The sequence below is a fragment of the Bifidobacterium sp. B4142 genome, from assembly GCF_026537325.1.
GTDB lineage: Bacteria > Actinomycetota > Actinomycetes > Actinomycetales > Bifidobacteriaceae > Bombiscardovia.
On record NZ_JAFNMJ010000002.1, the window covers coordinates 230686 to 288356 of the forward strand.

The 57671-nt window shown below is 62.7% G+C and carries 53 protein-coding genes and 2 pseudogenes (2 of these 55 only partly in view); 45 read left to right on the forward strand and 10 right to left on the reverse strand.

The window, feature by feature from the left end:
- The 4 genes in view from J3U06_RS05435 to J3U06_RS05450 are tightly spaced (at most 41 nt apart) and all read right to left on the reverse strand, a layout consistent with a single transcriptional unit that may run on beyond the window.
- Positions 1-350, reverse strand: the 5' portion of a protein-coding gene (locus J3U06_RS05435) for an arsenate reductase family protein (RefSeq protein WP_267444554.1). The gene continues 76 nt to the left of window position 1, outside the view; the window shows 350 of its 426 coding nt (coding positions 1-350); it begins with the start codon at positions 348-350; the stop codon falls past the left edge of the window.
- Between the two features lie 40 nt (positions 351-390).
- Positions 391-1149, reverse strand: coding sequence for a thiamine diphosphokinase (locus J3U06_RS05440; RefSeq protein ID WP_267401211.1), 759 nt, complete (start codon positions 1147-1149; stop codon positions 391-393).
- A gap of 41 nt (positions 1150-1190) precedes the next feature.
- Entirely contained in the window at positions 1191-1547 is a 357-nt protein-coding gene (locus J3U06_RS05445) for a branched-chain amino acid transporter permease (protein WP_267444555.1), read from the reverse strand.
- The gene (locus tag J3U06_RS05450; RefSeq protein WP_267401209.1) at positions 1544-2281 is read right to left on the reverse strand and encodes an AzlC family ABC transporter permease; all 738 of its coding nucleotides are present in this window, start codon (positions 2279-2281) and stop codon (positions 1544-1546) included. Before J3U06_RS05450 ends, J3U06_RS05445 begins: the two co-directional genes overlap by 4 nt.
- Positions 2282-2455: 174 nt before the next feature.
- Here J3U06_RS05450 and msrB point away from each other — a divergent pair, with 174 nt between their 5' ends.
- The 7 genes and pseudogenes from msrB to J3U06_RS09415 all read left to right on the forward strand — a co-directional run bounded on the left by msrB (position 2456) and on the right by J3U06_RS09415 (position 8967).
- Positions 2456-3433: a peptide-methionine (R)-S-oxide reductase MsrB gene (msrB, locus tag J3U06_RS05455; RefSeq protein WP_267444556.1), complete on the forward strand. Its 978-nt coding sequence runs from the start codon at positions 2456-2458 to the stop codon at positions 3431-3433.
- 140 nt (positions 3434-3573) lie between these two features.
- Positions 3574-5463, forward strand: a complete 1890-nt coding sequence (gene asnB, locus J3U06_RS05460; protein ID WP_267444557.1) for an asparagine synthase (glutamine-hydrolyzing) — start codon at positions 3574-3576, stop codon at positions 5461-5463.
- A gap of 83 nt (positions 5464-5546) precedes the next feature.
- Positions 5547-5804, forward strand: a complete 258-nt coding sequence (locus J3U06_RS05465; protein ID WP_267444558.1) for a hypothetical protein — start codon at positions 5547-5549, stop codon at positions 5802-5804.
- A gap of 22 nt (positions 5805-5826) precedes the next feature.
- On the forward strand, positions 5827-6300 hold the full coding sequence (locus tag J3U06_RS05470) for a sugar-binding domain-containing protein (RefSeq protein ID WP_267444559.1): 474 nt from the start codon (positions 5827-5829) through the stop codon (positions 6298-6300).
- Positions 6301-6680: 380 nt separating this feature from the next.
- Positions 6681-8018: pseudogene (locus J3U06_RS09405) on the forward strand (dihydroxyacetone kinase subunit DhaK).
- A gap of 26 nt (positions 8019-8044) precedes the next feature.
- A complete protein-coding gene (locus J3U06_RS09410) occupies positions 8045-8452 on the forward strand; it encodes a DAK2 domain-containing protein (RefSeq protein ID WP_416378940.1) in 408 nt (135 codons plus the stop codon).
- A 341-nt stretch (positions 8453-8793) separates the two neighbouring features.
- The gene (locus tag J3U06_RS09415; RefSeq protein ID WP_416378935.1) at positions 8794-8967 is read left to right on the forward strand and encodes a hypothetical protein; all 174 of its coding nucleotides are present in this window, start codon (positions 8794-8796) and stop codon (positions 8965-8967) included.
- A gap of 952 nt (positions 8968-9919) precedes the next feature.
- Here J3U06_RS09415 and J3U06_RS05480 read toward each other — a convergent pair.
- Complete coding sequence (locus J3U06_RS05480; protein WP_267444561.1) at positions 9920-11089, reverse strand: hypothetical protein; 1170 nt, start codon at positions 11087-11089, stop codon at positions 9920-9922.
- Between the two features lie 16 nt (positions 11090-11105).
- Entirely contained in the window at positions 11106-11765 is a 660-nt protein-coding gene (locus tag J3U06_RS05485; RefSeq protein ID WP_267431121.1) for a hypothetical protein, read from the reverse strand.
- 322 nt (positions 11766-12087) lie between these two features.
- On the opposite strand from J3U06_RS05485, the pseudogene J3U06_RS05490 reads away from it, so the two are divergent.
- The 15 genes and pseudogenes from J3U06_RS05490 to J3U06_RS05560 all read left to right on the forward strand — a co-directional run bounded on the left by J3U06_RS05490 (position 12088) and on the right by J3U06_RS05560 (position 25618).
- Positions 12088-12863 (forward strand): annotated as a pseudogene (locus J3U06_RS05490) (hypothetical protein).
- Positions 12864-12914: 51 nt separating this feature from the next.
- The gene (locus J3U06_RS05495) at positions 12915-13355 is read left to right on the forward strand and encodes an RpiB/LacA/LacB family sugar-phosphate isomerase (protein ID WP_045924139.1); all 441 of its coding nucleotides are present in this window, start codon (positions 12915-12917) and stop codon (positions 13353-13355) included.
- Between the two features lie 50 nt (positions 13356-13405).
- Complete coding sequence (locus J3U06_RS05500; protein WP_267400191.1) at positions 13406-14182, forward strand: triose-phosphate isomerase family protein; 777 nt, start codon at positions 13406-13408, stop codon at positions 14180-14182.
- A gap of 230 nt (positions 14183-14412) precedes the next feature.
- Positions 14413-15084: a translation initiation factor IF-3 gene (gene infC, locus J3U06_RS05505; RefSeq protein WP_029676114.1), complete on the forward strand. Its 672-nt coding sequence runs from the start codon at positions 14413-14415 to the stop codon at positions 15082-15084.
- Positions 15065-15259, forward strand: a complete 195-nt coding sequence (rpmI, locus tag J3U06_RS05510) for a 50S ribosomal protein L35 (protein WP_024627165.1) — start codon at positions 15065-15067, stop codon at positions 15257-15259. The genes infC and rpmI overlap by 20 nt, the downstream gene beginning before the upstream one ends.
- Positions 15260-15307: 48 nt before the next feature.
- The gene (rplT, locus tag J3U06_RS05515; protein WP_015021618.1) at positions 15308-15691 is read left to right on the forward strand and encodes a 50S ribosomal protein L20; all 384 of its coding nucleotides are present in this window, start codon (positions 15308-15310) and stop codon (positions 15689-15691) included.
- A 117-nt stretch (positions 15692-15808) separates the two neighbouring features.
- Positions 15809-17578 carry a spermidine synthase gene (locus tag J3U06_RS05520; RefSeq protein ID WP_267431122.1) on the forward strand — a complete coding sequence of 590 codons (1770 nt, stop codon included), beginning with the start codon at positions 15809-15811 and terminating at the stop codon, positions 17576-17578.
- Between the two features lie 110 nt (positions 17579-17688).
- On the forward strand, positions 17689-18618 hold the full coding sequence (gene xerD / locus J3U06_RS05525) for a site-specific tyrosine recombinase XerD (RefSeq protein ID WP_267431123.1): 930 nt from the start codon (positions 17689-17691) through the stop codon (positions 18616-18618).
- Positions 18619-18663: 45 nt separating this feature from the next.
- On the forward strand, positions 18664-19503 hold the full coding sequence (locus J3U06_RS05530; protein WP_267444562.1) for a ParA family protein: 840 nt from the start codon (positions 18664-18666) through the stop codon (positions 19501-19503).
- The gene (locus J3U06_RS05535; protein ID WP_267444563.1) at positions 19500-20303 is read left to right on the forward strand and encodes a segregation and condensation protein A; all 804 of its coding nucleotides are present in this window, start codon (positions 19500-19502) and stop codon (positions 20301-20303) included. The genes J3U06_RS05530 and J3U06_RS05535 overlap by 4 nt, the downstream gene beginning before the upstream one ends.
- Complete coding sequence (scpB, locus tag J3U06_RS05540) at positions 20300-20962, forward strand: SMC-Scp complex subunit ScpB (RefSeq protein ID WP_267431125.1); 663 nt, start codon at positions 20300-20302, stop codon at positions 20960-20962. Before J3U06_RS05535 ends, scpB begins: the two co-directional genes overlap by 4 nt.
- A gap of 114 nt (positions 20963-21076) precedes the next feature.
- Entirely contained in the window at positions 21077-22996 is a 1920-nt protein-coding gene (gene typA / locus J3U06_RS05545) for a translational GTPase TypA (protein WP_267431220.1), read from the forward strand.
- Positions 22997-23067: 71 nt separating this feature from the next.
- On the forward strand, positions 23068-23532 hold the full coding sequence (locus J3U06_RS05550) for an alcohol dehydrogenase (RefSeq protein WP_267444564.1): 465 nt from the start codon (positions 23068-23070) through the stop codon (positions 23530-23532).
- Positions 23529-24515 carry a prephenate dehydratase domain-containing protein gene (locus tag J3U06_RS05555; RefSeq protein ID WP_267431128.1) on the forward strand — a complete coding sequence of 329 codons (987 nt, stop codon included), beginning with the start codon at positions 23529-23531 and terminating at the stop codon, positions 24513-24515. The genes J3U06_RS05550 and J3U06_RS05555 overlap by 4 nt, the downstream gene beginning before the upstream one ends.
- 65 nt (positions 24516-24580) lie before the next feature.
- On the forward strand, positions 24581-25618 hold the full coding sequence (locus J3U06_RS05560) for a prephenate dehydrogenase (RefSeq protein ID WP_267431221.1): 1038 nt from the start codon (positions 24581-24583) through the stop codon (positions 25616-25618).
- Here J3U06_RS05560 and J3U06_RS05565 read toward each other — a convergent pair.
- On the reverse strand, positions 25608-25880 hold the full coding sequence (locus J3U06_RS05565) for a DUF6725 family protein (protein WP_267400180.1): 273 nt from the start codon (positions 25878-25880) through the stop codon (positions 25608-25610). The two genes, J3U06_RS05560 and J3U06_RS05565, sit on opposite strands and share 11 nt — an antisense overlap.
- 71 nt (positions 25881-25951) lie before the next feature.
- On the opposite strand from J3U06_RS05565, the gene J3U06_RS05570 reads away from it, so the two are divergent.
- The 12 genes from J3U06_RS05570 (at position 25952) to acnA (ending at position 43382) form a co-directional block, all read left to right on the forward strand.
- Complete coding sequence (locus tag J3U06_RS05570; protein ID WP_267431129.1) at positions 25952-26917, forward strand: tyrosine recombinase XerC; 966 nt, start codon at positions 25952-25954, stop codon at positions 26915-26917.
- A 137-nt stretch (positions 26918-27054) separates the two neighbouring features.
- Complete coding sequence (locus J3U06_RS05575) at positions 27055-28734, forward strand: peptide ABC transporter substrate-binding protein (RefSeq protein WP_267444566.1); 1680 nt, start codon at positions 27055-27057, stop codon at positions 28732-28734.
- A 78-nt stretch (positions 28735-28812) separates the two neighbouring features.
- A complete protein-coding gene (locus J3U06_RS05580; protein ID WP_267400177.1) occupies positions 28813-30474 on the forward strand; it encodes a peptide ABC transporter substrate-binding protein in 1662 nt (553 codons plus the stop codon).
- A 190-nt stretch (positions 30475-30664) separates the two neighbouring features.
- Positions 30665-31591, forward strand: coding sequence for an ABC transporter permease (locus J3U06_RS05585; RefSeq protein WP_121914526.1), 927 nt, complete (start codon positions 30665-30667; stop codon positions 31589-31591).
- Between the two features lie 31 nt (positions 31592-31622).
- The gene (locus tag J3U06_RS05590) at positions 31623-32612 is read left to right on the forward strand and encodes an ABC transporter permease (protein ID WP_267400268.1); all 990 of its coding nucleotides are present in this window, start codon (positions 31623-31625) and stop codon (positions 32610-32612) included.
- Between the two features lie 10 nt (positions 32613-32622).
- Entirely contained in the window at positions 32623-34620 is a 1998-nt protein-coding gene (locus J3U06_RS05595; RefSeq protein ID WP_267400171.1) for a dipeptide ABC transporter ATP-binding protein, read from the forward strand.
- A 37-nt stretch (positions 34621-34657) separates the two neighbouring features.
- Positions 34658-35455, forward strand: coding sequence for a DUF3710 domain-containing protein (locus tag J3U06_RS05600; protein WP_267400170.1), 798 nt, complete (start codon positions 34658-34660; stop codon positions 35453-35455).
- Positions 35456-35459: 4 nt separating this feature from the next.
- Positions 35460-36146 (forward strand): DUF3159 domain-containing protein, encoded by a 687-nt coding sequence (locus J3U06_RS05605; RefSeq protein WP_267400169.1) that lies wholly within the window; start codon positions 35460-35462, stop codon positions 36144-36146.
- On the forward strand, positions 36139-37425 hold the full coding sequence (locus J3U06_RS05610) for a class I SAM-dependent RNA methyltransferase (protein WP_267444625.1): 1287 nt from the start codon (positions 36139-36141) through the stop codon (positions 37423-37425). The genes J3U06_RS05605 and J3U06_RS05610 overlap by 8 nt, the downstream gene beginning before the upstream one ends.
- Before the next feature lies 1 nt (position 37426).
- Positions 37427-38071 carry a hypothetical protein gene (locus J3U06_RS05615; protein WP_267444567.1) on the forward strand — a complete coding sequence of 215 codons (645 nt, stop codon included), beginning with the start codon at positions 37427-37429 and terminating at the stop codon, positions 38069-38071.
- Entirely contained in the window at positions 38055-40541 is a 2487-nt protein-coding gene (locus J3U06_RS05620) for an HAD-IC family P-type ATPase (RefSeq protein ID WP_267444568.1), read from the forward strand. The genes J3U06_RS05615 and J3U06_RS05620 overlap by 17 nt, the downstream gene beginning before the upstream one ends.
- 111 nt (positions 40542-40652) lie before the next feature.
- Entirely contained in the window at positions 40653-43382 is a 2730-nt protein-coding gene (acnA, locus tag J3U06_RS05625) for an aconitate hydratase AcnA (protein WP_267444569.1), read from the forward strand.
- Between the two features lie 66 nt (positions 43383-43448).
- Here acnA and J3U06_RS05630 read toward each other — a convergent pair whose 3' ends face one another.
- Complete coding sequence (locus J3U06_RS05630; protein ID WP_220237134.1) at positions 43449-44252, reverse strand: Bax inhibitor-1 family protein; 804 nt, start codon at positions 44250-44252, stop codon at positions 43449-43451.
- 458 nt (positions 44253-44710) lie between these two features.
- On the opposite strand from J3U06_RS05630, the gene J3U06_RS05635 reads away from it, so the two are divergent.
- Complete coding sequence (locus J3U06_RS05635) at positions 44711-45550, forward strand: aldo/keto reductase (protein ID WP_267400161.1); 840 nt, start codon at positions 44711-44713, stop codon at positions 45548-45550.
- 120 nt (positions 45551-45670) lie between these two features.
- Here J3U06_RS05635 and J3U06_RS05640 read toward each other — a convergent pair whose 3' ends face one another.
- The gene (locus tag J3U06_RS05640) at positions 45671-46381 is read right to left on the reverse strand and encodes a GTP pyrophosphokinase (protein WP_416378843.1); all 711 of its coding nucleotides are present in this window, start codon (positions 46379-46381) and stop codon (positions 45671-45673) included.
- A 151-nt stretch (positions 46382-46532) separates the two neighbouring features.
- Between J3U06_RS05640 and miaB the strand changes: the two genes are divergently transcribed.
- From miaB to J3U06_RS05655, 3 genes are read left to right on the forward strand one after another with little or no spacing between them, the layout of a single operon-like run.
- Entirely contained in the window at positions 46533-47933 is a 1401-nt protein-coding gene (gene miaB / locus J3U06_RS05645; protein ID WP_267444570.1) for a tRNA (N6-isopentenyl adenosine(37)-C2)-methylthiotransferase MiaB, read from the forward strand.
- A complete protein-coding gene (gene miaA / locus J3U06_RS05650; protein WP_267444571.1) occupies positions 47920-48924 on the forward strand; it encodes a tRNA (adenosine(37)-N6)-dimethylallyltransferase MiaA in 1005 nt (334 codons plus the stop codon). Before miaB ends, miaA begins: the two co-directional genes overlap by 14 nt.
- A 34-nt stretch (positions 48925-48958) precedes the next feature.
- Positions 48959-49480, forward strand: a complete 522-nt coding sequence (locus J3U06_RS05655) for a MerR family transcriptional regulator (protein WP_267444572.1) — start codon at positions 48959-48961, stop codon at positions 49478-49480.
- Between the two features lie 24 nt (positions 49481-49504).
- On the opposite strand, the gene J3U06_RS05660 is transcribed toward J3U06_RS05655, so the two are convergent.
- Positions 49505-50236 (reverse strand): Fic family protein, encoded by a 732-nt coding sequence (locus J3U06_RS05660; protein WP_267444573.1) that lies wholly within the window; start codon positions 50234-50236, stop codon positions 49505-49507.
- 100 nt (positions 50237-50336) lie between these two features.
- Between J3U06_RS05660 and J3U06_RS05665 the strand changes: the two genes are divergently transcribed.
- The 7 genes from J3U06_RS05665 to J3U06_RS05695 form a co-directional block, all read left to right on the forward strand.
- The gene (locus tag J3U06_RS05665; RefSeq protein WP_267444574.1) at positions 50337-53060 is read left to right on the forward strand and encodes an FtsK/SpoIIIE family DNA translocase; all 2724 of its coding nucleotides are present in this window, start codon (positions 50337-50339) and stop codon (positions 53058-53060) included.
- A gap of 107 nt (positions 53061-53167) precedes the next feature.
- Positions 53168-53773, forward strand: a complete 606-nt coding sequence (gene pgsA, locus J3U06_RS05670; protein ID WP_267444575.1) for a CDP-diacylglycerol--glycerol-3-phosphate 3-phosphatidyltransferase — start codon at positions 53168-53170, stop codon at positions 53771-53773.
- On the forward strand, positions 53770-54339 hold the full coding sequence (locus J3U06_RS05675; protein ID WP_267444576.1) for a CinA family protein: 570 nt from the start codon (positions 53770-53772) through the stop codon (positions 54337-54339). Before pgsA ends, J3U06_RS05675 begins: the two co-directional genes overlap by 4 nt.
- 175 nt (positions 54340-54514) lie before the next feature.
- Positions 54515-55033: a helix-turn-helix domain-containing protein gene (locus tag J3U06_RS05680; protein ID WP_416378839.1), complete on the forward strand. Its 519-nt coding sequence runs from the start codon at positions 54515-54517 to the stop codon at positions 55031-55033.
- Between the two features lie 145 nt (positions 55034-55178).
- Positions 55179-55412 carry a DUF3046 domain-containing protein gene (locus tag J3U06_RS05685; protein WP_015021655.1) on the forward strand — a complete coding sequence of 78 codons (234 nt, stop codon included), beginning with the start codon at positions 55179-55181 and terminating at the stop codon, positions 55410-55412.
- Positions 55413-55641: 229 nt separating this feature from the next.
- The gene (gene recA, locus J3U06_RS05690; RefSeq protein WP_024627844.1) at positions 55642-56796 is read left to right on the forward strand and encodes a recombinase RecA; all 1155 of its coding nucleotides are present in this window, start codon (positions 55642-55644) and stop codon (positions 56794-56796) included.
- Between the two features lie 4 nt (positions 56797-56800).
- Positions 56801-57671, forward strand: the 5' portion of a protein-coding gene (locus J3U06_RS05695) for a regulatory protein RecX (RefSeq protein WP_267444577.1). It continues 44 nt past the right edge of the window; only the first 871 of its 915 coding nucleotides appear in the window; its start codon is at positions 56801-56803; its stop codon lies off the right edge, out of view.

Here is a 57671-nt window from a genome sequence, read left to right on the forward strand (position 1 = left end):
TGCCGGCCATCCAGCAGGATGGGACGCTTGACCAGCATGCCGTCGGTCGACAGCAGCTGCAGAGTCTGCTCCGTGTCCATCTGCGGCAGGCGTTTGCTCAGTCCCTGGCTGCGATAAGCCTGGCCTGAGGTGTTGAAGAATCGCCGGACGGGCAGGCCGCTCATGTCCAGCCAGGTGGTGAGTTCCTCCTGGGTGGGGCGGTCCTCCTTGATGTCTCTCTCGGTGAAGTCCACATTGTGGTCACGCAGCCAGGTGCGGGCCTTGGCGCAGGTGGAGCAGCGGCTGTAGCAGATGAAGAGCGGGTGCCGGGCTGTCGGGGTCGCTGACTGCGTGGTTGAAGCAGCTGTCATGTATTTTCCTTTCCAAATGGAGTTCCAGGTCAAGAGAGGCTCAGGCCAGTCGCCGGGAGGGCCGGGTCTCCAGGGAGCCCAGGTCAGCCTTGGCTTCCAGGCTGGTGATCCAGACCGGCTCGGGCGCCGAGATGGGGTAGGTGACGAACACGGTTCCCTGCTTCAGGGCTATGTGGGCCGGTCTGCCGGGCAGGAACTCGTTACTGACGCCGGTTACCTGCTGGTTGGTCATGGTCATGCCATCCGTCTGGTATTTGAGGCCCTGCTCGACCACGTCCAGAGCCTGGTCGCCGGCAGCCAGGACGGAGACCATGGACCTGGGCGGGCAGTTCCAGGAGGGGAAGTCCAGGCTTCCAGGCCCAAGGGCAGTGACCAGCATTCCCTGGCCCCAGAGTTCGGCCCGGCCCCCGCTTGCGGCAATCAGATGGATCAGGTTCAGGTTGGCCAGCGTGTGGTCCATGCGTCCGCCCAGGCCGCCATATATAAGGAATCGTCGGCAGCCCCGCCGCCAGCCCACCTTGACCGCAGCCAGCAGGTCCGTGTCGTCCTTTTCGGCAGGCAGGACCCGGCGGGGGATGTCTGTACGCAGCTTTCGGCTACCGGCGGGCAGGGAGTCGAAGTCGCCCACGACCAGTTCGGGCTCGTCCCCGTGCTCCAGGGCCGGCTCCAGTCCGCCGTCCGCCGCGATGACCAGGGCCTGTCCGCCGCGCGCCATCTCTTGTCCGAAGTACTGTCCGGCACCCCAGATACGGCAGAGCGGCGCCTGGACAGTCTCGCCCGACTGACCGTCATCCTGCATGAGAGTCTTCTTTCTGCGCTTGTCCCTTGGAGGCGCCTCCATCATCCCAGACCAGCCAGACCGACCAGGAAGGTCAGCCACCCCTGTACCAAGGCCATGTAGGTCAGGGTCCCGCAGGCGATGCTGACCATCATGTTCCGCCAGCGCAGGTGGACCAGGGTCGTGACCAGCAGAGCCAGGGCTTCATAGATCCCGTGGTCGCCTCCGACCAGGTGGGTGTGCCGGAGCGAATAGACCACCAGCAGTCCCATGACGGCGGCGGGCAACAGTCGCCCCAGTCTGGTCACCAGGGCCGGCGGCCGACGCCCCTCCGGCCAGATGATGAAGGGCAGGAATCTGGTGGCCATGGTTCCCAGGACCACAATGCCTATGGTGATCAGTTGCTGCGTGGTGGTCATGAGGCCTCCCTCTGGCTGTGGAAGTCCAAGAGGATGAAGATGGCCAGGATGACCACCATGGACGGGATGATGAACCGGTCGGGCCCGAAGACCAGCAGGCAGGCCAGTGAGGCTAGCAGACCAATTATGGCGGGCAGGCGGGCCTCGGCCTGCCGCCACTGCTCCAGAAAGAGGACCAGGAACATGGCGGTCAGGACGAAATCCAGCCCCTTGGTGTCGAAGTTGGCCAGGTTGCCCAGCACAGCGCCCAGGGTGGCGCCCCCCACCCAGTAGATCTGGTTGAGCAGGGTGACGAAGAAGAGGTACCAGCCCTTGTCGGTCCCATCCGGGTGAGGATCGGCGGATTCCAGGGCGAAGGTCTCATCGCACATGCCGAAAATCAGATAGGGCTTCTTCCGGCCCGTCCCTCGAAAGACCGGCAGCATGGCCAGGCCGTAGAAGAGGTGCCGTGCATTGACCATCAGGGTCAGCATCAGTGCGCCCCAGGGATTGAAGGTGGACATGAGCAGGTCCACGGTCACGAACTCCATGGATCCGGCGTAGATCAAGGCGCTCATGGCCAGCGGATAGATCACAGGGAATCCACGGCTGGTCATCAAAAAACCGTAGGAGATCCCCAGCACCAGGAAACCGGCCATGATGGGCAGAGTCCGTGGGAAGGCCGCGGCTAGGGAGCCCAGGATGGTCCCGGAAGGCTTCGCGACTTCGCCTGCCTCTTCCTGCGTCGTCTGCATGACCTTCCTCCTGACGTCGTTTCGAAGATGGTCAGCAATGATAATCGCCCTTTGCTCCGCAGATGCAGGCTGGTCGACAATGTGAAAAGGCTGTCAAGAGGCGAGAGAGGCGGAATAGGCGCTCTCCCGCTCCTGTTGAATGCGGAGACATGCACCGGCATGTGAGGAGGAATCATGGACAAGAACAAGATTTCGACCAACAACCCGGCCACGGTCGTCCTGGCGGGGGGATGCTTCTGGGGTATTGAGCGGTTCTTCCAGGAGGTGGACGGGATTATCGACACCCAGGTGGGATACGCCCAGTCCACAGTGCCCAACCCCAGCTATGAGCAGGTCTGCAGCGGTGTCACCGACGCCGTGGAGAGCGTGCGACTGACCTATGATCCTCAGACGGTCAGTCTGCGAACCCTGACCCTGCTTCTGCTGGATCTGATCGACCCCTTCTCGGTGGATCGGCAGGGCAACGACCGGGGCAGGCAGTATCGCAGCGGCCTTTACTGGGATCCCGAGCATCGCGAGCAGGAGGAGCCCGTCTTCCGGCGCGCCCTGGAGGAGCTGGAGCACAGGACCGGCCGTCATCCCGCTGTGCAGGTGGAGGCCCTGATCAATTTCTACCCGGCTGAGGAGTCCCACCAGCACTACCTGCTCAAGAACCCCGGCGGATACTGCCACATCCCTCTGGAGGCCATCGCTAACGCCGCCTCCCGCCAGCGCTACATCGAGCGCATATGGTCCCTGGACCCTGAAAGCTACGAGGTCACCCAGCACTCGGCCACCGAACGGCCCTTCACCAACGCCTACGACGGGGAATTCCGTCCGGGCATCTATGTGGACGTGGTCAGCGGGCAGCCGCTCTTCTCCTCGGCGGATAAGTACGACTCGGGCTGCGGCTGGCCGGCATTCACCAAGCCCATCGATCCCGACCTGCTGGTCAACCGCAAGGACTACAAGCTGCTGGGCCGGCCCCGGATCGAGGTACGGACGGCACAGACCGGCATCCATCTGGGACATGTTTTCGACGACGGTCCGACTGACCGTGGCGGGCAGCGCTACTGCATGAACTCTGCCGCCCTGCGGTTCGTGCCGCGGGACCGGATGGAACAGGAGGGCTACGGAGACTACCTGCCCCTGGTAGACCGAGCCGGTCGTTGACCGTTCTGCCTCCAGTGACGCGCCGGAGCTTCTCACCCATGGGGTTCCGGCGTAGTCCACATATAAGTGAGGCCCGTCTGTTTCCTGTTGCCCTTTTGGGCTATTGTGGACTGCTGGTGGATCGATAAGGAGTCATGCCAATGTGCGGAATTGCTGGGTTCGTCAACGACACCTCTGCCGAGGAAAAAACGGCCGTGCTCAAGCGGATGACGGACATCATTGCCCACCGAGGCCCCGACAATGAGGGGCATTTCGTTGATGGGCGGGTGGCTCTGGGTTTTCGGCGCCTGAGCATCATCGACCTGCAGGGCGGCGACCAGCCCATCTTCAACGAGGACTCCTCCCTGGCCATCACCATGAACGGGGAGATCTACAACTACCGTGAACTGCGCCGCCAGCTGATCGACCTGGGACATACCTTCTCCACCGAGTCCGACACCGAGGTCATCCTGCATGGCTACGAGCAGTGGGGTCACGAGGTGGTCAACCGCCTGCGCGGCATGTTTGCCTTCGTCATCTGGGACCGGGGACGCGGCGAGCTGTTCGGGGCCCGGGACCACTTCGGCATCAAGCCCTTCTATTACGCCCGGATGGGCGGCACCTTCATGTACGCTTCGGAGATCAAGAGCCTCCTGCAGCATCCGGACTTCCACAAGGAGCTCAACACCCAGGCCCTGCGTCCCTACATGACCTTCCAGTATCCGGCGCTTCCCGAGACCTTCTTCAAGGGCGTATTCAAGCTTCCCGAGGGCCATTGGTTCACCTTCCGGGACGGGAAGATGGACATCCACCAGTATTACGACCCGGCCTTTGGCGAGAGCAAGCAGGATCTGAAGGACCTGGTCGACTCCATCGACCAGACCGTCCAGGATTCGGTCAAGGCCCACCAGGTGGCCGATGTGGAGGTGGGCTCCTTCCTCTCCTCCGGGGTGGACTCCAGCTATGTCGCAGCCCTGGCACGCCCCCGGCACACCTATTCAATCGGCTTCGGCAAGGGGACCTACAACGAGTCCGACCAGGCCGGCGAGCTGGCCTCCATACTCAAGCTCAACAACACCACCGAGTCCCTGGACGGCGACCAGGCCTTCAGCTACTTCCCGCAGATTCAGTGGTACATGGACGAACCTGACTCCAACCCCTCCTGTGTGCCGCTCTTCTTCCTTTCCGAGCTGGCCAGCCGGGACCTGCGCGTGGTCCTGAGCGGGGAGGGCGCCGACGAGCTCTTCGCGGGCTACGTAGACTACGGCGTGCATACGCGCTCGCGCATCATCAAGGATGTCACCCGCCTCCTGGGGCGGCTGCCACGCAAGGCCCGGTATGCCATCGGACGCTGGGCCAAGGGCAAGCACTTCCACGGGGCCTGGCACCTGTATGCCAATCTGGCCCCCGCCGAGGAGAGCTTCATCGGCCAGGCCAAGGTCTTCGACGAGGACGAGGCCGGCAGGCTGCTCAAGCCGGCCTACCGCAAGGCCCCCCGTGTCTCTGAGATCACTGGACGAATCTATGCCCGGCTCAAGGGGCGCAGCCTGTCCGAGCTCAAGAAGAAGCAGTACCTGGACATGCATCAGTGGATGCCCGGGGACATCCTGCTCAAGGCCGACAAGATGACCATGGCCCACTCCCTGGAGCTGCGGGTGCCACTCCTGGACTGCAAGCTGATGGATGTGGCCGAGAAAGTGCCCACCAAATATCTGATCACTGATCAGAACACCAAGTTCGCCTTCCGCAAGGCTGCCGACCGCCATATTCCCCGGGAATGGTCCGCCAGGGAGAAGCTGGGCTTCCCTGTGCCCATCCGGGACTGGCTGCATCAGGAGCGTTACTACCGGCTGGTCCGTAGCATGTTCGAGCAGGACTGGGTGTCCGAGTTCTTCGACCAGGAGGCCCTGCTGCGCATGCTGGACGACAACTACGCCAAGCGCAACGACGCCCGTCGCAAGATCTGGACCGTCTACTCCTTCCTGACCTGGTATGACGTCTATTTCATCCACGACGGGACCAAACCAGAGCTTCAAGATCTCGGAAAATAAGGCGATACCCCTGAAACAGCTTCAAAGAGCTGGGTAGAAGGTATCATTTAATCGTTTTACACCCTGATGTTGCCAGAAGCAGGATGGCGGATGCCGCTGAACTCTATTGGGTGCACGGCATGAAAGTTGCAGCCGTGGCAAGAGAGCTGGATGTGTCCACGTCAACTGTCTCGCGTCTGCTGTCTGAGGCGAAACGTCGCCACATCATCGAGTTCACCGTTAATCGGCAGGAGGGCTCAGCGCTCGATCCGAGGCATCACCTTGAAGAGATGTTCATATCCACGCAGTTGTTGTGGGTCCTGTTGAGATATCGGATGCTATCAGGCGAAGGGTTGCCGTAGGGGATGCCACTCAATAGCAGATTTGGAAGATGGTGCATTCCCATATGGTCATCGGGGTTGCGTGGGGTCGTACGACAGAATCTCTTTCCTTCAGCTGATACTGAAGCATCTATCGGGTGTTGAGATTCTGCAGCCTCATGGTTTCGGGAATATGCTTTCCTTTGGGGGAAATTATTTTACTCAAATTCTCACTCCCTTTGGCACCGCATATGACGCTCAAGTTCATTTGTTCCCTGCCCTTGCCATCTTCGATTACAGTGAAACTCGTGAGTTGATGTGGAAAGAGACCAGCATTCGTCAGATGCTGGAATTGCGCCGTTCCTTGGATCTGATCATAACCTTTGCCGGCACTCCGTATGAGGCCACGCCCAGTCCTTTGTTTAGTTCGGGAGTGCTGTCCCGTCATGATCGCGAAGAGCTCAACCGTGAGCATGTAGTGGGGGGACGCGACCCACCTTCTACTGCAGCGACGGCAGCACATCTGTTCCGGCAGTAGGCGGGATTGCTCCACACACAAATACAGGCGTGCATTGTGGCATGGTCTGAATCGTGGTGGATTTTATGGGCTGATTGACCTGCTCGATGCGAACCATATCCAAATGCCTGGCTGTTCATACAGCATGTTTTTCATTTATTCATATACCAATGAATACCTAATAAATGAAAAAATACCCACAATATTTGGTTTTTCATACTGGATATCGCTATTAATGCATAAATTGTTCGCTTCTGACGGGTGTTTTGCTATTGCTGAAAGTGCCATAGGGGATGGCGATGTCCTGAAGCGGATCTGAAAAACAGAAGAGCTTAGTGTCATGCTCCTGGGCTCGCTACCTTTCCGGGTGAAGAGCTCGGGGACAGAGAGGACTGCGCACGATGACGTGTCAGAATGACGATGTCGGTGAATTTGCAGCCGAATCGATCAGAGGATTCGTCCAGGCCAATTCCGGGTACGTCAAAGCATGCCCGGGTGGCGTGATCTGTTCTGCACGTTCCAGGAATAATCAGTTTGCGCTGGTAATCGTAGGAGGCATGGGACACTATCCGGCATTCGCGGGACTCGTAGGGCCGGGCATGGCTCAGCCGACCTTACTAGGCAATATATTCGCATCTCCGTCCACCAGGCAGGTTGTTGACGTTTGCCGTAGAGCCGATCAAGGGTGAGGCATAATTCGCATCTTCGGTGACCGCGAGGGAGATCGACTGAATTTCAACCAAGCTGCACGTATGCTTCATGCTGAAGGCCATGATGTACGAGTTCTGCCGGTTAACGATGACCTGTATTCCTCCCTTCTAGATCGAATCCAGGATCACCGAGGCATAGCGGGTGATATGGCGGCTTTCAAAATCGCTGGAGCCGTTTGTGCGGCGGGAATGGACCTGGATCCTGTGGAAGCCTTGGCCATACGTGCCAATGCTTGCACACGAAGCTTGGGTGTTGCATTTTGCGTGTGCAAACTGTCCGGGTCTGACAAATTAGTGTTCAGAGTCCCTGAGGGCCGTATGTCGCTAGGGCTCGGAATTCAAGGAGAGCCTGGAAACAGTCAAACAGATCGGCCAACTATCGGCGGTTTGGCGGATATGCTGGTCCGATGTCTTATGGATGAAAGAACCGAGGACCGCAGATGCATGGGACGCATGTGGCTCCCATCTTTAACGGCTTGGGCGCTCTTAAGTCTGATGACCTTTTGCGGTATACGATGCTGTCCAGCGACGTTTGCCACAGCTGGGTGTGCGACTGATCCAGCCTCTGATGGGGGAGTTTTTTGCACCAGTTTTGATACGAGCGGATTGACGCTGTCCTTGTGCTGGCTGGATAAGGACTTGGAGCCTTTTTGGTGTGCTTCCGCTGAGACACCGGCTTTGCCTCTGGGCGATCGTACAGATGCAAATCAGACGGATATAGATGCTGAAGTGTCTGTACAGGAGGATGGTCCGACTGAGAGAGAACAGCAGGCCGCTCCGGAGTCAAAACAGGCTGCTCAAAGCATGGCCAGAATCATGCTGACTGTGATGCAATGCGTTGTCGACACTGTGGATTATTTAGGACGAATAGATACGGTGACGGGTGACGGGGATCATGGACTCGGCATGCAGCGCGGCGCTGGAGCAGAGTCAAAAGCTGCAAATGAAGCAATTGCAACTGGGCCCGGTTACCGAACTGTATTGAAGGAAGCGGCTGAAGCTTGGGCTCATAAGGCAGACGGCATATAAGGAGCGCTCTGAGGCGAATTGCTGACATCCCTGGCAGGTCATCCTCCGATTCATCGAGACCCAGCAATGCGGAGGTTGAAGAGGGCTGGCGCGACGCTGATAAGCAGCTTATCGAGTTTGGCGGGGCAAAACCGGGAGACAAGACCATGATCAATGCCATGCATCCTTTTGTGAAAGCTTTTACGTGCTGCGAAGAATCGCTAACAAATACTTGGAGTCATGCTGCAGAAGGTGCTCGCCAGTGGGCTCTGAGGAGACAGCCGATATGCTTCCAAGAAGGGTCGTGCGAAAGCCCATGGCGGCAAGGATCTGGATACTCCAGACCCAGAAGCGGTCTCATTCGCTATGATTGTCCAGCCGTAAGTCCCGTACTGAACGATTCGGCCAGCGAAGAACAGTGCAATGCCGACAAGGTAGTGCTTTCAGGAGCGTAGCCATGAGATCAATAAGCCAGTGATCGCCGTTTGCTTGAATAGGGAGCCTCTGCAAGGAGCGGACGGTAGATCCATAACCAAGGTCGACCCAAGCGATTGGATCAAGGTTTTCACAGCGATAGCAGGTGCCTGTTCCCATCACGCCGAACTGTCGGTTGCTTTCTACATTGCCTGCGCCATGGGATCAAGCAGGGTCAATCCCTGGTCGTCAAAAGCTTACCGACGGTCAGGTGAAAAGGATCGACAACGGATGTCATCTGCTTCCCTGACTGTTCGACGTGCCCCGGCATCCTCACGGTTCCGAGGCCGTCTTTTGGTCATACATTCAAGGAAAGAGTGTCATGCTTCCAGTTCTCGGCGGCATTGTCGCCATTGTTGTTTTAATAGTTTTGATTGTACACTGCAAATTGCATTCCTTTGTGGCGCTCATCAACTCATCTTTGGGCCTTGGTTTGATCAATGGCCTGGGCACGGAGAAGCCCGTCAAATCCTTCGTTGCCTCACGTCGGAGGTGACCCTGTCGGTCACTGTCTGTCCGTGCTTTAGTTCCTTGGAGGACTCCTGCGTGGTCACCGTAGGCTGGAAGTCCCTGCGCACCTGAAATTCTATATTGGATGTTTGTGTATCCGGATCTTTGCCGGCAAATATTTTGCTCTGGAGAGTTATTTATCGCACCCAGGGGGACCTTCCACCAAATTTGTACATTAGTAATACCGTTTCCTATGGCAGCCCAAGCAATGTGCTCCTCCTGCCCATTGGTAACGCCAGAAATAGTATTCGTACCAGTCTCACCGAATCGAATCTTATTGTTCAAATCGGTAAACGTATATTGTACCTCGGCGATCCACTGCCCATAGCCGTTCTTCAATCCAGAATTAACGGTCCCACGCCTTTTTCCTTGCGTGTACTTGTATGACATCTGGGCGTTCGCGGGCATGTTCTTCGCCGCTTCGTCCCACAGCTGCGCGGCCCGGGCGCCCACGGCGTTCTTATCAGCACCGTCCAAGGACCCATTGGCTTTCCAATAATTCCAGAAATCTGTAGAATTATTGATATTCAAATTGAGATGATCATGAATGGCCCAGGCAACTGCTGCCTGGTGAAATCACTCATGTCGCTCTTATTCCGATCAACAAGATTTGCTGCAATCCGCTGATCTGGCGAAGTCGCATCCTGCCATTCTCCAAAACCGGCAAGGGGTTCCCCGAACTGAATGCAATAAACGGGGTTGCCCCCATCCATGGCGGCTATGCCTACGGCAGCGCCTCGCGAGTTTATAAAGTGCGGTCCCATGGAGATAGGGGACACGTAATACCTGTGCACCAGCCCCGGTCCAGAATCCGCATGGGCAGTAACCGCTCCTGTGAGGAGCGTTGCCGCTGCTACTACAATCGCACTGAGCAATCGCAGTATCTTGCGCAACCCTTTCATTTCTTTCCTTTCAGTTAGTTCATAACAGTTTCTTCATCAGCAAGGAACAGGATCATGACCAAGGACTCCGCAATAGTGAAGTCCCGAACCTCCGCCATTAGATCCCTGACCTGGTGCGGGAGCAGGAGCCGGTGCGGGAGCAGGAGCCGGTGCAGGTCTGCTGGCTCCACCACCCGTGTAACCGCCACCTGTGCCACCTGTGTGACCGCCGGTGTTCTGGTATCCGCCGCCGTTGCCGTTCGCGCGGCCGCCGCTCTTGTAGCCGGTTCCGGCGCCTCCCGTGGCGGGGGCTGCGGGTGCGGCTGCCTGCGCGGCTGCTGCCGCGTCGGCGGCCTGCTTCTGGCTGATGGAGTCGTTGACGGCCTTGACGGCGTCATCCAGGCTCCTTTTCACATCCGCATAGGTCTTCGGATCCGTCACATCCTTCCTGCCGCTGGCCTGCCTGGCGGCGTCGATGGCCTTGGCCAGGGCGTCCCTGGCGGCGTTGTCCGCCACCTTTCCGTCCGAGCCGCCCAGCAGGGAGGCAGCCGAGCCGATGGCATCCTCCAGCCCCTTCTTCCCGTCGGCCAGGCTCTTGGCCTTGACGGAGGCCCGTACCTTGGCGGCAGCGGCCCTGTACCGGCCGACGAGCCCCTTGTTGATGCTGGCGGCCTTGGCCAGCCCGTCCCTGTTCCGGTCCAGCCGTCCGGTGTCCTGGCTGGCCGTGCAGACGGCGGCGGTATGGCCGGCCGGCTCCCGCACGGCCTGCTCCAGCGTCTTGCGGACGGCGGGGTCGGCCACCTTCTGCTCGGGCGTGGCCTGGAGCATCTTCCTGGCCTCCTCCTGCTCATGCCGCTGCTTGGCGGCGCTGGCCGTGTACGCCTGGTAGGCGCGGCCGCAGCCTTCAAGCGCATCGGCATGGCGCTGCCTGAACACCCAGACCCCCGCGACCACAGCTACGACGATCACAATGACGGCCACGATGGCTGCGACCATGATGGCGCGCCGCCCGAGCCCCCCGCCATTCTTCGGCCCGGCACCGGCCTTGCCGGCCGGATCCTGCGCGGATCCCCCTTCAGCGAGCTCTCCCACAGAGGGCTGCTCCTCAGCAGCATGCTCCTCGCCGGGCTCCTCCTCGATGGGCTGCGCCTGGGCCTGGCCGGATTCACCCGGTTCCCTCCCGACTGGTTCGATCCTTGTGGTCTTTGCCGGACCATGCTCGTCCATGATAAGCTCCCCCTCCTCACATGACACTTTGCCACCAGCTCCATTCTCCAACATTTGTCGGATTGCCGGGGAGGCCGGACCGCCACGGGCGGTTTTCGACATTTTGGGGTGCATCCCCTTGCCGGGGTGTATGCATCATGACGGTGACGGGCTTGTCGCCACCGGGTCCTGCGCCAGCGGGGGAGCAGGATCGAAAGAATGGAACAAATGACGAGCAGAATGCACGTGACGATGATCGGGGTGATGCTGCTTTCGACTTGGGCCAGTATCCCGGTGATGCCGTTTTCTGCTCGCGGATGTCCGGCGGCGGCGACGTGGACGTGTAGTTCCTGGTCACGAGGCCATCGGCGCTGGTGGTGGTGATTGATGCGTCGGCACCGTTCTTATGGGTGTGCACGCTCATGCCGGATCGTTCGTCGTATTGCGGGACGATGGTCCATTGGTCGGTCCTGGGCACCTCGACCGTGTATTGGCGGGTGTCCGGGTTGAAGTGCTGTATATCGTGGCCATTCACCTTGATGCCGGTCAGACGGCCACCTGGGTGGCTGGGGGGAGGGGTGATGTAGATGATCGTGATTACATGCTGGACGAAGTTTCTGAGATCCCCCGGGGCAACGATGTTGACGGTGTACCGGTAGGTCATGCCCTTGGTCTTCGACGTGGTGACGACGGCCACCTGTCCTGTTTTGGCCTGGTAGGAGAATACGCCGCCATTCGGGATGGTGTATTGTCCTTGTCCACTGTCACGTACTTGCCATCGGCATCGACATATCCGTGCGCTTGCAGGTCGGCGTCGTGTTCGTACTCCGTCTGCGTGCCTCCCTGACGGATCGGCTGTTTCGGCGTGGATGTCCCTACTGCAGGGTTCGGTTCTCAGCTGTCTACTACCGGTATCGTGATAGGTTCGGGAGCTGTCATCGGTGTAGGTGCAATCGGCGTGGATCTCGGGTTGATTTCCATAATCGACATCGTAATCTGCATTCCTGAGTTCGCTGCCGGTGTCTGACTGTTCTCCCAAGCTTATACAACGGTATTACCCTCGCTATCAGGTAAGCGACGGCTCTGAGTATGCCATCAAGGACGACGCCCTGGCACAGGTTTCCAGCATGCTCAAATCACTATCTTCGGTTTTGCTGGCCCCAATATTGCTGATCATCGGCACCATCGACAAGGCGTTCTTCTCCCAGAGCTCCGTCGATTATGTGATTACGCGATTTTTTGGGAATACTGTGATCGTCTTGCTGCTGTCGGCCCTGTACGCGCTGATCTTCTTGGGGCTCGGTTCGGGCATGACCGCCAAGAGAACATTGAGTCAGAGCAAGACCAGCTTAAAAGATATGGTCAATGTTCTGCTGATCATTGGCGAAGGCGGTGGCCTTAAGGAAATGATGCAGAGCACTGGTCTGAGCGCTCAAATAGCGACAACCACATCCAAGTGGGCCATTCCCACCGTTCTGTCGGCTTGGCTGATCGCTACGCTCTTCCGAGCCGCTCTTTGGTCTGGCACGGTCGCTGTGGCGGCTGCAGCGGGCATTGCGGCTCCGATGGTCGCACAAACTGGTGATTTGCAAAAGGCGCTGGCTGTTCTAGCCATCGCCGTAGGCGCGATGATCTTTCTCATGCAAATGATGGTGCCTTCTGGCCCTTCCAGGAGCATCTGGACATGACAGTTCTTCAGGAGTTGAAAACATGGAGCTTTCTGGTGACTGTCCAATCGGTGGTAGGTCCGATTGCTCTGCTGCTGGTGGATGCCGTCCTAGGCATTGTGGTATAGGCCGCTAGCCCGCTACGTCGATATTCGAGATTCAAGGAAAGGTGAAAGATAATGAGACTGGCGTTTGGAGCCGATCCTAATGCTGCAGGGTTGAAGAATGTGCTCATGGAGGAGGCAAGACGTCTAGGTCACGAGGTGATCGATTTCCCTACTGATGATCCGATCTACGCCAACGTGGCCATCGCCCTTGCGCAGTCCGTGGTTAGGGGCGAAGCGGATCGAGGCGTCCTGCTGTGCGGGACGGGTCTAGGCGTTTCGATCTCGGCCAATAAGGTGCCGGGAGCCTATTGCGCTTGCGTATCGGACATATACCAAGCCGAGCGTGCCCGCCGCAGCAATGATGCGAACATCATCGCCATGGGTGCTCAGGTTCTGGGGCCCGAAACAGCCAAATCCCTGTTAAGGGCCTATCTGGACAGTGAGTTCGATCCTGATTCCAGAAGTGGCCCGAAGGTGGCGCGCATCCGCGAATTTGAGCTTCATCAGCAATGATGAATCCGTGGGCAGCAGATAGTCAATTTTAATAGCGCAGAGTGGGGAAGATGAACAAGCCGATTGTAGCTATAAGCCTGAAAATGTATTTTACAAGAAAACAGACACTGGCATATTGTCGACGATTAGCCGATCTTCTCAATGCCGCAGCCCTTCCACTGGACAAGGTGACCATGGCGGTTTTGCCGGATTACCTTACGGTGGAGCAGGCTGGGCAGGCCCTGCTGTCCACGGATGTTCATCTTGGTATTCAGGATGTATGCGATCAAGATCGTGGCCCGTTTACTGGAGAGGTCTCGCCCCGGGATGCTTTTGATCTGGGTGTGACCGTGGCCGAAGTGGGTCATGAGGAACGCCGTCGCCTGTATGGGGAAGATGATGAACTCATCGGGCGGAAGGTTCTTGCATGCTGGCGCAATGGATTGACACCCCTGCTGTGTGTGGGTGAGCTGAGCAACCACGGTCCTGAGGCAGCCGCTGATTATTGCTTAAAGCAGATCGAAATGGGGCTGGGTGAGAAGCCTGACCTTCCAGCCTGGATTGCATATGAACCCGTCTGGGCCGTCGGAGCTTCCCGCCCCGCTCCAGTTGAATACGTCCAAGAGGTATGTTCGATTATCAAAAACAAGCTTGGCCCCCAATGCCACAATTTGTCGCTCATATATGGAGGGGCCGCTGCTCCGGGATTGTTGACTGAGCTATGGCCAACTGTCGATGGGGTCTTTCTAGGTCGTTTCGCGCATGATCCCGCTGCTTTCCTGGAAGTCGTGAAAGAGGCCTGGCGCCTGATCAGCCAGGACTCGGAGGTCCAGAACGGTCAGAGTTGACCGCTTATCGGCATTGTGCTAATATATCCAACGGCTTGAGCAATCAAGAAAGCGGGTGACCCACCTGGAAGTCTCTTATGACTTCGGGTTCGAGGAGTGGCGATATTCTGTTGTATTCTACAGAATCGCTCATGAACGCGGAAGCGCGTCGTTTACAGCGATGGTCTTTTCGTCTGGACTCATGTGGATCGGCTGCAGGCAGTGGATGTTGTGGTATTTGAGAAGGAGTCATCATTAGCGACGAACCAAGGATTAACGACGATATACGAGTGTCTCAGGTACGCCTGATCGGGCCCAACGGCGAACAGGTGGGAATCATTGCGACCTCCGTCGCCCTCAACCTGGCCAAGGAGGCCAACCTTGACCTGGTCGAGGTTGCGCCCAAGGCCAAGCCTCCGGTCGCCAAGCTCATTGATTACGGCAAGTTCAAATACAACGAGAAGATCAAGGCTCGTGAGGCGCGCCGCAATCAGAGCATGTCGGAGATCAAAGAGATCCGCTTCAGATTGAAGATCGACGACCACGACTTCGAGGTCAAGGAGGGGCACGTGCGCCGCTTCCTGTCCGCCGGAGACAAGGTCAAGGTCACTATCATGTTGCGTGGGCGCGAGCAGTCCCGGCCCATCGGCGGCGTGGAGCTCCTGCGTAAGCTGGCTGACGACGTCGCGGATCTGGGCTCCATCGAGTTTGCCCCCAAGCAGGAGGGGCGCAACATCATCATGACCCTGTCGCCCAAGGGCAAGAAGGTCCACACCCAGTCCGAGCAGCGTCGGCGGGGCGGTCAGGCCCGTGCCGAGCGCAAGGCCCGTCAGGCGGCCCATCTGGCTGCCAAGGCCGACAACAATACTTCTCCCAAGCAGATGAAATCCAAGGAGGGCAGCAATGCCGAAGATGAAAAGTAACTCCGCCGCATCCAAGCGCGTCCGGGCCACGGGTTCGGGCAAGCTCATGCACGCCGGGACCGGTATGCGCCACAATCTGGAGCACAAGTCGGCCAAGAAGCGTCGTCACCTGTCCACTGACGAGGTGCTCGCTCCGACCCAGTCCAAGAACATGAAGAGGATGCTGGCCCGCTGAGCGGGTGCTGTCGCGTCGAGTGAGATTTTAGAAAGCTGAGGAATATCTATGGCACGAGTCAAGCGGGCAGTCAACGCGCATAAGAAGCGTCGGGTCGTCCTGGAGCGGGCGTCAGGCTACCGTGGCCAGCGCTCCCGTCTCTACCGCAAGGCCAAGGAGCAGCTGCTTCATTCATATACATACAACTTCCGGGACCGCAAGGCCCGCAAGGGCGACTTCCGCAAGCTGTGGATCCAGCGCATCAACGCCGGATGCCGCGCCCAGGGAATCACCTACAACCGCTTCATCCAAGGGCTGCGCTTGGCCGGCATCGAGCTGGACCGTCGCGCCCTGGCCGACCTGGTTGTCAACGACATCGACACCTTCAACGCCATCGTGGCTGAGGCCAAGAAGGCCCTGCCTGCCGATGTGAACGCTCCGGTCGCTGCCTGATCAGCGGACCCGAACACCGCATTTCAAGAACCTCGCCTTTCGCGGGGTTCTTTGCATATTTGACCATTCCTCAGCGGGACGGTAAGTTGATTGACGACAATGATGCCGGGAGCAGCCATGAACGATGATCACAGCGCAAACGTGTCGGCTGTATCGGCAGCATCGGCCGGTCAGTCCAGTCCATCACCGAGTAGCGGCAGATCCAAGCCGGCCAGGATCAATCAGTCGCGCCCCATCCTTCAGTCGCGGATCTTTCTCTATGTGACTGAGTTCTTCTCGGGGATGGCCGTCATGGCCGCTGAGCTGGGAGCATCCCGCCTGCTGGCTCCTTACTTCTCGTCCTCCCAGATCGTATGGACCATCATCATCGGGACCATCATGATCGCTCTAGCCTTGGGCGCCGTCGTCGGCGGCCGTTGGGCCGACCGGAACCCTGACCCGGACAGGCTCTACCTGTGCATTATGGCCGCTGCGGTCTGGATTGCCCTGATCCCACTGGTCGGCAAGTATCTGATCATCCTGATCTCGGGGCTGCTGATCGTGGCCGTATCCACCAACTTCCTGGTCCTGGCAGCTTTCATCTCCTGCCTGATCATCTTTGTTCCGCCCCTCTTCCTCCTGGGCACCATCACCCCCGGACTGGTCAAGAGCGCCACCGACTCCCTGGACGACAACGCTTCGGTGGTCGGCCGGCTCAGCGCCTGCAACACGGTAGGTTCCATCCTGGGCACCTTCCTGCCCACCTTTGTGACCATCCCGGCAGTGGGGACCTTCGTCACCTTTCTGATCTTCTCGGGGATACTGCTTCTGGTGGCCTTGGTCTACTTTCTTTCATCCCAAGCGCATCGCCAGGCCTGCCTGATCGCCACGGTGGCCTTTGTGGTCTCGGCCGCCCTGTCTCCGATGACGGGGTTCGCCTTCTGGGAGAAGGGCCTGACCTACGAGGGCGAGTCCATCTACAACTACCTGCAGGTCAAAACCCTGGCGGACAGAACCATCCTTTCCACGAACGTCCTCTTCGGCGTTCAGTCGGTGACCATGAAGCATCCCGGGATGACCGGCATGTACTACGACACGGCCCTGGCGGCACCGCTCATGGCTGATCAGGCCCGCTCGGCTCTGATCCTGGGCATGGGGACCGGGACCTACGCCCGGCAGCTGAGGCGGTACTATCCTCGGATGGCCATCCAGGGGGTGGAGATTGACCGGACCATCAGTGACCTGGCCACCAAGTATTTTGATCAGCCCGCCGATATTCCGGTTTCCACCTACGACGGGCGAGCCTGGCTGGCAGCCAGTGGCCAGCGCTTCGACCTGATCGTGGTTGATGCCTATCAGGACATCACCATCCCCTTCCAGATGAGCTCCACCGAGTTCTTCACCCTGGTCAGGAATCACCTGAATCCGGGCGGGGTCATGGTGGTCAACATGAACATGATCGACGACGGTCAGGGGTCCATCAATGCGGCCCTGACCAATACCATCACCAGGGTCTTCGGATCCGATGCCATCCTGACGGCCGACGTGCCCCAGACCACCAACCGCGAGCTCTTTGCGCGCCGCCCCGCTTCCGAGGATTGCTCGGGATCAGAAGGGGATAACCAGGGCAAGAAGGCGGCCATGAGAGACTATCCGCATTCCGACCTGCTGGCGGAGGCTGCCTTCAGGGTCAGCCCTGATCCGGACCTATCCGCGATGATGGAGCAGGTCAGCACCCGTCTGAGCACGGTTGGGAATGCAGAGGGAAGAGTATTGACCGATGACAATGCGCCGGTGGAACTGCTGGGCATGCATGCCATCGACAGGATCATCAGCAGGGAGGCCGGACCCTACCGACGGATTCTTCAGCAAGAGGGGATTCAAGGGCTGGTCCGGGAGCTCTCTTGAGCGGTCGCGGCAATACCGAGCGCGTCGGAAGCATGGAAACAGGGGGAGTGGAGCGTTAGAATGTGGCCTACAGACCAGCACTGATGAAGAGAACCGGAGGTTAAGCGGTAGTGGACGGTGATCATCAGGAGGGGCTGACCGCCCTGCTGGATCAGTTCCTGGCCTATACCGGGCTGGAGCGGGGTCTAGCCCCTGCCACGGTCAAGGCCTACAAGTCCGATCTGACCATGTACATCAATTGGCTATCCGCTCGAGGCATCACCAACCTGGAACAGATCAAGACCGCCGATGTGGAGGGTTTCCTGGCCCATCTGGCCGATGAAAGTCCAGCCAGCCGCTCCCGAAGGATGGCCGCCGTCCATGAGTGGCACCGGTTCGCCCTCAAGCAGGGGGTGACCGACCAGGATGTCTCCCGTACCGTCAAGGCTCCCAAGGGCACCTCGGTCCTGCCCGATGTGTTGGACGTGGACCAGGTGGCCCGGCTGCTGGATGTGGCTGCCATGGGCGGGTCCAAGGATCCGGTGGTCCTGCGGGACAAGGCCCTGCTGGAGTTTATGTACGCCACCGGCTGCCGGGTCTCGGAGGCCGTCGGCACCGACTTGGAGGACATGGACCTTAACGAGCGGGTGGTCCGTCTGACCGGCAAGGGCGACAAGCAACGTCTGGTGCCCATGGGCTTCTACGCCTGCCAGGCCATGCAGGCCTACCTGAATCTGGGACGGTCCAGCCTGTGCGATCGGGCCACCAAGGGCAGGGAGCTGCGTGCCGTCTTCCTCAACAAGCGGGGCAAGCGGCTGACCAGGCAGACCGTCTGGCAGGTGGTCAGGGATGCCGGACGCCGGGCGGGCCTGAACAGACCACTGCACCCCCACACCCTGCGGCACTCCTTCGCCACTCATCTGCTGGAGGGAGGCGCCGATGTGCGTTCGGTTCAGGAGCTGCTGGGCCACGCCTCGGTGACCACAACCCAGATTTACACACACGTCAGCCCCCAGGCCCTGATGGAGACCTACCAGACGGCCCATCCTCGCGCTCGCTGACCCGCCAACCCGCGAATGCGGTCGGAAACTTGATAGGGTAGAAGCATGCCTACGGATTTGTTAGGGCGCGAGTATGAGACGTTCGCTGCCCCGGAGCCTTTGAAACAGCACGGCCCGGCCCGTGTTCTCGCCATGTGCAACCAAAAGGGCGGCGTGGGCAAGACCACCTCATCCATCAATATCGCCGGGTCCCTGTGCCAGTACGGGCGACGGGTGCTGATCGTGGACTTCGACCCCCAGGGCGCGGCCACCGTGGGTCTGGGCATCAATGCCAACAGCGTGGATAACACCATTTACACCGCCATGTTCGACACCTCTCTGGATGTCCATGAGGTGGTCCGGCACACCCGTTTCGACGGCCTGGACATCATCCCGGCCAACATCGATCTGTCGGCCGCCGAGATTCAGCTGGTCACCGAGGTCGGCAGGGAACAGGCCCTGGCGGCCACCATCCGGCCCCTGCGGCAGGAGTATGACGCCATCATCATCGACTGCCAGCCCTCGCTCGGCCTGCTGACCGTCAACGCGCTGACTGCTGCGGATGGGGTCATCATTCCCGTGGCGGCCGAGTTCTTCGCTCTGCGCGGCGTGGCCCTGCTCATGCAATCCATAGAGAAGGTCCGCAGCCGCATCAACCCTGATCTGCAGATCTACGGGGTGCTGGTCACCATGTACACCAAGACCCTGCATTCGGACGAGGTGCTTCAGCGCATCTACGAGGCCTTCAAGGGCAAGGTCCTGCACCCCATCATCAGCCGGTCCATCAAGCTGCCCGATGCCACGGTGGCCGGCGAGCCCATCACCATGTTCGCCCCCGAGCACAAGACGGCCAAGGAGTATCGGGAGGTAGCCCGGGAGCTGATCGCCCGCGGCATCGTGGCGTGAGCGGATCAGCGGACGGTTTCGCCGTCGACCTGGATGTCTACCAGGGACCCTTCGACCTGCTGCTGGGCATGCTGGCCAACCGCAAGCTCTCACTGACGGAGGTCTCCCTGGCCTCCATCACCGGGGAGTTTCTGGACTATGTGCGCACCCTGGACTTCAGTCAGGGATTGGACCAGGCCAGTGCCTTCCTGGATGTGGCCTCGGTGCTGGTCGAGGCCAAGAGCGCTGCCCTCCTGCCTGTGGAGGACGAGTCCATGCGCGACCAGGCCTCCATGGATGCCCTTCGGGAGCGTGATCTGCTCTTCGCCAGGCTCCTGCAGTACCGGGCCTTCAAGCAGGCGGGGCAAGACTTTCGAGCCAGGCTGGCCGCCAACTCGGGCCGCTACCCGCATCCCGGCCATCTGGAGCCCGAACTCGCCCATCTGCTGCCTGATCTGGTCTGGACCCTGAAGCCGGAGGATCTGGCCCTGCTCTGCGCCAACGTCCTGGTTAATGCTCCGGCCTCCCAGGTTCGTCTGGACCAGCTGCACGTGCCCCTGGTCGACCTGAACAAGGAAGCCAAGCAGGTTCGCCAAGCCCTGCTGGTACAGCCCGGGCAGCCGGTGGCCTTCGCCGATCTGGTCGCCTCCTCCATGGGCCGCGCGCAGGTGGTGGCCCGATTCCTGGCCGTGCTTATTTTCTTTAGGCAGGAGCTGATCCAGTACCGTCAGGATGGCCCTTACCAGCCGCTCTACCTGCGCTGGGTTGGGCCTACCCATGAGCCGGAAACGGTCTTGATCAGTGAGGGGGACTTCGCATGAGCCAAACCTCGGCTCCCGACACCCGTCCCGAATATGTGGACTTCGACGTACAGGACTTTCCGGGCGGACTTACCGCCTGCCTGGAGGCCATTTTGGTGGCCACGGACCGGCCGCTGACTGCAGAGGACTTCTCCCGGGTGCTGGCTGTGGATCCGGACCTGGTCAATGCCGCCCTGGAATCGTTGGCCGAGTCCTATAACGACCGAGGATTCGAACTGCGCCGGACCGCCCGGGGCTGGCAGCTGACCAGCCGGGCCGCCTACCAGCCCGTGGTGGAGGCCTTCGTCAAGGACGGCCAGACGGCACGCCTCTCCCAGGCGGCCCTGGAGGCCCTGGCCATCGTGGCCTACCGCCAGCCCATGACCCGTGCCCAGGTGGGCCAGATCCGCGGGGTCAACTCCGACGGGGTCATCAGGGCCCTGCTGGTGCGCGGCCTGGTTCGCGAGGAGGGCCTGGACGAGCAGAACCATGCCGCCCTGCTGGTCACCACCGACCTCTTCCTTGAGCGGATGGGCTTGCAATCCTTAGAGGATCTGCCCTCCTTGGCCCCCTTCCTGCCCGACGAGGACTCGGCTCTGGCCCAGGCTCGCCAGGAGCTGTCCGGCCAGCTTCAGTCTCCGGATCCGGCCCAGGGTTCGCCCCGGGGCGAGGAGGAGTGAACGCCTGTCACACAAGGCGGTTACACTTGTCTCTGTTTGTCCGATTCCGGGACCAAGCCAGCCGGCAGACAGGCCGGTAGGGGCATGGATAGCATTCACGAGAATGAGGTTTTGATGGCGGTACGCGGCGATATACGAAATGTGGCGATTGTGGCACACGTTGACCACGGCAAGACCACCCTGGTCAACGCCATGCTGCAGCAGTCGCACGTCTTCTCCGAGCGGGAGGAGGTGCCCGACCGGGTCATGGATTCCAACGACCTGGAGAAGGAGAAGGGCATCACCATCCTGGCCAAGAACACCGCCGTCAAGTACACAGGTCCGCTGGCCGCCAAGCTGGGCGAGCCTGACGGCATCACCATCAACGTGGTGGACACCCCCGGCCATGCTGATTTCGGCGGCGAGGTGGAGCGTGGCATCTCCATGGTCGACGGCGTGGTTCTGCTGGTGGACGCCTCCGAGGGGCCCCTGCCTCAGACCCGCTTCGTCCTGCGCAAGGCCCTGGAGGCCAAGCTGCCCGTCATCCTGGTCATCAACAAGACCGACCGTCCCGATGCCCGCATCTCCGAGGTGGTCTCCGAGTCCACCGATCTGCTTCTGGGCCTGGCCCAGGATGTGAGCGAGGAGGGAGTGGATCTGGATCTGGATTCCCTCCTGGACCTGCCGGTCATCTACTGCGCAGCCAAGGCAGGTAAGGCCTCCGTCAACCAGCCCGCCGACGGCGCCGTGCCCGACAACGACGATCTGGAGCCCCTCTTCGAGGCCATCCTGACCAACATCCCCGCCCCGGAGTACGAGGAGGGTGCCCCTCTGCAGGCCCATGTGACCAACATCGACGCCTCCGACTACCTGGGCCGTCTGGGTCTGGTGCGCATCTACAACGGCACCCTGAACAAGGGTCGCCAGTACGGCCTGTCACGCGTGGACGGGTCCATCGAGAACTTCAAGCTGACCGAGATTCTGCGCACCAAGGGCCTGCAGCGCTCGCCGGTGGACGAGGCCGGCCCCGGTGACATCGTGGCTGTGGCCGGCGTGGAGGACATCATGATCGGCGAGACCATCGTCGACCAGGACGACCCCCGCCCCCTGCCTCTGATCCACGTTGACGATCCGGCCGTCTCCATGACCTTCGGCACCAACGACTCGCCCTTGGCCGGCACCGAGGGCAAGGATCACAAGCTGACCGCCCGTATGCTCAAGGACCGTCTGGACCGCGAGCTGATCGGCAACGTCTCCATCAAGGTGTTGCCCACCGACCGGCCCGATGCCTGGGAGGTCCAGGGTCGTGGCGAGCTGGCCCTGGCCATCCTGGCCGAGCAGATGCGCCGCGAGGGCTACGAGCTGACCGTAGGCCGCCCCCAGGTGGTCACCAAGACCGTGGACGGCAAGCTTCAGGAGCCTATGGAATCCGACACCATCGACGTGCCCGAGGAGTACATGGGCGCAGTCACCCAGCTCATGGCCGATCGCAAGGGCCGCATGGAGACCATGACCAACCACGGCTCCGGCTGGGTCAGGATGCAGTTCACCGTGCCCTCCCGTGGCCTCCTGGGCTTCCGCACAGCCCTGTTGACCGCCACCCGCGGCACCGGCATCTCCTCGTCGATCTCCGCCGGCTACGCCCCTTGGGCGGGCGACATCAAGACCCGGCAGAACGGATCCATGGTCTCCGACCGCTCGGGCAAGGCCAGCCCCTATGCCATGCAGAAGCTCCAGGCCCGTGGCGAGTTCTTTGTCAAGCCCCAGTCGCCCGTCTACGAGGGGCAGATCGTGGGCATCAACAACAAGCCCGGCGACCTGGACATCAACATCACCCTGGAGAAGCACATGACCAACATGCGTTCCTCCACCGCCGATGTGCTGGAGACCCTGACCCCGCCCATCGACATGAGCCTGGAGGAGTCCTTGGACTTCGCCAACGATGACGAGTGCGTGGAGGTGACTCCCGAGTCCATCCGCGTGCGCAAGATCATCCTGGACAGAGATGCCTGGTACAAGTGGAACGCCCGCCAGCGCAGGGCCAACAAGAAGTAAACCCGCTCTCACAATCAGAACAGTCCGACCCGGCCGCCCCACGGTGACCGGGTCGGACTAGTCTTGAACCCATGAAGTCTCAGGTTTCCAAATCCAAGGACCAGGCCCCCTCCCATTCGACCGGGGAGTCAGGCATGGCGAGCCCCTTCCGTTGCCTGTTGGGCCTGCCCATCGGCCTGGCGGTGGGCGTGCTGGGAACCCTGGTCCAGCGCTCCGGGGCCGCTCAGGGTCTGCCCTGGGGGATGGTCCTGGCCTATCTGCTGGTGGCCCTGGCCGCCTGGTGGGTCCGTTGCGACAGCGGCACCATGGGTCTGGCACTGCATTTGGTGGCCTCGACGGTCATGGTTTGGCTGCTCTCCATGCGCGGACCGGGCGGCGATGTGCTCATGCCCTACGCCAACTTTCCTACATTCTTTGCCAAGTATGCGGTCTTCCTCTGGATGGGCGGGCTGGTCCTGATTCAGACCCTGGCCATCTGCCTGCCGGCCTCCTGGTTTGCCGACGGCCCCCTGCGCCGTCAGGGGCGACCAGTATGAGTCAGGATTCGTCAGGAAAGCCGGCGACTGTGCCCGACCGGGTCTCCCTGTACTTCCTGGGTCCCGAGGGAACCTTCACCCATCAGGCCGCCCTTGAGGCCGCCAACCTCATGGAGACAAGGCTGGGTTGCCAGGCTGACTTGCGCCCCTGCCCGGATGCGGCTGGCATCGTGGCCGCCGTGGAGGAGGGCCGAGGCTGGGGAGTGCTGGCCTGGGAGAACAACGTGGAGGGCCATGTGGTGCCCAACATGGACGCCCTGATCGACGCTCAAGCGGTAGCGGGCTTCGGCATGGTCCGTCTGCCCATCGTCTTTGACGCCTTCGTCCGGGCCGACCATGGCCCCCTGGACCAGGTCGCTGCACATCCCCACGGCCTGGCCCAGTGCAAGGGCTTCATCAAAGAGACCGGCCTCAATCCCGTGACAGCCAACTCCAACGCCGCTGCCTGCCGTGATCTGGGCCCCAACCAGGTGGCTCTGGGGCCGCGCATCTGCGGAAGCCTCTATGGACTGGAGACCTATCGGCGCGAGGTGCAGGACTATCAGGGGGCCCGCACCGACTTCCTGCTGCTGGCTCCCCGGGATCAGGCCGCCCGGCTGGCACGGCGTCTGGCGCCGGGCGGGGATTTCGAGTCCATCGTCACCTTCATTCCCCTGAACACCGGGCCGGGCGTGCTGGCCAACCTGCTGGACCGCCTGCGCGATGCGGGCCTGAACATGACCTCATTCATGTCCCGGCCCATCAAGGGGCACGACGGGACCTACAGCTTCGTAGCCAGCATTGACGCCGCACCGTGGCAGAAGGGTCTGCATCAGGTGCTGGCCGACCTGCTGGACAAGGGGGACTGGCTCAAGACACTGGCGGTCCATCCGCGCACCCCGCATCCAGCGCCCCCCATCCGCGAATGGATGCTGCCCAGGGCGGGGGCCTTCCGGGGTGAGGACCCCGATTCCGAGACGATCAGCAAGGAGTTGTTATGGTAGATGAATCCGCGCCCTTCTCACACATGGACCTGTCCGGTCCCGAGCACATGCATCCCATGGCAGGCATGGCCGCCTCGCCGGTGCTGACCTCGGCCCACAAGATCGCCGTGGCAGGGCTGGGCCTGATCGGCGGATCGCTAGCCCGCCGTCTGGCTGCCCGGGGCCGGTTCGTGATCGCCTGGAACCATAATGACCGTCCCTATGAGCAGGCCCGCAGCCAGGGGATCCATTGCGTGGACACCCTGGAAGAGCTGGCCAAGGGCAAAGCAGACGTGCTGGTGCTGGCCACCCCCTTGCGGGCCATGCCCGAGGTGCTCAAGGCCCTGGCTCCGGTGCTGACCCGGGGCACCACCCTGACCGACGTGGGCAGTGTCAAGGGTCCGGTCCGCCAGCAGGTCGAACAGGCCGGTCTGGCCGATCGTTATGTAGGCGCCCATCCCATGGCCGGCAGCGAGGGCTCCGGTTACGAGGACTCGGACCCGGCCCTCCTGGAAGATGCCCTCTGGGCCCTCTGCGTCGATGAGCATACGGACTACAGCCGCTTTTTGACTGTGGCTGACATGGTCACCCAGGGGCTGGGCAACCGGCTGATTGTCCTGGACGATGCCACCCATGACCGGGCCGCGGCACTGATCTCGCACATGCCCCATGCGGTGGCCACCGCCCTGGCCAACATGCTGGCCACATCGCCTGACCGCCGTGTGGCCTCGGCCCTGGCGGCCGGATCCTGGCGTGACATGACCCGGGTGGCCCTGACCGATCCTGAGCGGACCCGGGCCATGGTGGAGGAGAACTCCGACCAGGTGGCCGACCTTCTGGATGACTTGGCCGAGAATCTGCAGGGCATGGCCTCCCTCTTGCGGAACCAGGAGCCGGCGGCCGATAAAAAGCGCCAGGACTTCTTCCTCCAGGCGGACCCCTTCCGGCGTTACAAGGCCGCCCTGGGCGACCAGGAGCAGATGTCCACCACCGACCTTGAGCTGGATCCGCAGGAGGGCAACTGGCGTCAGGAGCTGCTGGATTCGGCCCTGCGCGGCGAGCAGGTCTCGGCCTTCCTGACCACCAGCCGGGCCCGGGTGCTGCACCCTCCGGTCATCGACTGAGATCAGGTGGGTCCGGGCGGGGCGAACGGCGTTCCGGGACCGGCTTCAGTGCCACCATGTCTGCCGCTTGCAGGGTCACACGTTCCCCGGGACGCGACCCATTGGCCGCCGGGTCCCTGTCCAGGATCAGCCGCCGTCCGTCCCAGTCGACCGCATGGCCCACGTAGTCGCGGAACTTGGGCCTTCCGTCTTCCGGGTCCGGTCCCAGGGCAATCCTGACCACCAGCCGCGCTCCGGCCGGTATGGTTGCTGGCAAACGCATGGCCATCCACCTCCGGGGTCAGTATCGCCTGCGGCTGCGACGAGGGTTAAAGCGCCTAGACTGTATTGCACATGCTGCACAGCCAAGCGAAGGGAGCGCCCGTAGTGGATCAGGATCTGCAGGACTTCACCGACTATCTTTCCCGGGTGGCAGGCAAGAGTCCCAATACCGTCCGCTCCTACCGGGCCGACCTGGCAGGCTTTCTGCACCTGATGCATCTGCATGGCATCGATGATCCCGCGCAGATCGACCTGGCCACCATCAGGTCCTGGCTGGCCCACGAATCCGCCACCCACGCCCGCTCGACCATGGCCCGGAAGACAGCCGCTCTCAGGTCCTTCTTCGGCTGGCTGAGCCGGCATGGCCGCATCAAGACCGACCCAACCCTGGCCCTGAGCAGCCCTAAGCAGTCCGAGCACCTGCCACGAATCCTGACGCACGACCAGGCCCGCACCCTGATGGATACAGTTGACGAGGATCCGGTCGAGCACCGGGAGGACCAGGAGGTTCAAGCGGCCCTGCAGGTGCGGGACGCGGCCATGCTGGAGCTGCTCTACGCCACGGGCATGCGTGTGGCCGAGCTCTGCGGACTGGACCTGGATGATGTGAACCGGCACAGCCGAACCGTAAAGGTCCTGGGCAAGGGATCCAAGGAGCGGGTCCTGCCCTATGGCCTGCCCGCCGATCGTGCTCTGGACCGTTGGCTGGGGGAGGGGCGGCCGGTCCTGGCGGGCGCAACGGCCAAATCGGCCCGCAAGGCCGGTCAGGCCCTCTTCCTGGGTCAACTGGGCGGCAGGGTTGGTCAGCGTCAGGTCCGCAAGGTGGTCCACCAGGCGGCCGGTCAGGCCGGGGTGCCCGACATAGCCCCCCATGCCCTGCGGCACTCGGCCGCCACGCATATGCTGGATGGGGGAGCCGACCTGCGCGAGGTTCAGGAGATGCTGGGCCACTCCTCCCTGCGGACCACCCAGCGCTACACCCACGTTTCCATCGAGCAGCTGCGGGCCCGGTACAGGCAGGCTTTTCCAAGGGCCTGAAATCCGGCAAATGAGACAGGACTTGTCTTGGGAAACATCCTGGTATCAGAATATGGCGTATTGTAACTTGAACATCGGTCAAAGACTTTCGGGATACAGGCGAGACGTTGATAACCAGCTAAAGGGGAGCGGCAGGAATGAAGAAAAGTTCACAGCTCACGGTGGTGTCAGCGGTCATCTGTGCCTTGGCGCTTCTGGCCAGTGGCTGCGGTAGTGGCGGCAGCAGTACCGATACCGAGGGTGCCGAGCAGTCGTCCGGCGACCAGGCCAGCAAAAACGCCGTGGTGTCGGTCCATGGGTGCGAGCCGGCCAACCCGCTCATTCCCAGCAGCGCCGCGGAAAGCTGCGGCGGGCAGGTCGTGGACGCCATCAACTCCAAACTGATCCGCTTCGATGACCAGGGCAAGGCCCACAACGATCTGGCCTCGGAAATCAAGGGCAACGACGACATGTCCCAGTACAAGGTCACCCTGGCCGACGGGCGCAAGTTCTCGGATGGCACCCCTATCACCGCCAAGTCCTTCACCAGGGCCTGGTCCTGGAGCGCCAATGTGTCCAACGGCCAGCTGAACGCCAGCTTTTTCTCCAATATCAAGGGCTTTGATGACCTGCAGAAGCAGGGCGTGCCTACGGATGCCCAGTTCTCCGGATTGAAGGTCATCGATGACAAGACCTTCACCGTGGACCTCATTTCGCCCTCGTCCACCTTCCCCATTCAGGTGGGCTATACCTCTTTTGCGCCCCTGCCTGAATCCTTCTACAAGAATCCCAAGGCCTACGGGGAGAACCCGGTCAGCTCGGGTCCCTACAAGTTCGAATCCTGGCAGCACAACGTCATGATCAAGCTTCGCAGGAACGACGGCTACGACGGGGAGGTCAAGGTCCGCAACGGCGGCATCGACTATAAGGTCTACACGGACCTGGGTTCCGCCTATTCCGATGTACAGGCGGGCAACCTGGATGTGATCGACAGGATTCCCACCTCCGCCGTCAAGACTTTCATGACCGACAGCATGGTTCAGAGTTATAACAAGCCCGGCTCCACCCTGCAGATGTTCACCATTCCTACCACGATGGAGCATTTCGGCCAGGATCAGGAGGGCCACCTGCGCCGCCTGGCCATCTCCATGGCGATTGACCGGAAGATGCTGATCGACAAGGTCCTGGGCGGTCTGGGCGTGCAGCCCACCGACTTCACCGCGCCGACCATTCCAGGCTATACCAAGGATCTCAAGGGTTCGGACAACCTCAGGTACAACGCCAAGAAGGCCAAGGAGTACTGGGCCAAGGCCGATGCCATCAGCAAGTGGCCGGCAGACAAGAGCTTCCAACTGCTTTACAGTTCGGATGGCGGAGCCAAGGACTTCTACGACGGCATGGCTAACTCCATCAAGAACACGCTTGGCATCAAGGCCGAGGCCTCTCCCGTGCCCACCTTCAGCGAGTTCCGCGGCAACATCAAAAAGCGCCTCTATAACAATGTGGCCTTCAGGTCTTCATGGTCGCCCGACTATCCATCGCCAGAGAGCTATCTGATGAGCAACTTCGCCAGCTCGGCGGCCGATGGCAACGGATCCAACGATGGCGACTACAAGAACTCCAAGTTCGACGCCCTGCTGAAGCAGGCTGCCAAGGCCAAGGATACCGATGAAGCCAACAGGCTCTTCCAGCAGGCTGAGGAGATCCTTCTACAGGACATGCCGGCGGTTCCGCTCTATTATGGAAACAACATTGGCGCCTCCGCCAAGAAGGTCCATGGGATGCGTCTGGGCTGGGATGGCTATCCGATCTTCCCGGAGCTGTCCAAGGACCAGTAATGATCGTGCCGGAAACGGCATGAACCGCCGTCGATGACTGGCGGTTCGGGAAACCAACCAAAGGAAAGAGCAAGATATATGAAGAAGCAATCGGCCCTGACCATTGCGGGTGCCGGACTGTGCGTCATGGCACTCACGCTGGGTGCCTGCGGCGGATCCGGTGGATCGGACTCCTCTGCCAAGGGGACCAACGGTGGCAGCTCGAATGCCGTCATCTCGGTCTTCAACCCTGAGCCGGCCAATCCGCTCATCCCCAGCATGACCAACGAGGTGGGGGGTGGCAACCCCATCGACGTCATGTTCTCCAAGCTGGTCCGCTTTGACGACAAGGGCAAGCCAGTCAACGAGATCGCCAAGCAGATCAAGGCCAACGAGGACAACACCCAGTACACCGTGACCATCAACGACGGCTGGAAGTTCTCGGATGGCACCCCGGTCACCGCACAGTCCTTTACCAAGGCCTGGTCTTGGGCGTCCAGCATCGCCAACAAGCAGCTGGGCTCCAGCTTCTTCGCCAACATCAAGGGTTATGACGACCTGCAGAAGGAGGGCACCCCCAGCGATGCCCAGCTGTCCGGCCTGAAGGTCATCGACAACAAGACCTTCACCGTTGATCTGACCTCGCCTTCCTCCACCTTCCCCATCCAGGTGGGCTACACCGCCTTTGCGCCCCTGCCTGAGTCCTTCTATAAGGACACCAAGGCCTTCGGTGAGAAGCCGGTGACCGTGGGACCCTACAAGTTCCAGTCCTGGGAGCACAACAAGTCCATCAAGGTCGTCAAGGACCCCGCTTACAAGGGCGGCGTCAAGGTCAAGAACGGCGGCGTGGAGTTCCGCTCCTACACCGATGCCACCGCAGCCTACCGCGACGTGCAGGCCGGCAACCTGGATGTGCTGGACACTCTGCCCGCCTCGGCTCGTAAGACCTTCCAGACCGACAACACGGTCCAGGCCATCAACGACCCGGGCTCGGTCATCCAGATGTTCACCATCCCCTCCTACATGAAGCACTTCGGCCAGGATCAGGAGGGCAAGCTCCGCCGCCAGGCCATCTCCATGGCCATCGACCGGCCAACCATCATCAAGAAGGTGCTGTCCGGAACCGCCAAGGAGGTCCACGACTTCACTGCCCCCGTCATTCCCGGCTATTCAACCAGTATCAAGGGATCTGACGTGCTCAAGTACAACCCGTCCAAGGCCAAGGAGCTCTGGGCCGAGGCCAACAAGATCTCCCCATGGAGTGAGGGCGACACCTTCAAGATCGCCTACAACGCCGATGGCGCCCACAAGGAGATCTACGACGCCGTGACCAACTCCATCAAGAACGCCCTGGGCATCCAGGCTGCAGGCAACCCTCTGCCCACCTTCAGCGAGTTCCGCTCCAACGTGCAGAACCGCAAGTTCACCGACTCGGCCTTCCGCTCCGGTTGGCAGCCCGACTACCCCTCGCCCGAGAGCTACCTGTCCAGCAACTTCGCCAGCTCGGCAGCCAACGGCAACGGGTCCAATGACGGCGACTACAAGAACCCCGAGTTCGACGGCCTGATGGACAAGGCAGCCTCCGCCAAGAGCATCGACGAGGCCAACAAGATCTACCAGCAGTCCGAAGAGCTGCTCTTCCGCGACCTGCCCGCAGTTCCGCTCTACTACCAGAACTCCAACGGCGTGGCCGCCAAGAACGTCCAAGGATTCTCCTTCAACTGGAAGGGCGTCCCTGCTTACTACAACATCAGCAAGTGAGATGACGGGAGCCTGAATCCCGCACCTGACAGCTGACACCGCCCGGGCCGGCGCGGAAGGATCCATTCCGCGCCGGCCTTGGTGTCTTTGCACCCCTGTTGAGGTGTGCTGGTAGACTCAAACAAGAATTTTTGCGGCGGCCCCGATCCCCATGCCGATCCCGGTCGCGGATGACAAAGGAGAATAGCCGATGGGAAAATATCTTCTGCGACGTATTCTGCAGATGATCCCCGTCGTTCTCGGCACGACACTGCTGATATACGCGCTGGTCTTCGCGCTTCCCGGCGACCCTGTGGCCGCCATGTTCGGAGACAAGCCGGTCAACCAGGCCGTTGCCGCACAGATACGTTCGGAATACAATCTCGACAAGCCCTTCATCGTGCAGTACGTGCTCTTCCTGAAGAACGCGCTGACCCTGAACTTCGGCAACACCTTCGCCGGCCAGCCCGTGATCAGCGTGATCGGCAGGGCCTTCCCGGTGACCATCAAGCTGGCCCTGATGGCCTTCGTCTTCGAGGGCGTCTTCGGCGTGATCTTCGGCATCATCGGCGGCCTGACCAAGGGCAAGTGGTCGGACAACATCATCCTGGTCCTCTCCCTGCTGCTGATTTCGGTGCCTACCTTCGTCACCGGCTTCATCCTGCAGTACCTGTTCGGCGTCAAATGGCATCTGCTGCCGGCTACAGCCGGGGCCAATCCGGGCTTCATTGATCTGCTCATGCCGGCCGTTGTGCTGGGGTCGGTATCCATGGCCTCCATCATCCGTCTGACCAGGACGGAGATCACCTCCAACATCTCCGAGGACTACGTGCGCACGGCCCGGGCCAAAGGCATGAGCAACCGGTCCGTCATCGTGCGGCATGTGCTGCGCAACTCCCTGATCCCCGTGGTCACCTACCTGGGCGCCGACATCGGCGGACTGATGGGCGGGGCCATGATCACCGAGCGCATCTTCAACATCCAGGGCGTGGGCAACACCCTTTACCAGGCCATCCTGAGGGGCGAAGGCACCCTGGTGGTCTCCATCGTGACCATTCTGGTCCTGATCTTCGTCATCACCAGCCTCCTGGTCGACCTGCTCTACGCAGTGCTCGATCCGCGGATCCGGTATGCGTGAGGGAGAGGGACCGACTATGAGTGAAACGGCAATGAACGAGTCAAGCGAACAGAACGAAAGCCAGGCCCGCGTCTACTTCCCTGACCCCCTGCCGGGGCAGGAGCGGTTCGTGGCCCCCATCGACGAGACGCCCCTGCGCGAGGTGGACTCGGTGGATGAGGACGTGCCGCCCACCAGCATGTGGGCCGACGCCTGGAAGACCCTGAGGCGCAACCCGCTCTTCATCATCTCCTCAATCCTGGCGATCGTGGTCATCCTGGTGGCCCTCTTCCCCAACCTCTTCGCCAGGCAGGACCCCATGGCCTGCAGCCTGTCCGACTCCCTGGAGCCCGGCCGGCCCGGGCACCCCCTCGGCTTCGACCTGCAGGGCTGCGACGTCTACAGCCGCGTCATCCACGGGGCCCGGACCTCGGTGGCCATCGGTATCATGACCACCATCCTGGTCACCGTCTTCGGCGGCCTCATCGGCGCCATCGCCGGATTCTTCGGGGGCTGGGTCGACGCAGTGCTCAGCCGCATCACCGACATCTTCTTCGCCATCCCCATGATCCTGGGCGCCATCGTGCTCCTGCAGATGTTCCGCACCTCCACCTCCCTGTGGAAGATCATCCTGACCCTGACCCTCTTCGGCTGGGTCAACATGGCCCGTATCACCCGCAGTGCCGTGCTGGAGGCCAAGAACCTGGAGTTCAACACCGCTTCCACGGCCCTGGGCTCCACGCCTCTGCGCAACCTCTTCCGACACATCATGCCCAACTCCCTGGCCCCGGTCATCGTCATGGCCACCATGTCGCTGGGCACCTACATCGTCTCTGAGGCCACGCTGAGCTTCCTGGGCATCGGCCTGCCCTCCACCGTGGTCTCCTGGGGCGGGGACATCTCGACGGCCCAGAACCTCCTGACCACCAACCCCTCGGTCCTCTTCTATCCCTCTGCAGCCCTGGCCATCACCGTGCTGGCCTTCATCATGATGGGCGACGCGGTCAAGGATGCGTTGGATCCCAAGAGCAGAACGGCCTGAGTGAGGAAGCATGACTGAAGCAGACAAGAACATGACCACCAATCAGGAGCAGCAGCCCCTGCTCGACGTTCGGGACCTGCAGGTGGACTTCACCGCCGATGGGCGCACCGTCCACGCAGTTCGCGACGCCTCCTTCAACGTCTACCCCGGCCAGTGGGTGGCTATCGTGGGGGAGTCCGGCTCGGGCAAGTCCACCTCGGCCATGGCTGTGCTGGGCCTTCTGCCCGGCACCGGCAAGGTGACCGGCGGCAGCATCAAGCTCAATGGCCGCGAGCTGGTGGGCCTGGACCGCAAGGACTATGAGGCGCTGCGTGGCTCCCAGGTGGGTCTGGTCCCGCAGGACCCCATGAGCAATCTGAACCCGGTCTGGCGCATCGGCTCCCAGGTCAAGGAGGCGCTGACCGCCAACCACATGGATGTCTCTCGGGAGAAGCGCTCCCGGTTGGCCAAGGCCCTGGCCGGCGATGAAGAGGTGACGCTCAAGAAGTCAGACGACGAGCTCTTCATCTCCTCCAAGGACCTGCCCGGCCTGCTGGAAGCCGCCCGTCAGGCCCTGAGTGATGCCGGGGTGGCCGACGTGGACAAGACCATGGAGGCCCTGAAGGCCGAGTGGGATGTGGGCTCCGAGACCCGCTGGGGCGTGGCCAAGTCCCTGATCGACGCCGGTGTGGATGACGATGCGGCCTGGAAGTTGGCCAAGGAGCATGTGACCGGTTCGGACATGGATGACCGCATTGCCGGTCTGCTGTCGGAGGCCGGGTTGCCCGAGGCCGCCACCAGGGCCAGGCAGTATCCGCATGAGTTCTCCGGCGGCATGCGCCAGCGCGCCCTGATCGCCATCGGCCTGGCCTCCCGGCCCGACCTGCTGATTGCGGACGAGCCCACCAGCGCCCTGGATGTGACCGTCCAAAAGCGGATTCTGGACCACCTGCGCAACCTGACCGAATCCTTGGGCACCGCCGTGCTCTTCATCACCCACGACCTGGGTCTGGCGGCCGAGCGCGCCCAGCACATCGTGGTCATGTACCGGGGTCAGGTGGTGGAGTCCGGGCCCAGCCTGGAGGTCCTGCAGCACCCCCAGCACCCCTACACCAAGCGGTTGGTTCAGGCCGCGCCCTCGCTGGCCTCCCAGCGCATCATCTCCGCCAAGCAGCGCGGCCAGGATGCCGAAGACCTGCTGGAGCACCATGTCAAGGGCGAGAGCACCCTGGAGCGCAGCGAGCACGTCATCACCGTGGAGCACCTGACCCGCGAGTTCAGGCTGCCCCGGCGCAAAGAGATGTTCAAGGCTGTGGACGACGTCTCCTTCTCGGTCAAGCGGGGAACCACCTTGGCCATCGTGGGGGAGTCCGGCTCCGGCAAGTCCACCGTGGCCAACATGGTCCTGCACCTGCTCAAGCCCACCTCGGGCCGGGTGACCTACGAGGGCCAGGACATCGCCGGCTTCGGCAGCCACGAGCTCATGGAGTTCCGTCGGCACGTGCAGCCGGTCTTCCAGAACCCTTACGGCTCCCTGGACCCCATGTACTCCATCTACCGCTCCATCGAGGAGCCCCTGCGCATCCACAAGATCGGCAACGCCAAGTCCCGGCAGAAGCGGGTCAAGGAGCTGCTGGACATGGTGGAGATGCCCGAGTCGGTCATGGGGCGCTACCCCAACGAGCTCTCCGGTGGACAGCGTCAGCGCATCGCCATCGCCCGGGCCATGGCCCTGAATCCGGATGTGATCATCTGCGACGAGGCCGTCTCCGCCTTGGACGTGCTGGTCCAGGATCAGGTGCTGCGGTTGCTCAACGACCTGCAGGCCGAGCAAGGGCTCAGCTACCTGTTCATCACCCACGATCTGGCCGTGGTCAGGCAGATCGCCGACGAGGTGGTGGTCATGCAGCACGGCCGACTGGTGGAGCACGCCACCACCGACGAGGTCTTCGACCACCCGCAACGCCAGTACACCAAGGATCTGCTGGACGCCATCCCCGGCGGCAAGCTGCGCCTGGGTCTTGACTAGGTATCCTTTGCACAGACTCACAAGGAAATGAGGCATCATGGGATTGTTCGGTTTCGGCAAGAAACGCGCCAAGAAGCAGGCTGAGGAGGCCGTCGAGGAGTCCAAGGACGTTGAAAAGTCCACGGAGAAATCTGACCAAACCTCTCAGGCTGGCCGCGATGAAGCCGAGCAGAGCGGGAAGGGCCCCTGGGACAGTTTGGATTCCGAGGCCCCCGACACCGATGAGTACCTGGACATCGGTGCCCTGATGCTTCCCTTCCTCAAGGGCAGTGAGCTGAGGCTCAAGGCCAACTCGCAGACCGGCGACGTGCTGGGAGCCACCATCACCTACGGGTCCTCCAGTCTGGAGCTGGAGCCCTTTGCGGCCCCCAAGTCCCTGGGCCTCTGGGACGAGGTCCGGGCCGACCTGCTCAAGGCCAACCCCTCCTGCAAGGAGGTGGACGGCGTCTTCGGCAAGGAGCTGACCCTGCCCGTCAAGGTCAAGGGTAAGAACCTGGTGACCCGGGTGGTGGGCATCGACGGACCCCGTTGGATGCTGCGAGGCATCTTCTCCGGTCCTGCGGCCAAGGGCGGCAAGGAGAAGGATGTGCTCGACGGCTACCTGGCCGACCTGGTCGTGGTCCGTGGCGATGAGCCCCTGGCCCCCCGTGACCTGGTTCCCATGCATGCGCCCATCACCCCCAACCAGCGTCGAGGAGAAGCCGAAGACTCGGAGTCCAAGGACGATGAGAGTGCGCAGATCCCCGGCAGGCCTGAGGGCCCCTTCGATTCGGATCAGCAGACCGAGGTGAAGACCACACTGTCTCGCGGACCCATGTTCTCGGAGGTCCGCTAAGGCTGTGAAGCAGAAGCATCTCGGGCTGGCAGCGCTGGCCGACGACGATTTCTCCGTCATGGAGGCCATCGGCGGATGGCGGGGGATTGTCGAATCCCTGTTGCCGGGGCTGGTATTTCTGGTTTTCTTCCTGGTGACCGGCCGTCTGGGGCTGACCGTGGCGGTTTCGGCGGCCTTGGCCGTTGTGCAGCTCCTGATTCGTCTGGTTCAGCGGCAGTCTTTTCTTGGGGCGCTGACCGGTCTGCTTTCGGTGGTCATCTGCCTGGTGGCTGCCTGGCTGACCCGGGATGCCCGCAACTATTACCTGCCAGGATTCCTGACCAACGGATTCTGGATTATCGTTCTCGGTGCCTCGCTGCTGGCACGGATGCCCGGCATAGGCCTGCTGGTGGAGTATCTGCGCCGACCTGTCGTCTCCGGGTGGAGACAGTGGCTGGCCTCTTGGCGCAGTGAACCGGATCTGGTACGGGCCTATAATCAGGCCACCCTGGTCTGGATCGCCGTCTTTGCGCTGCGCCTGCTGGTTCAGGTGCCGCTCTACCTGACTGGTTCCGTTGGGTTTCTTGGTGCCGCACGCCTGATTCTGGGCCTACCCCTGTTTGCCCTGGGAATCTGGATCAGCTGGCTGCTGATCGGCGGTCCCTACCACCGTCGCCAGGCCGACCAGGAGGTTCATGCCGATCATGACTGAGACCAGGGTTCGTCTGCGTATCGAGCGCTATGCCGACCAGGGCCGTTGCGTCACCCATCTGGAGGACGGTCGGGTGGTCTTCGTCCGCTTCGCCCTGCCCGGGGAGCTGGTGGAGGTCCTCCTGGACGAGCCTCACGGCCGGGCCGACAGATTCGCCACGGGAGAGGTCACCCAGGTGTTGGAGGCCAGCCCTGACCGACGTGAACCCGTCTGGCCCCTGGCTGGCCCCTTGGCCTGGGGAGGCGGCCTGGGCGGCGCTGATCTGATTCACGTCAGCCTGCCCGGTCAGCTGGCCTGGAAGGCCGATCTGATTGGTCAGCAGATGTCCCGTCTGGGCGGGGTGGACGTCCAAGTGCCGGTGGTCCGAGTTCCGGGCGATGAAGAGCTGGGCGGCCTGCACTGGAGGACGCGAATCGAGCTGGTGGCCGACGACCAGGGCCGCCCCTCCATGCGTCGGCAGGGATCGCATGACCGCCTGCCGATTCAGACCATGCCCTTGGCTACACAGCAATTGCTGGACCTGGCTGACGAACTGGGCATCTGGGAGGGCGGACTGCCCGCTGGTGCCCGCATACGCCTGGCCGTGCCCCAGCCGCGCGATGGGGGACCGGTCGGCGACAACTACGCCCTGCTGGTGGATGGTCGCCTGAGCAAGGGGAGCCGCCTGTTGATGGAGCGGCTGGAGGCCGGGGCAGGACCTGTCTACCAGGTTCGGGCCGACGGATTCTGGCAGGTCCACCGCCAGGCACCGGTCGTGCTGACCAAGGCGGTCCTGGACCAGGCCAGGCAGGCCCTGAATGGGGTCGCCGAACCGGTCATCTGGGATCTTTACTGCGGATCAGGGCTCTTCACCCTGCCCCTGGCCGCTCTGGCCGACGGACGGGCCCGGCTTCTGGCCGTGGAAGGTTCCGCCGGAGCTATTGCCTGTGCGAAAAACAACGTAAAGCGGGCCGGATTGAACCGAGTGGTCCTGCGTCGTGGGGACGTGGCCAGGGTCCTGGCTGGCGGTCCGCCCAAGGGGCTGGGGCATCCCGACCTGATCCTGCTGGATCCGCCCAGGGCCGGCGCCAAGGCTCAAGTCTGCCAACTGCTGGCTGCCAGCGGGGCTGGGACCATTATCTATGTGGCCTGCGATCCGACCAGCCTGGCCAGGGATACGGCCACCCTGATCTCCCTGGGTTACAGCCCAGAGCATCTTGAGGCCTTTGACATCTACCCGATGACCCACCATGTGGAGACCATGGCAATCTTCACCCGCACGGCGGGAAGGCGGCGCTGACATGAGCCGCGCCGGGCATGTCTTGACAGTGTTCAAGCGGCTGGCGGGTCTGCTGCTGGCGGTCGCTCTGCTGGCAGGCTTGCCAATGCTGACCGGCTGCGCCCCCAAGGACAGGGCCGTGGGCGACTCCTGGCACGCGGGTACCGTGCCTCATGACGGCGTGGATCGCTCCGACACGCTAGTGGCTTTGATTGGCTGCCCGCAGACGGGCGACAAGGACTCGGATGCCGGTCTTGACGGCCGCATCCTGGCATCGTTGAAGGCAGAACGGATGAAGGGCTATTTCTCCTCGGCGCAGTCCACCGGCGATCAGCAGGATGGGGTGCAAGATGCCGTCAACCGTGGTGTCAGTCTGATTCTGATCCGCCAGCCTGGAGCCGGCGACTGGACTCCTGCCCTAAAGGCGGCCCGGAAGGCCGGCATCCCTGTGATAGAGTTCGCTCAAAGCGCCAAGGCTTGGAATCCTGACCCAGGTAGGCTCTACTATGCGGCTACGGTCCACCCGGTGGATCCTGCCGGGCATCCGCACGCGCCTCTGCTTGCCGACGCCCTGCAGACTATTGTGGACGACGGACCGCATGCGAGGATCATGGCCGTGCGCCTGAGCGCCGACCGAGAGGGGGCCGAGGATGAGCACAGGCAGTGAGCAAGTGCCGACAGCGGGCACAGGCTTTCCGGACACCGACCGGCCGGGGCTGAGCTCCCAGGAGGTGGAGCAGCTGAAGGCCCAGGGCCTGGTCAACGTCTCCCAGAACCAAACCTCCCGCAGCCTGGGCCAGATCATCCGAGACAACGTCTTCACCCTCTTCAACGGGATCATCCTGACCGCCATGGTGGTGGTTTTGCTGACAGGCCAGTGGAGGGATGCGGTCTTCGGCCTGATCATCATCATCAACACCGGTATCGGCGTGGCCACCGAACTCAAGGCCAAGCACACCCTGGACGGGCTGTCCATCCTGGTGGCCTCCGACTATACGGTACGCAGGGATGGGTGCAACCTGACCGTGCCTCACGATGCCATCGTCAAGGGGGACCTGCTCTGGATCCGCTCCGGGGACCAGGTGCCCGCCGATGCGCAAATCATCGACACATACGGCCTGGAGCTGGACGAGTCCATGCTGACCGGCGAATCGCGCACGGTCAAGCACAAGCCGGGCGACCAGGTCTACTCAGGCTCCACGGCCGTCTCGGGCATGGCCCTGGCCCAGGTGACCGCCGTGGGCGCCGACTCCTACGCCGCCACGCTGACGGCCAAGGCCAAGGTCTACAAGAAGGTTCGCTCTGACCTGAACGAGGGCATCAACACCATTCTCAAGGTCATGACCGTGGTGGTCATTCCCCTCTGCCTGCTGCTCATCTTCACCCAGATGCGGACCGTGGGCGGCTTCCAGACGGCCCTGGCCACCGGAGCCTGGCGGCAGGCCGTGGTGTCTGCCGTAGCCGGGGTCGTAGGCATGATCCCTGAGGGTCTGGTTCTGCTGACCTCTCTGAACTTCGCCCTGGCTGCCATCCGCCTGGCCCGCCACCAGACCCTGGTCCAGCAGATGGAGTCCGTGGAGACCCTGGCCCGGGTGGACGCCCTGAACTTGGACAAGACCGGCACCATCACCGACGGGGGCATCGTCTATGACGATCTGCATCCGCTGGTCGATGACTTGCCTGCCCAGCAACTGCGGCAGGCCCTGGTGGACGTCTGCGCGGAGGAGAGCCCCAACGCCACCGGCCGTGCCATCCTCAAGGGGATGGACGACCTGCGCCCCGGCAGGGCCGTCAGCCGCCTGCCTTTCTCCTCGGCCCGCAAGTGGAGCGCCGTGGCCGACCAGTCCGGCAAAATCTGGTACTTCGGCGCTCCGGAGGTGCTCCTGGCATCCCAGGCGGGCAGGTGGCCCCAGGTGGACCTGCAGGTGGCCGACTTGGCCGACCGCGGCTATCGGGTGCTGATGCTGTCCGCCCCCGATGGGTACCCGAGCACTGACCAGCCTGACCACTTCACCAGCAGCCCCGACCTGCCTGGGAACCTGAAGCCCCTAGCCCTGATCACCTGCTCGGAGCACATCCGCGAAGACGCTGCCGAGACCCTGGCCTGGTTCCGCCAACAGGGTGTGCGCTGCCGGGTCATTTCGGGCGATAACCCAGCCACTGTGGCGGCTATCGCCAACAAGGTGGGTCTGACCGGCGAACGGCCCCCCAGGGCCATGGATGCCCGTCAACTGCCCGAGGACACGGCAGCCCTGGCCGAGGTCCTGGAGGATGTAGACGTGCTGGGCCGGGTCCTGCCCGACCAGAAGAAGGCCATCGTCCAAGCCCTGCACCTGAAGGGTCACACGGTGGCCATGACCGGCGACGGGGTCAACGACTCCCTGGCTCTGAAGGAGGCGGATCTGGGCATCGCCATGGGCAATGCGGCGGCAGCCACCAAGGCCGTGGCCCAGCTGGTCCTGGTGGATTCGCGCTTCTCCCACCTGCCCGACGTGGTGGCCCGGGGCCGGCAGGTCATGGCCAACATGGAGCGTGTGGCTGGTCTCTTCTTGGTCAAGACCGTCTACTCGGCCCTGATCTCCTTAGGTGTGGTCCTGACCGGCATTCCCTTCCCTTACCTGCCCCGGCACATCACCTACATCGGCGCCCTGACCATCGGCACTCCCGCCTTCTTCCTAGCGCTGGCCCCCAACACCAGGCGCTACCGGCCAGGCTTCCTCAAGCGCGTGGTTACCTTCGCCCTGCCCTCGGGCATCGCCACTGCTTTGATTGTGCTGGCGGCGGCCTGGAGCCTGCCCGGCTTGCTGGGCCTGGACCTGGCCCGGCCCGGTGACCTGGGGCGCTGGCGGTCGGTCTGCGCCATCGTCCTCTTCTGTATGGGCGTGCTGGTCCTGACCCAGGTGGCCCGGCCCATGCGCTCTTGGAGGGGCCTGCTGGTCCTCTTCTTCGCTGCAGCCGGGGTGATCGGGGCCCTGATCCCCATGGTGGCGCAGTTCTTTGCCATCAGCCTGCCCACTGGTCCGGCCCTGGTCACAACCGTGGCCTTTGCCTTGGTGGGAGCCCTGCTCATGGTCCTGGCCGTCTTGGGCTATCCGGCATGCGCACGTTACATACGCCAAGTAACACATGGGCGCTAAGAATGGAACCTAAAAAGCGCAGATAGCGTCACTGACGGCCTGGGGTCCTCCTGCCGCCGGTCCACGTGGGCGCAAGGGCCGGCGCCTGAGCGTCCAGGGAAGGGGTGGTGCATGTCAGAATCCGCACAAGATGCCGGTCGTTCCAAGCTCAAGGTAGGTTCCGAGGAGTTCGAATACTACCGGATCAGTGACCTGCCGGGAATCGACCACCTGCCCTACAGCCTGCGCATCCTGGCCGAAAATCTGCTGCGGCACCAGAACGGAACCACGGTGACCCGGGACCAGCTGGATCAACTGCTGGACTGGGACCCCAAGACCCAGTCCGACAGGGAGATCCAGTTCACCCCCGCCCGGGTGCTCATGCAGGACTTCACCGGCGTACCCTGCATGGTCGACCTGGCCACCATGCGCGATGCCGTCAAGGCCCTGGGCGACGATCCCTCCCTGGTCAACCCGCTCATCCCCGCGCAGATGGTCATCGACCACTCCGTTCAGGTGGACAGCTCGGGCGTGCCCGGTGCCCTGGAACACAACATGGACCTGGAATACCAGCGCAACAGTGAGCGCTACCGCTTCCTGCGCTGGAGCCAGCAGGCCTTCCAAAACTTCCGCGTGGTGCCCCCGGGCACCGGCATCATCCACCAGGTCAACCTGGAGTACCTGGCCCAGGTGGTCATGCGCAGGGACAGGACCAAGGGGGAGGGGCCGGCCCTGGTCTACCCGGACTCCTGCGTGGGCACCGACTCCCACACCACCATGGTCAACGGCTTGGGTGTGCTGGGCTGGGGCGTGGGCGGCATCGAGGCCGAGGCGGCCATGCTGGGCCAGCCCATCTCCATGCTGGTGCCCCAGGTCTTGGGCTTCAAGCTGACCGGATCCATTCCCGAGGGGGTCACCGCCACCGACGTGGTGCTGACCGTGACCCAGATGCTGCGCGAGGTGGGCGTGGTGGGCCGGTTCGTGGAGTTCCACGGCAAGGGCCTGGCCCAGGTCCCCCTGGCCAACCGGGCCACCCTGGGCAACATGAGCCCCGAATTCGGCTCCACCTGCGCCATCTTCCCCATCGACCAAATCACCCTGGACTACCTGCGTCTGACCGGCCGCAGCGACGAGCATGTGCGCCTGGTGGAGGCCTATGCCAAGGCCAACGGCCTGTGGATGGACCCGGAGGATGCCGACTGCCCCGAACCCGAGTATTCGCAGGTGCTGGAGCTGGATCTGTCTACGGTGCGGCCCTCCATTGCCGGCCCCCGGCGGCCCCAGGACCGCATCCTGCTGGACCAGGCCCAGAAGACCTACCAACGGGACCTTAAGGATTACAGCGACCAGGACAAGGACAAGGGCGAGGCTGTGCCGGTCAGGAAGGCCGACGGCAGCGAGTTCAGCCTGCGGGACGGGGATGTGGTCATCGCGGCCATCACCTCCTGCACCAACACCTCCAACCCCTCGGTCATGGTGGCCGCCGGTCTGCTGGCCCGCCAGGCGCGCGCCCGGGGCCTCAAGCCCAAGCCCTGGGTCAAGACCTCGCTGGCGCCGGGCTCCCAGGTGGTGACGGACTATCTGAACCGGACCGGCCTGAGCAAGGACCTGGATGCCCTGGGCTTCGAGCTGGTCGGCTACGGCTGCACCACCTGCATCGGCAACTCCGGCCCCCTGGACCCGGCCATCCACCAGGCCATCGCCGATCATGACCTGACAGTGACGGCCGTGCTCTCGGGCAACAGGAACTTCGAGGGGCGCATCAGCCCGGACGTGAAGATGAACTATCTGGCCTCGCCGCCCCTGGTGGTGGCCTACGCCCTGGCCGGCACCATGGACTTCGACCCCTGGCACGACTCCCTGGGCCAGGACAGCCAGGGCAAGCCGGTCATGCTGGCGGACATCTGGCCCTCCCAGGAGGCCATCGAGTCCGTAGTGGGCACCGCCCTGGACCGGGACATGTATCTGCGCGACTATGCGGACGTCTTCGGCGGGGATGATCGCTGGCGGAAGCTGGAGGTGCCGGAGGGCGAGCTCTTCCACTGGGACCAGGATTCCACCTACATCCGCCGCCAGACCTTCTTCGACGGCATGAAGGCCCAGCCCGACCCCCTGGAGGACATCCACGGGGCCCGGGTGTTGGCCCTGCTGGGGGATTCGGTCACCACCGACCACATCTCGCCCGCAGGGGCCATCAAGGCCGATGCCCCGGCCGGCCGCTACCTGCAGGAGCACGGCATAGCCCCCAGGGATTTCAACTCCTACGGATCCCGGCGTGGCGACCACGAGGTCATGGTCCGGGGCACCTTCGGCAACATCCGCCTGCGCAACCAGCTGCTGGCCTCGGTGGGGCTGAATGTGCGCCCGGGAGGGTTCACCTACGACTTCCTGAACGGCCAGGAGACGACCATCTTCGATGCTGCGCAGGACTATGCCAGGCAGGGCACGCCCCTGGTGGTGCTGGCCGGCAGCGAGTACGGCACGGGTTCCTCAAGGGACTGGGCGGCCAAGGGCACCCGAATGCTGGGCGTGCGGGCCGTCATCGCCAGGTCCTTCGAGCGCATCCACCGCAGCAACCTGATCGGCATGGGCGTGCTGCCGCTGGAGTTTCCTGCAGGTCAGTCGGCCCAGAGCCTGGGGCTGGATGGTCAGGAGACCTATGACCTGATTGGCGTCGATGCGCTGAACAGCTCCCTGCCTGAGCAGGTCCAGGTGTGTGCCCAGCGGCCCGACGGCAGCAGGGTGGAGTTTGCGGCCAAGGTGCGCATCGACACCCCTGGCGAGGCCGAGTACTACCGCAACGGCGGCATCCTTCAGTACGTGCTGCGTGGTCTGCTGGCCAGGGTCGACCAGGATGCCTGAAAAACCAGGATGCCTGAAAAAGATATAAAAAATCCCGCCCCCGATGCCAGGGGCGGGATTTCTTCGTCAGTTCCGGTCGCCGACCAGATTCAGGATGTAGAGGAAGAGGTTGACGAAGTCCAGGTAGAGGTTGAGGGCGCAGAGGATGGAGACCCGCTTGATGGCCTCCGGCCCCTGGCTGCGGTAGGTGGCGAAGATGACCCTGGTCTGCTGGGCGTCGTACATGGTCAGCCCGGCGAAGAGGATGATGCCGATGGCCGAGACCACGCGCAGGGCCGTGTTCGAAGGGGCCACGAAGAGCATGACCAGCTGGACCAGGATCAGCATGAGCAGGCCGGCCATGAAGATGGACCCCATGCCCAGCATGTTCCGCCGGGTGGTCAGCCCCAGCATGCTCAGAACGAAGAAGAAGCCTGCGCTGATCACCAGGGTCAGCATGATGGACGGCAGTGAGTAGGTTATGAAGATGGTGCTCAAAGTGAAGCCCATCAGGGCCGCATAGAGGTAAAACATGACCCGGGCGGTGGAGGTGCGCATACGCATGATCCGGGCGCTCAGAATCATGGCGAAGGCCACCTGGACCACGGCCATGCCGATCCAGCCCAGGGTGCCCGTGGCCTGCATGAAAGCCAGGAGCAGTCCGGTCCGGGCGGTCAGATAGGCCGTCAGGGCGGTGACCAGCAGGCCGACGGCCATCTCCGCATAAGCGCGGGACATTGAGACCCGCTCCGCCTTTTCAAAGCTGTATGCTGCGTTGGCGTCGATGGGCGAGCCCATGCTGTAGGGCTCACCGCCCTGCATGGTCGGCATCGGCTGCTGCGCGTACTGACTGTATGGGGCCTGCGGCCGCGGATTCCCGTTGAAAGCCATCTGCTCCTCCTTGTCGTTCCCGCCTGTGGCGGATAGTTATCTTATCCAAGTCTACATGGCGGGCTGGCTGTATAAAGGGTGTTTGCTCTGGCCGCAATGGCGGGGTGGTTCCTTGCCTACACCCCGCCGTTGCGGTTGCCTCTTTCTGATTGTGTGTTGCACGATTTAAGGGGTATGAGCCTCTGCGGCGCTCAGCCCTGTCGGGCTGGCCCGGCAGGAGGCCGGATGCATGAACCGGCAGCCAGGCGGGCCGGTGCCGTCTGCCATGTCGGCCTCCTGCCTGCCGGAAAGCCGCCCAGCCGGAGGACAGGACGCATGAAGAACATGCCCAAGCACGGTTTCGTGCATCGACATCTGTCAAAAAGCCGTTATCGCTGGTTCGGCCCATCTTGCCTGGCAGATAGAATGAACAGGCAACACGTCACGGCCTCTGATCGGCCGGCAAGGAGTATGCCTATATGACCGGAAACGTCACCGACACCGTCATCACCCTCAACAATGGGGTCAGCATTCCCCAGCTGGGGCTCGGGGTCTTCCAAACACCTGATGGCGAGGCCACCAGCCAGGCCGTCACCTGGGCCCTGCAGGCGGGCTACCGCCACATCGACACCGCCATGATCTACGGCAACGAACAGTCCGTGGGGGAGGGCCTGCGCCGCTCCGGGGTTGACCGGCGGGATGTCTTCCTGACTACCAAGCTCTGGAATGAGGACATCCGCGCTGGGCGGGCCAAGGAAGCCTTCAAGGAGAGCCTGGACCGGCTGGGCGTGGACTACCTGGACCTCTACCTGATCCACTGGCCCGCCCAGGGCTGGCAGCAGGCCTGGGAGGACATGGAGGAGCTCTACACCCAGCGGCGCGTGCGGGCCATTGGGGTCTGCAACTTCCAGAAGCACCACCTGGACGAGCTGCACACTATCAGTGGCACCAAGCCGGCGGTCGACCAGATTGAGTCCTCGCCCCAGTTCGTCAACGGCGACCTGATCGACTACTGCCACGGCACCCTGCGTGTGGATGTGGAGGCCTACAGCCCCCTCGGCGGCACCGGCGGCAACCTGCTGGCCGACCCCAGGCTCAAGACCATGGCCGAGCGCTACGACCGCTCACCGGCACAGATCGTGCTGCGCTGGCATCTGCAGCGCGGGGTCATCGTCATCCCCAAGTCCACCCACAAGGACAGGATTGAGCAGAACGCGCAGGTCTTCGACTTCGAGCTGAGCGACGAGGACATGCAGGCCATCGCCGCCATGAACAGGGATGAACGCACTGGCGCGGATCCCGACAATTTCGACTTCTGAGGAATGGTGGTACAGGAGGAGACCCGACCTTGAAGGCGGGGCCACCTCCTGGGGCCTGGCGGAAGCCCCAACCCTTCCACCTGGCCTGGTTCCTATGGTAAAGGATCTGTGAGGATTCAGTTAATCGGTATTGCCGCTGATGGCTTCGTCGTCGGAATCCTGCTCCTGGGGCGAACCTGAGATGTCGCGGTGGATGGACTGCATCTGCACCTCAATGTTCTGCAGGGAGCGGGCGCAGTCCAGCAGGGTCTGCGAATGCTCGGCCAGGCGGGCGTCGGGTAGGTCGGACTTGTAGCGCAACTGGTGCTCCAGGGAGGCCCAGTAGTCCATGGCGATGGTGCGGAACTGAACCTCGACCGGCGTGTAGTGGGGGCCCGAGGTCAGGAAGACAGGCACGGCATAGATGACGTGCAGGCTGCGGTAGCCGTTCATCTTGGGATTGCGGATGTAGTCCTTGACCCTCAGCACCTGGATGTCCGACTGGTCGGAGAGATAGCGGGAGACCGAGTAGACGTCGTCCCGGTAGTTGCAGATGACACGCACGCCGGCCACATCGAAGATGTGATCGCGCACCGAGGTGATGGTGACGGGCAGGTTCTTGCGGTGCAGCTTGCCGATCAGCGAGTCCACGCTCTTGAGCCGGCGCTCCATGTGATGGATGGGGTTGTGGCTGAACCTGACCTGGAACTCGGTGTCCAGCACGTCCAGCTTGGTCGAAATCTCGTACATGGCCCCCTCGTAGGTCTGCATGAGATTGACGAATTCCGTTATCTCGTCGATATTCAGCTTGGGGCGGTCCCTTTCGTCCAAGTCTGACAGCCGTTGCTTCATTTCGGATGCGCTCATGGCACTGTTACGGTCGAGTATCACATGAACCTCCCATGCCGCCGTTCGTAACCATGACTCATGGTACGCACAGGCCCCGATGGCCGCGGGACCCGACCTGCGCATACAATCATGGCTTATGGAAGCAGACGAGGGCATGAGCGTGACCGCTCAGCGTAAGGGCAGCAGGGGCGTCTACTATGTGCGGACCCTGGGCTGTCAGATGAACGAGCACGATTCCGAGCGAATTGCCGGGGTGCTGCAAGACCACGGCTACCAGCAGGCCACGCCCGAGCAGGTTCGCGCACACGAGGTGGACGTGATGGTGCTCAACACCTGCGCCGTGCGCGACAACGCCACCGAGCGCATGTACGGGACCATCGGGCGCTGGCACCGGTTCAAGCAGCACAAGCCCGACACGCGCATCGCCGTGGGCGGCTGCATGGCCCAGAAGGATCGGGAGCGGATTGTGAGGGCGGCGCCCTGGGTGGATGCGGTCTTCGGCACCAGGGACATCGGCTCGTTGCCCGGCCTGCTGGATAAGGCCCGCGAGGACGGGCGGCCTCAGGTGGGGGTCTCGGAGGAGCTGCGGAATCTGCCCGGGCGGCTGCCGGAGGTCAGGGCCTCGCGCTCGCAGGCCTGGGTGTCCATATCGGTCGGCTGCAACAACACCTGCACCTTCTGTATCGTGCCCTCGGTGCGCGGTCGGGAGCGGGACCGGTCCATGGACGATATCCTGCACGAGGTCCGGGACTGTGTGGGCTCCGGGGCCCGCCAGGTGACCCTGCTGGGGCAGAACGTCAACTCCTACGGCTGGTCGACGGGGGACCGCTACGCCTTCGCCCGACTCCTGCGCGCCTGCGGCCGGGTGCCCGGGCTGGAGCGGATCCGCTTCACCTCGCCCCATCCGGCTGCCTTTACCGACGATGTGATTGCGGCCATGGCCGAGACGCCCACGGTCATGCACCAGCTGCACATGCCCCTGCAGTCGGGCTCCGACCGGATCCTGAGGGCCATGCGGCGCTCCTACCGGTCCCAACGCTTTCTGAAGATACTCGACAAGGTGCGGGCCGCCATGCCCGATGCCCTGATCACCACCGACATCATCGTGGGATTCCCAGGGGAAACCGAGGAGGATTTCCAGGCCACCATGGATACGATGCGCCGGGCGCGCTTCTCGTCGGCCTACATCTTCGAGTATTCGCCTAGGCCCGGCACACCTGCCGCGCGCATGACCCAGCTTCCCAAGGCCGTGGTCCAGGACCGGTTCGAGCGTCTGCATACCCTGCAGGAGTCCATCACCATGGAGCAGATGAAGGCCTTCACGGGCAAAGACGTGGAGGTGCTCATCGGCGACAGGCACGGCCGGCATGACGGCAGCACCCACCGGGTGACCGGGCATGAGCGCACCGGGGTGCTGGTCCACGTCGGCGTGCCTAAGGGAATGCCTGCGCCAAAGCCCGGCGACCTGGTCACCTGCACCGTCACCCAGGCCGGACCCCACTATCTGATTGCTGACCCGGATCCCCGGGTGGGGCAGGTCTATGACATCCGCTGAACCCCGCATCGTCTCCATCGTGGGTCCTACAGCCTCGGGCAAGACCGCCCTGGGTGTGGATCTGGCACAGGCTCTCCAGGAGCGCGGGCAGGAGGCACATATCGTCAATGCCGATACCTACCAGATGTACCGGGGGATGGATGTGGGCACGGCCAAGCCGTCGGTCCAGGAGCGGCAGGCGGTGGTCCACCACCTGATTGACATCATCGAGCCGGAGGAGGCCATGAGCGTGGCCCGCTTCCAGGCCATGGCCCGATCCCTGATAGCCGACCTGCGGGCGCAGGGAATCCGGCCCATTCTGGTGGGCGGCTCGGGGCTCTATACCCGGGCTGTTATTGACGATCTGTCCTTCCCCGGCACCGATCCGGCGGTCAGGGCCAGGCTGGAGGAGCGGGCTCAGGAGGAGGGCCCCGGGCTGCTCTTCCGCGAGCTGCAGGCGCGGGACCCGGAGGCTGCGGCCCGGATGGATCCTCGGAATGTGCGGCGGACCGTGCGGGCCCTGGAGGTCATGGAGATCACCGGACGGCCCTATTCGGCCAGCCTGCCCCGGTACCGCTACCTCTTGCCCGCCCTGCAGCTGGGACTGGACCTGCCCCGGGAGGAGCTGGACCGCAGGATCGACCAGCGCACCCAGGCCATGCGCGACCAGGGGCTTGTTGACGAGGTGAGACGACTGCGCAACCGCCTGGGGACTACGGCTTCACGCGCCCTGGGTTACCAGCAGATTCTGGACTACCTGAACGGCCGCACCGATCTGGATTCCGCCTTCGAGTTGATAGCGCAGAAGACCAAGCGCCTGGCCCGCAAGCAGATGGGCTGGTTCGGCCGGGATCCGCGCATCCACTGGCTGAATGCCCTGGCTCCGGACCTGGCACAGCAGGCCCTGGACCTGGTGGACCAGGCCGACCAAGGCCGCTTCGACCAGGCGGACGCCCAGGCCGACCAGTCGGACCAGGGGAGGGTGACCAGACACCATCTGGGCGCGCTTTGACTTCAAGTACTTGAAGTCCCTAGGCTGGACGGGTATGACCACCATCATGCAGCCCCAGGCTGAAACCCAGACCGCTCAAACCCAGGCCGACCAGGAATCCGGGCCCTGGTACACCATCCGCCAGGCCTCACTCATGTCGGGGATGCCGGAGACCACCCTTCGCTATTACGAGACCATAGGCATCATTCCGCCCATCGCCAGGGACCCCTCCAGCGGCCACCGCTGCTACAACCAGGAGGATCTGGACCTGCTGGAGACCATCTCCTGCCTGAGCGCCACCGGCATGTCCCTGGAGCACATGCGCGAGTATCTGGGTAATCGTGCCGGGGGAGCCGAGGCCGCCGGACGGCAGATCGAACTTCTGGCCGAGCAGGGACGGCGGCTGGACCAGCGGATGGCCGACCTGCGGGCGCGGAAGCGATATGTGCAGCTCAAAATACGATACTGGGGGCACGTGCGCGACCACGACCAGGCCGGGGCGACGGAACTGATCAGTCAGAGTGCCCAGATCATTCAGGCCGCCAAGCGCAGCGGCAACGAGCGGCTGGCAGGCTGAGGCTGTCGGGCTGAGGTTGTCGGCTCAGTGGGCTGGGCCCTGGTCCCATCCGGCGATCAGAAATATTCTGGTTGGGTTGACCGGGCGGACCATGCCTGCAATCAGGGTCTGCAGGTCGTCGGTGTTGCCTCGGAGCGCTCGCTGGATGGCCCGGCGGTGGGCGGTCGGATCGGCCCGTCCCCAGTCCAGGTCCCAGCCTGCATCGTGGGACAGGCGTGAGAGGAAGATGCGCAGGGTCATGCCGTCGCAGTGGGCAAAGGGATGCAGGTAGGAGAGCTCGTCGTAATAGTGGGCCAGGCGCTCCACGAAGACCGGACGGTCCAGGCTGGCCAGGTTGTGTTCGGCAGCCAGCTCCTGGCCGATGGCCGCAGCGCCCTGCTCCAGCATGGCCGCTGGATACAGGCTGGCGTCGTCCCCCGGTTGAGGTCGGCGCAGCACTTGCTCTTCCGGCAGGCTGGGCAGCAGCCGACGGTGGATGGCTCGCAGCTCTTCAAGATCGCCCTCAGTCGCCCAAGGCCGCTGACAGACCAGGATGCTCCGCAGAAAGAGGGCATCCGCCGGGGTATCTGCCTTGGCCTTCTTATGACTGCTCTGTGCCTCCAAGCGTCGGGCCTGGTCGGCCAGTGACTCGGCCTGCCTTCTGCCCGCCATAAAGTCGCTGGCCGCCTGAAGAGCCAAAGGACTGGGCCGATGGTCATCCAGAAGCAGGTTGCGCAGGGCGAAGGCCACGGCGCTCTGACGTTCGGCTGGTGTCATGCCAACGATGCTAGCCCGGGCGGCCCCCGTCTGAAAGAGTTGTGCACACTGACCCGGCGGGCCTGATGCAGACCGGGGTTCTGGGTAGGCTGAAAGGGTTATGACACGTAAGCAGCAAGCAGACGCACGCGGTCGCGGCCGGACCGCATCCAAGGACAGCCAGGACCCGGAACCCTTCTGGCACAAGGCCTTGCTGGCCCTGCCGCGCGGCCTGGGATCCTTGGTTCGCGCCGTGGCCGGCAAGAACGGCGACAACTCCGCCTACCGCAAGGACGGACTCTGCTTCGTGCTGGTCATCCTGGCCGTGCTCTTCTGTGCCAGCGAATGGTTCCGTGTGAACGGCTTCCTGGGGCGGGGGCTGCATGCCCTGGCTGCGGGTGTTCTTGGGCTCTGCAGCATCATCCTGCCGGTGGTTCTGCTCTTTGCGGCCTTCCGGCTGGTCTGCTACACCGGGCGCGAGGCGGGCAACCTGCCTGTGGTGGGCGGCCTCATGGTGGTGCTCTGGTCGGTCTGCTCCATTCTGGACGTGCTCATGGCCTCGGACCATCGAGGCTTCGACATGACGGCCATCAGCGGCTCAGGCGGCCTTCTGGGGTTCTTCCTGGGTTCGCCCCTGGCCTGGGGACTGTCCAAGGTTTTCGCCGTCATCATCTTTGTCCTTGTGGGCATTTTCGGCCTCTTCATCACCTTCAGATTCCATATGAGCGACCTCATGGCCTGGCTGCGCGGCAAGAGGACCCATGCCTCCAGCTCGGCTCCGGCACAGACTGCCCCCAACGAGGTCAGGCTGGGCGATGATACCCTCCCCCTGGCGCCCGGCGTGCCCACCCACCAGGAGCCGGGCCAGGAGGATGCTCAGAACTCCGACAGGGGCGGGGTGGCCGGCTGGTTCAGTCGGCTGCTGCATGGCCGCATCGGCAAGGATACGGACACCCATCTTGAGCGTTACGAGGCTGACGAGCCCTTCTCCCAGGCGGCCTCGCTGGAGGGTGCTGACCAAGGTGATCGGTCGGCGCAGGGTGCGCAGTCCGATCAGGTGTCCACACAGAACATGCCCGCTGTAGAGGCCCCGGCCACGGCTGCCCTCCTGGATGCCAGGGAGCAGGGGCACCCCAAGGTGGATCCGGCCGCCCTGTCCGGTGTGGGGGCCTCGGACCCCTGGGCCGCTGCCGCAGCTGCAGCCGACACCGTGCAGATGGATGCCCAACCCGCTCAGGGAGCGGGGAACCAGCCGGCTGGAGCCCAGGGTACGGGAGCCCAGGCTGCCGACGCGTCAAGCTCCTCCGATGACCGCCAGGTGGACGAGAGTCGGCCCTACGTGTTGCCCAGCACGGATCTGCTGGTCAAGGGCAAGCCCCACGCAGTCAGGACCTCGGCCAACGACGCGGTCATCAAGGCCCTGCAATCGACCTTCCAACAGTTCGACGTGGACGCCAAGGTGGTCGGCTTCCTGCGCGGCCCCTCGGTCACCCAGTACGAGGTGGAGCTGGGCCCGGGCGTCAAGGTGGAGAAGGTCACCAACCTTCAACGCAACATCGCCTACGCGGTGGCCAGCTCGGACGTGCGCATCCTGTCGCCCATCCCCGGCAAGTCGGCCATCGGCATCGAAATTCCCAACGTGGACCGCGAGATCGTCCATCTGGGCGACGTGCTGCGCTCCGACAAGGCCAAGCAGGACGACAACCCCATGATGACGGCCGTGGGCAAGGATGTAGAGGGCCACTATGTGACCGCCGACCTGACCAAAATGCCCCACCTGTTAGTGGCCGGCGCCACGGGTTCGGGCAAGTCCAGCTTCATCAACTCCATGCTGGTTTCGTTGATCATGCGGGCTACGCCGGAACAGGTCCGCCTGATCATGGTGGACCCCAAGCGTGTGGAGCTGAGCGCCTATGCCGGCATTCCCCACCTGCTCACGCCCATCATCACCGAGCCCAAGAAGGCCGCCCAGGCCCTGGAGTGGGTGGTCAAGGAGATGGATGCCCGTTACGACGACCTGCAGTTCTTCGGATTCCGGCACATCAAGGACTTCAACAAGGCCGTGCGTGAGGGCAAGGTCCACGCCCCGGCCGGCTCCAACCGCAAGGTGGCCCCGTACCCCTACCTGGTCGTGGTGGTCGACGAGATGGCCGATCTGATGATGGTGGCCAAGAACGACGTGGAGAGCTCCATCCAGCGGATTACCCAGCTGGCGCGTGCCGCCGGCGTCCACCTGGTCCTGGCCACTCAGCGACCCTCGGTGGATGTGGTGACCGGCCTGATCAAGGCCAATATCCCCTCCAGGCTGGCCTTCGCCACATCCTCCTCTACGGATTCCCGGGTCATTCTGGATGCCACCGGCGCCGAGACCCTGATCGGCCAGGGCGACGCCCTCTTCCTGCCCATGGGCCAGGCCAAGCCCACCCGTGTCCAGGGAGCCTGGGTCTCCGAGTCCGAGATTCGCAAGGCGGTGGATTATGTGCGCACCCAGCGCAAGCCCCACTACCGTGAGGACATCGAGCAGATGGCCGACAAGGCGGATCACAAGAACGAGATCCAGGATGAGATCGGCGACGACATGGACGAGCTGCTCCAGGCGGCCGAGCTGGTGGTGACCACCCAGTTCGGATCCACCTCCATGCTCCAGCGCAAGCTGCGTGTGGGCTTCGCCAAGGCAGGAAGGCTGATGGACCTGCTGGAGTCGAGGGGAATCGTAGGGCCATCCGAGGGTTCCAAGGCCCGCGAGGTGCTCATCCAGCCCTCGCAGCTGCAGCAGGCTCTGGCTTTCATCCGAGGCGACGCCACCTCCATGGATCCCGCCCCGGATGAGCAAGCGCAGGGCTGAACATCGGCCCAAAAAGCTGGGCCTGGTCTACCGTTATGATGAAACTGCCGCCCGGCATGTATTGTTGGACGGCCCGAGCGCACGAGTATCGCGTATAAGGAGTGGCAATGCAGGAGCATGCCGAGTCAGAGACCGGTCGTGAGAGGCGCAGGCTTCTCGAAGGATGGAATTCACCCCCGAACCTGGTCACCTACACCCGTATCCTCCTGGTCCTGGTCTTCATCGCCCTGGATCTGATGGCCGGTCCTTGGGGCGAACGCAGGCCTGGCATGCGGTGGACCGCCGCTGCGCTCTTCATCCTTGCCGCCTCGACCGACAAGCTTGACGGGTGGCTGGCCCGTCGGTACAACCAGGTGACCGAGCTGGGCAAACTCATGGACCCCATCGCCGACAAGCTGCTTATCTGCTCGGCGCTGATTGTGGCCTCCGTTTTCGGCGAGCTCTGGTGGTGGGTCACCCTGCTCTTCCTGGTGCGGGAACTGGGCATCACCCTGCTGCGAGTCCTGGTCATCAACAAGCAGGGACGGGTCATCGCCGCCTCCCGGGCTGGCAAGTACAAGACTCTGTTTGAATGCATCGGCCTGGGCATGCTCATGGTGCCCCTGTCGCCTGTTTGGCCCTGGTACCTGGTGACCACCCGCGTGGTCATCCTGGTGGCTCTGGCCCTCTGCCTCTGCTCGGGAGCGGAATACGTGATAGGGATGCGGCGATGATCGGCAAGAGCGTGCAGGCCCGTTGCGATGACCTGGCCGGACGGATCATCGACACCTGCCGTGATTCGGGCCTGTTGCTGGCTGCTGCCGAATCGCTGACCGGGGGACTGCTGGCCGATGCTTTCGTCAGGATTCCCGGGGCGTCAGACGTCTTTCTTGGTTCGGCCGTCACCTACGATATTGCCGCCAAGGCCGCCATCCTTAAGGTGGACCAGGATCTGCTGGCCACCCAGGGTGCGGTCCATCCCCGGGTCGCCCAAGAGATGGCCGAGGGCACGGCCAGGCTTTACACCAGGCCGGGGCACGAAGATACTGTTATCGGAATGGCCACTACAGGTGTGGCCGGTCCGGGCCCTGATGGAGATGATCCCGCCGGGCTGGTCTACATCGGTCTGGCCCTGCCCGTCCGGGTGATGGGTCGACGTATAGAGACCGGCCTTCAGTCCCACGCCTACCGGACCTATGCCTATGAGCTGCATTTGGATGGCGACCGGGAACAGGTGCGCCGGGGGACGGTCATGCGGATTCTGGACCAGCTGGATCGGGCCTTGCACTCGCGGGGCTGACGGCGTAACGCGGTAGGTCGATTCAACAGCTTTTGCAAGCCGAGGCTGGACTTTGCGCTTACGTGACCTTGGTCACAAAGCAGGCCTTTCGGGTTTTTCCCCTGGAATAATCCAGCGGCTGGCCTGTTGGTCAATGTGTAAGAAGTTGAACACGATAATGGCGAAAGGGGCTGCTATGGCCAGCACCGAGACCGTGATGACTCGAACTAACGATACCTATGATGTCAAGCCGGCCGCACCCGGAGTGGAGCGCAATGCACGGGTTCGTGATCTGACACCTGCCCAGCGTCGTGCCGTCGTCTTCGCCCAGCAACAGGTGATCCGTGCCAAGGCTGCCAAGAAGGCCAAGGAGGAGCGCCAGGCCAATCTGAACAAGATGTGGATGGAGGAGGACGGCGTGGAAGCCAGCCGTCAGCGGGCAGCCTCCACCAACGACGGCCAGGCCGTCACCCACACCGTCTCCCTGCGCGAGGCCTTGGGCCACGTGCTGCGCGAGCTGAGGACCAACGATCACAAGACCCTGCGTGAGGTCAGCGAGAAGGCGGGCGTGTCCCTGGGCTACCTGTCCGAGGTGGAGCGCGGCCAGAAAGAGGCCAGCTCCGAGCTGCTGAGCTCCATCGCCGACGCACTGGGCCTGGGCGTGCCGCAGACACTGAGGATGGTGGCGGACTACCTGGAGTCCATTCAGGAGTAAGCATGTCTGGTCCGGTTGGATGATCCGGCGGACCGTTCTTGAGGGCGTCCGGTTCTGAGGAACCGGACGCCCTCTTCTGCTGACTGTCGGTTGCAACCGTAGAAGGAGTGTGACAGGGTGGGTTTTGGATGAAAGGTGATGTCGGGTGCGTGAACGGGAATTCTGGCAGCTGCTGGAGGAGGTCTTCGGCCGGGTCTACGGACGCAGTCTGGCCCGTGACCAAAGGCTGACCGCCCTGGATGCCATGACCGTAATAGAGGCCCTGGATGCGGGCGTGGAGCCGCGCGTGGTTTGGAACGTGCTCTGCGATCAGATGGAGATTCCCGACTCTCGCCGCTGGGGGAAGGACCACAATGCGCCGCCCATGCCGGCAGCCTGATCGGCGGGTTTTATCCTCCGCGAATTCATATCCCATTCCATGTGATTTTCGAACATTTGTTCGCATAGTCGGGTATACTGATACCCATGGTCCGGTGACTATCGGCACGTTCAACCACATCGGGCGCCGAGACCGCAGACGGGTTCCGACGGCGGATAGGCTGTCAATCGTGAGGTCGTCAATCAGGATGTCGTCATCGTGAGGTCGGTTACGAAAAAAGGAGAGCCATATGGCACGTCAGAGCAACAGTGGCAAGGCGAAGAAAGAAGAGGAGGGCGGGATCGACCCCCGTCGCCAGGCAGCCTTGAACACAGCCCTCGCGCAGGTGGAGAAGAGCTTCGGCAAGGGTTCGGCCATGCGTCTGGGCGACAAGCCTGCCCAGGATGTGGAGGTCATTCCCACCGGATCTCTGGCCTTGGACATGGCCCTGGGCATCGGCGGACTGCCCCGTGGCCGCATCGTCGAGATCTACGGTCCTGAATCCTCGGGCAAGACCACCCTGGCCCTGCATGCAGTGGCCAATGCACAGGCCGGCGGTGGGGTGGCCGCCTTCATCGATGCCGAGCACGCTCTGGATCCTGAGTACGCCAAGAAGCTGGGCGTGGACACGGACTCCCTGATCGTCTCCCAGCCGGACAACGGCGAGCAGGCCTTGGAGATCGCCGACATGCTGATCCGGTCGGGTGCCCTGGATGTCATCGTCATCGACTCGGTGGCCGCCCTGGTGCCCAAGGCCGAGATCGAGGGGGACATGGGTGACAGCCACGTGGGTCTGCAGGCCCGTCTGATGAGCCAGGCCCTGCGCAAGATGACCGGTGCCCTGTCCCAGGCCAACACCACGGCCATCTTCATCAACCAGCTCAGGGAGAAGATCGGCGTCTTCTTCGGCAGCCCGGAGACCACCACCGGCGGCAAGGCACTGAAGTTCTATGCCTCGGTCCGCCTGGACATCCGCCGCATCCAGACCCTGAAGAACGGCGATGAGGCGGTGGGCAACCGCACCAAGGTCAAGGTGGTCAAGAACAAGATGGCCCCGCCCTTCAAGGTGGCTGAATTCGACATTCTCTACGGAGAGGGCATCTCCAAGGAGGGTTCGGTTCTGGACATGGCCCTGCAGACCAACATCGTCAAGAAGTCGGGCTCCTGGTTCACCTACGAGGGCGATCAGCTGGGTCAAGGCAGGGAGAACGTCCGTCAGTTCCTCAAGGACAACCCCGGCCTGACCAAGGAGATCGAGGATAAGGTCAAGGTTGCCTTCGGCCTTATTCCTGCTCCCTCTGAGGACGACAAGGCCGATCAGGCTGATGCTGACCAAGGCAGCAAGGAAGACGACTCGGCTCCTGTCGACGTCAACACCACTGTGCCCACGGCCCAGGCTGCATGACCCGATGATCTCGGCCGAGGACTTCCTCAAGGAAAATCCTGTCCGACTGGCGCAGACCGAGGATTCTGCCGACTCCAGCACAGAGTCGCGGGATTCTCGGTCGGACCAACTGCAGCCAGATTCTGCGGGCGCGCCTGCTCCAGCAGAGTCGGTGGCAGTTCTTGATCCTGTCCTTGAGCAGAAGGATGACAGCTTGAAGGAGGACAGCCGCCCAGTGCAGGCCGCTGCCTTGGGTCTGGAGCATGGCGCCCGATTCGGGGGTAGTCTGGAAGATGTAGACAGTGCTGCCAATGCTGATATGGGTGACGAATCCCTGGCAGGTCACCATTCTCGTGGTCGCCGTTCTGCCCGGGGTTCCGATAGAAGGACCCGCCGTCGTGGCCGTCACCCACGTGCCGGCGGCTTTGGTGGGGGTTCCGCGCCTGCAGCTCCGCGAGCAGATGCCGATGATGCGGATGCTTGCCGGGAGGCTGCTCTGACCCTGCTGGATGCTGCGGCCCGTTCAAGCGGGGCTCTGGCCCGCCGTCTGGTTGACAAGGGGTTTGATACGAACGTGGTCGATCAGGTGATCGACCGGCTGACCAAGTTGGGTTTGGTGGATGACCAGGCCTATGCCCAGGATCTTCTGCGCTCTTGTCTGCATCGCACCATGGGGGAGCGCGGTGTTCTCTCGGAGATGACCCGCAAGGGTTTGGATCGGGGGCTGGCTGCGCAGGTAGTCGCTCAGGCCTCCCGTGAGGGACTCTTCGTCGACTCCGCCTACGAGCTCGGTCGCAAGGTGGTCCGGAAGACAGCGGGGCTTGATCTCAAGGTGCGTAAACGTCGATTCTGGAGTGCTGGATCCCGCAAGGGCCACTCTCCCGGCCTCCTCAACC

Excerpts from the sequence above, each read along its gene's own strand:
- J3U06_RS05440 (WP_267401211.1), bottom strand. The coding sequence starts at position 1,149 with ATGCAGGATGACGGTCAGTCGGGCGAGACTGTCCAGGCGCCGCTCTGC.
- J3U06_RS05445 (WP_267444555.1), bottom strand. The coding sequence starts at position 1,547 with ATGACCACCACGCAGCAACTGATCACCATAGGCATTGTGGTCCTGGGA.
- J3U06_RS05450 (WP_267401209.1), bottom strand. The coding sequence starts at position 2,281 with ATGCAGACGACGCAGGAAGAGGCAGGCGAAGTCGCGAAGCCTTCCGGG.
- msrB (WP_267444556.1), top strand. The coding sequence starts at position 2,456 with ATGGACAAGAACAAGATTTCGACCAACAACCCGGCCACGGTCGTCCTG.
- asnB (WP_267444557.1), top strand. The coding sequence starts at position 3,574 with ATGTGCGGAATTGCTGGGTTCGTCAACGACACCTCTGCCGAGGAAAAA.
- J3U06_RS05465 (WP_267444558.1), top strand. The coding sequence starts at position 5,547 with ATGGCGGATGCCGCTGAACTCTATTGGGTGCACGGCATGAAAGTTGCA.
- J3U06_RS09415 (WP_416378935.1), top strand. The coding sequence starts at position 8,794 with ATGCTTCCAGTTCTCGGCGGCATTGTCGCCATTGTTGTTTTAATAGTT.
- J3U06_RS05480 (WP_267444561.1), bottom strand. The coding sequence starts at position 11,089 with ATGGACGAGCATGGTCCGGCAAAGACCACAAGGATCGAACCAGTCGGG.
- J3U06_RS05495 (WP_045924139.1), top strand. The coding sequence starts at position 12,915 with ATGAGACTGGCGTTTGGAGCCGATCCTAATGCTGCAGGGTTGAAGAAT.
- J3U06_RS05500 (WP_267400191.1), top strand. The coding sequence starts at position 13,406 with ATGAACAAGCCGATTGTAGCTATAAGCCTGAAAATGTATTTTACAAGA.
- rpmI (WP_024627165.1), top strand. The coding sequence starts at position 15,065 with ATGCCGAAGATGAAAAGTAACTCCGCCGCATCCAAGCGCGTCCGGGCC.
- rplT (WP_015021618.1), top strand. The coding sequence starts at position 15,308 with ATGGCACGAGTCAAGCGGGCAGTCAACGCGCATAAGAAGCGTCGGGTC.
- J3U06_RS05520 (WP_267431122.1), top strand. The coding sequence starts at position 15,809 with ATGAACGATGATCACAGCGCAAACGTGTCGGCTGTATCGGCAGCATCG.
- J3U06_RS05530 (WP_267444562.1), top strand. The coding sequence starts at position 18,664 with ATGCCTACGGATTTGTTAGGGCGCGAGTATGAGACGTTCGCTGCCCCG.
- scpB (WP_267431125.1), top strand. The coding sequence starts at position 20,300 with ATGAGCCAAACCTCGGCTCCCGACACCCGTCCCGAATATGTGGACTTC.
- typA (WP_267431220.1), top strand. The coding sequence starts at position 21,077 with ATGGCGGTACGCGGCGATATACGAAATGTGGCGATTGTGGCACACGTT.
- J3U06_RS05550 (WP_267444564.1), top strand. The coding sequence starts at position 23,068 with ATGAAGTCTCAGGTTTCCAAATCCAAGGACCAGGCCCCCTCCCATTCG.
- J3U06_RS05555 (WP_267431128.1), top strand. The coding sequence starts at position 23,529 with ATGAGTCAGGATTCGTCAGGAAAGCCGGCGACTGTGCCCGACCGGGTC.
- J3U06_RS05560 (WP_267431221.1), top strand. The coding sequence starts at position 24,581 with ATGGCCGCCTCGCCGGTGCTGACCTCGGCCCACAAGATCGCCGTGGCA.
- J3U06_RS05565 (WP_267400180.1), bottom strand. The coding sequence starts at position 25,880 with ATGCGTTTGCCAGCAACCATACCGGCCGGAGCGCGGCTGGTGGTCAGG.
- J3U06_RS05570 (WP_267431129.1), top strand. The coding sequence starts at position 25,952 with ATGCTGCACAGCCAAGCGAAGGGAGCGCCCGTAGTGGATCAGGATCTG.
- J3U06_RS05575 (WP_267444566.1), top strand. The coding sequence starts at position 27,055 with ATGAAGAAAAGTTCACAGCTCACGGTGGTGTCAGCGGTCATCTGTGCC.
- J3U06_RS05580 (WP_267400177.1), top strand. The coding sequence starts at position 28,813 with ATGAAGAAGCAATCGGCCCTGACCATTGCGGGTGCCGGACTGTGCGTC.
- J3U06_RS05585 (WP_121914526.1), top strand. The coding sequence starts at position 30,665 with ATGGGAAAATATCTTCTGCGACGTATTCTGCAGATGATCCCCGTCGTT.
- J3U06_RS05590 (WP_267400268.1), top strand. The coding sequence starts at position 31,623 with ATGAACGAGTCAAGCGAACAGAACGAAAGCCAGGCCCGCGTCTACTTC.
- J3U06_RS05595 (WP_267400171.1), top strand. The coding sequence starts at position 32,623 with ATGACTGAAGCAGACAAGAACATGACCACCAATCAGGAGCAGCAGCCC.
- J3U06_RS05600 (WP_267400170.1), top strand. The coding sequence starts at position 34,658 with ATGGGATTGTTCGGTTTCGGCAAGAAACGCGCCAAGAAGCAGGCTGAG.
- J3U06_RS05610 (WP_267444625.1), top strand. The coding sequence starts at position 36,139 with ATGACTGAGACCAGGGTTCGTCTGCGTATCGAGCGCTATGCCGACCAG.
- J3U06_RS05615 (WP_267444567.1), top strand. The coding sequence starts at position 37,427 with ATGAGCCGCGCCGGGCATGTCTTGACAGTGTTCAAGCGGCTGGCGGGT.
- J3U06_RS05620 (WP_267444568.1), top strand. The coding sequence starts at position 38,055 with ATGAGCACAGGCAGTGAGCAAGTGCCGACAGCGGGCACAGGCTTTCCG.
- acnA (WP_267444569.1), top strand. The coding sequence starts at position 40,653 with ATGTCAGAATCCGCACAAGATGCCGGTCGTTCCAAGCTCAAGGTAGGT.
- J3U06_RS05630 (WP_220237134.1), bottom strand. The coding sequence starts at position 44,252 with ATGGCTTTCAACGGGAATCCGCGGCCGCAGGCCCCATACAGTCAGTAC.
- J3U06_RS05635 (WP_267400161.1), top strand. The coding sequence starts at position 44,711 with ATGACCGGAAACGTCACCGACACCGTCATCACCCTCAACAATGGGGTC.
- J3U06_RS05640 (WP_416378843.1), bottom strand. The coding sequence starts at position 46,381 with ATGAAGCAACGGCTGTCAGACTTGGACGAAAGGGACCGCCCCAAGCTG.
- miaB (WP_267444570.1), top strand. The coding sequence starts at position 46,533 with ATGAGCGTGACCGCTCAGCGTAAGGGCAGCAGGGGCGTCTACTATGTG.
- miaA (WP_267444571.1), top strand. The coding sequence starts at position 47,920 with ATGACATCCGCTGAACCCCGCATCGTCTCCATCGTGGGTCCTACAGCC.
- J3U06_RS05655 (WP_267444572.1), top strand. The coding sequence starts at position 48,959 with ATGACCACCATCATGCAGCCCCAGGCTGAAACCCAGACCGCTCAAACC.
- J3U06_RS05660 (WP_267444573.1), bottom strand. The coding sequence starts at position 50,236 with ATGACACCAGCCGAACGTCAGAGCGCCGTGGCCTTCGCCCTGCGCAAC.
- J3U06_RS05665 (WP_267444574.1), top strand. The coding sequence starts at position 50,337 with ATGACACGTAAGCAGCAAGCAGACGCACGCGGTCGCGGCCGGACCGCA.
- pgsA (WP_267444575.1), top strand. The coding sequence starts at position 53,168 with ATGCAGGAGCATGCCGAGTCAGAGACCGGTCGTGAGAGGCGCAGGCTT.
- J3U06_RS05675 (WP_267444576.1), top strand. The coding sequence starts at position 53,770 with ATGATCGGCAAGAGCGTGCAGGCCCGTTGCGATGACCTGGCCGGACGG.
- J3U06_RS05680 (WP_416378839.1), top strand. The coding sequence starts at position 54,515 with ATGGCCAGCACCGAGACCGTGATGACTCGAACTAACGATACCTATGAT.
- recA (WP_024627844.1), top strand. The coding sequence starts at position 55,642 with ATGGCACGTCAGAGCAACAGTGGCAAGGCGAAGAAAGAAGAGGAGGGC.